Source organism: Bizionia hallyeonensis, assembly GCF_042657385.1.
Taxonomy (GTDB): domain Bacteria; phylum Bacteroidota; class Bacteroidia; order Flavobacteriales; family Flavobacteriaceae; genus Algorimicrobium; species Algorimicrobium hallyeonense.
This window is the reverse complement of record NZ_JBHSLA010000003.1, coordinates 400,776-458,446: the sequence shown is the minus strand read 5'-3', so window position 1 is coordinate 458,446 and position 57,671 is coordinate 400,776. Positions and strand designations below refer to the sequence as shown.

At 34.0% G+C, this 57,671-nt stretch carries 49 protein-coding genes and 1 riboswitch (2 of these 50 cut by a window edge); of the genes, 30 read left to right on the top strand and 19 right to left on the bottom strand.

Going from position 1 to position 57,671, the window contains the following annotated elements; translation table 11 throughout:
• Window positions 1-267, top strand: partial view of an adenylosuccinate lyase gene (purB, locus tag ACFPH8_RS10245; protein WP_376860667.1) — the 3' end only. 1,077 nt of this gene lie to the left of the window's left edge; 267 of the gene's 1,344 nt are visible here — the last part of the coding sequence; its start codon lies off the left edge, out of view; its stop codon occupies window positions 265-267.
• A gap of 246 nt (window positions 268-513) precedes the next feature.
• Here purB and ACFPH8_RS10240 read toward each other — a convergent pair whose 3' ends face one another.
• Genes ACFPH8_RS10240 through ACFPH8_RS10225 form a run of 4 tightly spaced genes read right to left on the bottom strand, consistent with a single transcriptional unit; the run spans window position 514 to window position 2,687 of the window.
• Window positions 514-1,059 carry a DUF4252 domain-containing protein gene (locus tag ACFPH8_RS10240; protein WP_248400403.1) on the bottom strand — a complete coding sequence of 182 codons (546 nt, stop codon included), beginning with the start codon at window positions 1,057-1,059 and terminating at the stop codon, window positions 514-516.
• A gap of 7 nt (window positions 1,060-1,066) precedes the next feature.
• Window positions 1,067-1,702 carry a DUF4252 domain-containing protein gene (locus ACFPH8_RS10235; RefSeq protein ID WP_376860665.1) on the bottom strand — a complete coding sequence of 212 codons (636 nt, stop codon included), beginning with the start codon at window positions 1,700-1,702 and terminating at the stop codon, window positions 1,067-1,069.
• A gap of 6 nt (window positions 1,703-1,708) precedes the next feature.
• The gene (locus tag ACFPH8_RS10230; RefSeq protein ID WP_376860663.1) at window positions 1,709-2,191 is read right to left on the bottom strand and encodes a hypothetical protein; all 483 of its coding nucleotides are present in this window, start codon (window positions 2,189-2,191) and stop codon (window positions 1,709-1,711) included.
• Window positions 2,178-2,687, bottom strand: a complete 510-nt coding sequence (locus tag ACFPH8_RS10225; protein WP_376860661.1) for an RNA polymerase sigma factor — start codon at window positions 2,685-2,687, stop codon at window positions 2,178-2,180. Before ACFPH8_RS10225 ends, ACFPH8_RS10230 begins: the two co-directional genes overlap by 14 nt.
• Window positions 2,688-2,820: 133 nt before the next feature.
• Here ACFPH8_RS10225 and ACFPH8_RS10220 point away from each other — a divergent pair, with 133 nt between their 5' ends.
• Complete coding sequence (locus tag ACFPH8_RS10220) at window positions 2,821-4,257, top strand: S41 family peptidase (protein ID WP_376860659.1); 1,437 nt, start codon at window positions 2,821-2,823, stop codon at window positions 4,255-4,257.
• A 144-nt stretch (window positions 4,258-4,401) separates the two neighbouring features.
• On the opposite strand, the gene ACFPH8_RS10215 is transcribed toward ACFPH8_RS10220, so the two are convergent.
• The gene (locus ACFPH8_RS10215) at window positions 4,402-7,167 is read right to left on the bottom strand and encodes a T9SS type A sorting domain-containing protein (protein WP_376860657.1); all 2,766 of its coding nucleotides are present in this window, start codon (window positions 7,165-7,167) and stop codon (window positions 4,402-4,404) included.
• A 493-nt stretch (window positions 7,168-7,660) separates the two neighbouring features.
• Here ACFPH8_RS10215 and ACFPH8_RS10210 point away from each other — a divergent pair, with 493 nt between their 5' ends.
• On the top strand, window positions 7,661-8,365 hold the full coding sequence (locus ACFPH8_RS10210) for a Dph6-related ATP pyrophosphatase (protein WP_376860655.1): 705 nt from the start codon (window positions 7,661-7,663) through the stop codon (window positions 8,363-8,365).
• 68 nt (window positions 8,366-8,433) lie between these two features.
• Here the strand turns inward: ACFPH8_RS10210 and ACFPH8_RS10205 are convergent, their stop codons facing one another.
• The 3 genes from ACFPH8_RS10205 to ACFPH8_RS10195 are packed head-to-tail and all read right to left on the bottom strand — an operon-like array spanning window position 8,434 to window position 13,328.
• On the bottom strand, window positions 8,434-10,392 hold the full coding sequence (locus ACFPH8_RS10205) for a DUF5074 domain-containing protein (protein ID WP_376860653.1): 1,959 nt from the start codon (window positions 10,390-10,392) through the stop codon (window positions 8,434-8,436).
• 21 nt (window positions 10,393-10,413) lie between these two features.
• The gene (locus tag ACFPH8_RS10200; RefSeq protein ID WP_376860651.1) at window positions 10,414-11,493 is read right to left on the bottom strand and encodes a YncE family protein; all 1,080 of its coding nucleotides are present in this window, start codon (window positions 11,491-11,493) and stop codon (window positions 10,414-10,416) included.
• A gap of 5 nt (window positions 11,494-11,498) precedes the next feature.
• Complete coding sequence (locus tag ACFPH8_RS10195; protein ID WP_376860649.1) at window positions 11,499-13,328, bottom strand: TonB-dependent receptor plug domain-containing protein; 1,830 nt, start codon at window positions 13,326-13,328, stop codon at window positions 11,499-11,501.
• 33 nt (window positions 13,329-13,361) lie between these two features.
• Window positions 13,362-13,595: riboswitch (cobalamin riboswitch) on the bottom strand.
• 222 nt (window positions 13,596-13,817) lie between these two features.
• On the opposite strand from ACFPH8_RS10195, the gene ACFPH8_RS10190 reads away from it, so the two are divergent.
• The 3 genes from ACFPH8_RS10190 to ACFPH8_RS10180 are packed head-to-tail and all read left to right on the top strand — an operon-like array spanning window position 13,818 to window position 16,836.
• A complete protein-coding gene (locus ACFPH8_RS10190; RefSeq protein ID WP_376860647.1) occupies window positions 13,818-14,975 on the top strand; it encodes an ABC transporter substrate-binding protein in 1,158 nt (385 codons plus the stop codon).
• Window positions 14,976-15,000: 25 nt separating this feature from the next.
• A complete protein-coding gene (locus tag ACFPH8_RS10185; RefSeq protein ID WP_248400417.1) occupies window positions 15,001-16,023 on the top strand; it encodes a FecCD family ABC transporter permease in 1,023 nt (340 codons plus the stop codon).
• An 18-nt stretch (window positions 16,024-16,041) separates the two neighbouring features.
• Window positions 16,042-16,836, top strand: coding sequence for an ABC transporter ATP-binding protein (locus tag ACFPH8_RS10180; protein ID WP_248400418.1), 795 nt, complete (start codon window positions 16,042-16,044; stop codon window positions 16,834-16,836).
• A 34-nt stretch (window positions 16,837-16,870) separates the two neighbouring features.
• On the opposite strand, the gene ACFPH8_RS10175 is transcribed toward ACFPH8_RS10180, so the two are convergent.
• Window positions 16,871-17,623, bottom strand: a complete 753-nt coding sequence (locus ACFPH8_RS10175; RefSeq protein WP_376860644.1) for a hypothetical protein — start codon at window positions 17,621-17,623, stop codon at window positions 16,871-16,873.
• Window positions 17,624-18,090: 467 nt separating this feature from the next.
• Here ACFPH8_RS10175 and ACFPH8_RS10170 point away from each other — a divergent pair, with 467 nt between their 5' ends.
• From ACFPH8_RS10170 to ACFPH8_RS10145, 6 genes are all read left to right on the top strand, one after another.
• The gene (locus ACFPH8_RS10170; RefSeq protein WP_376860642.1) at window positions 18,091-19,602 is read left to right on the top strand and encodes a reverse transcriptase domain-containing protein; all 1,512 of its coding nucleotides are present in this window, start codon (window positions 18,091-18,093) and stop codon (window positions 19,600-19,602) included.
• A 55-nt stretch (window positions 19,603-19,657) separates the two neighbouring features.
• Window positions 19,658-21,055 carry a DNA recombination protein RmuC gene (locus ACFPH8_RS10165; RefSeq protein ID WP_376860640.1) on the top strand — a complete coding sequence of 466 codons (1,398 nt, stop codon included), beginning with the start codon at window positions 19,658-19,660 and terminating at the stop codon, window positions 21,053-21,055.
• A 15-nt stretch (window positions 21,056-21,070) separates the two neighbouring features.
• Complete coding sequence (locus tag ACFPH8_RS10160; protein WP_248400421.1) at window positions 21,071-21,439, top strand: 6-phosphogluconate dehydrogenase; 369 nt, start codon at window positions 21,071-21,073, stop codon at window positions 21,437-21,439.
• A 1-nt stretch (window position 21,440) separates the two neighbouring features.
• Window positions 21,441-21,986 carry an acyl-CoA thioesterase gene (locus tag ACFPH8_RS10155; RefSeq protein ID WP_376860638.1) on the top strand — a complete coding sequence of 182 codons (546 nt, stop codon included), beginning with the start codon at window positions 21,441-21,443 and terminating at the stop codon, window positions 21,984-21,986.
• 183 nt (window positions 21,987-22,169) lie between these two features.
• Window positions 22,170-22,778 (top strand): transcriptional regulator, encoded by a 609-nt coding sequence (locus ACFPH8_RS10150; RefSeq protein ID WP_248400423.1) that lies wholly within the window; start codon window positions 22,170-22,172, stop codon window positions 22,776-22,778.
• 1 nt (window position 22,779) lies between these two features.
• The gene (locus ACFPH8_RS10145) at window positions 22,780-23,484 is read left to right on the top strand and encodes a DUF3307 domain-containing protein (RefSeq protein WP_376860636.1); all 705 of its coding nucleotides are present in this window, start codon (window positions 22,780-22,782) and stop codon (window positions 23,482-23,484) included.
• Between the two features lie 50 nt (window positions 23,485-23,534).
• Here ACFPH8_RS10145 and ACFPH8_RS10140 read toward each other — a convergent pair whose 3' ends face one another.
• From ACFPH8_RS10140 to rpmH, 3 genes are all read right to left on the bottom strand, one after another.
• Window positions 23,535-24,386: a T9SS type A sorting domain-containing protein gene (locus ACFPH8_RS10140; protein ID WP_376860634.1), complete on the bottom strand. Its 852-nt coding sequence runs from the start codon at window positions 24,384-24,386 to the stop codon at window positions 23,535-23,537.
• An 86-nt stretch (window positions 24,387-24,472) separates the two neighbouring features.
• Window positions 24,473-27,325: a carbamoyl-phosphate synthase large subunit gene (gene carB / locus ACFPH8_RS10135; RefSeq protein WP_376860632.1), complete on the bottom strand. Its 2,853-nt coding sequence runs from the start codon at window positions 27,323-27,325 to the stop codon at window positions 24,473-24,475.
• Between the two features lie 95 nt (window positions 27,326-27,420).
• Window positions 27,421-27,582: a 50S ribosomal protein L34 gene (gene rpmH, locus ACFPH8_RS10130; protein WP_066252696.1), complete on the bottom strand. Its 162-nt coding sequence runs from the start codon at window positions 27,580-27,582 to the stop codon at window positions 27,421-27,423.
• Between the two features lie 167 nt (window positions 27,583-27,749).
• Here rpmH and ACFPH8_RS10125 point away from each other — a divergent pair, with 167 nt between their 5' ends.
• The gene (locus ACFPH8_RS10125; protein WP_376860629.1) at window positions 27,750-28,646 is read left to right on the top strand and encodes a DUF6263 family protein; all 897 of its coding nucleotides are present in this window, start codon (window positions 27,750-27,752) and stop codon (window positions 28,644-28,646) included.
• Entirely contained in the window at window positions 28,636-29,202 is a 567-nt protein-coding gene (locus tag ACFPH8_RS10120; protein ID WP_248400432.1) for a DUF2892 domain-containing protein, read from the top strand. Before ACFPH8_RS10125 ends, ACFPH8_RS10120 begins: the two co-directional genes overlap by 11 nt.
• A 1-nt stretch (window position 29,203) precedes the next feature.
• On the opposite strand, the gene cls is transcribed toward ACFPH8_RS10120, so the two are convergent.
• From cls to ACFPH8_RS10105, 3 genes are read right to left on the bottom strand one after another with little or no spacing between them, the layout of a single operon-like run.
• On the bottom strand, window positions 29,204-30,658 hold the full coding sequence (gene cls / locus ACFPH8_RS10115) for a cardiolipin synthase (protein ID WP_376860627.1): 1,455 nt from the start codon (window positions 30,656-30,658) through the stop codon (window positions 29,204-29,206).
• Entirely contained in the window at window positions 30,658-31,587 is a 930-nt protein-coding gene (locus ACFPH8_RS10110; RefSeq protein ID WP_376860625.1) for a lytic transglycosylase domain-containing protein, read from the bottom strand. Before ACFPH8_RS10110 ends, cls begins: the two co-directional genes overlap by 1 nt.
• Before the next feature lie 34 nt (window positions 31,588-31,621).
• Window positions 31,622-32,302 (bottom strand): YqiA/YcfP family alpha/beta fold hydrolase, encoded by a 681-nt coding sequence (locus ACFPH8_RS10105; protein WP_248400437.1) that lies wholly within the window; start codon window positions 32,300-32,302, stop codon window positions 31,622-31,624.
• 117 nt (window positions 32,303-32,419) lie between these two features.
• Here ACFPH8_RS10105 and ACFPH8_RS10100 point away from each other — a divergent pair, with 117 nt between their 5' ends.
• Window positions 32,420-32,716: an N-acetyltransferase gene (locus tag ACFPH8_RS10100; protein ID WP_248400439.1), complete on the top strand. Its 297-nt coding sequence runs from the start codon at window positions 32,420-32,422 to the stop codon at window positions 32,714-32,716.
• Window positions 32,717-32,837: 121 nt separating this feature from the next.
• Here ACFPH8_RS10100 and ACFPH8_RS10095 read toward each other — a convergent pair whose 3' ends face one another.
• Window positions 32,838-33,680: a T9SS type A sorting domain-containing protein gene (locus ACFPH8_RS10095; RefSeq protein WP_376860622.1), complete on the bottom strand. Its 843-nt coding sequence runs from the start codon at window positions 33,678-33,680 to the stop codon at window positions 32,838-32,840.
• Between the two features lie 55 nt (window positions 33,681-33,735).
• Here ACFPH8_RS10095 and ACFPH8_RS10090 point away from each other — a divergent pair, with 55 nt between their 5' ends.
• Window positions 33,736-35,319 carry an ABC transporter substrate-binding protein gene (locus tag ACFPH8_RS10090; protein ID WP_376860620.1) on the top strand — a complete coding sequence of 528 codons (1,584 nt, stop codon included), beginning with the start codon at window positions 33,736-33,738 and terminating at the stop codon, window positions 35,317-35,319.
• Between the two features lie 30 nt (window positions 35,320-35,349).
• Here the strand turns inward: ACFPH8_RS10090 and ACFPH8_RS10085 are convergent, their stop codons facing one another.
• Both ACFPH8_RS10085 and ACFPH8_RS10080 read right to left on the bottom strand, forming a co-directional pair.
• Entirely contained in the window at window positions 35,350-36,525 is a 1,176-nt protein-coding gene (locus ACFPH8_RS10085; protein ID WP_376860618.1) for a GlmU family protein, read from the bottom strand.
• Between the two features lie 77 nt (window positions 36,526-36,602).
• Window positions 36,603-36,854 (bottom strand): type B 50S ribosomal protein L31, encoded by a 252-nt coding sequence (locus tag ACFPH8_RS10080; RefSeq protein WP_248400456.1) that lies wholly within the window; start codon window positions 36,852-36,854, stop codon window positions 36,603-36,605.
• 285 nt (window positions 36,855-37,139) lie between these two features.
• On the opposite strand from ACFPH8_RS10080, the gene ACFPH8_RS10075 reads away from it, so the two are divergent.
• From ACFPH8_RS10075 to ACFPH8_RS10045, 7 genes are all read left to right on the top strand, one after another.
• Complete coding sequence (locus tag ACFPH8_RS10075; RefSeq protein ID WP_376860615.1) at window positions 37,140-37,670, top strand: DUF4199 domain-containing protein; 531 nt, start codon at window positions 37,140-37,142, stop codon at window positions 37,668-37,670.
• Between the two features lie 43 nt (window positions 37,671-37,713).
• Complete coding sequence (locus tag ACFPH8_RS10070) at window positions 37,714-38,655, top strand: glycosyltransferase family 2 protein (protein WP_376860613.1); 942 nt, start codon at window positions 37,714-37,716, stop codon at window positions 38,653-38,655.
• A 60-nt stretch (window positions 38,656-38,715) separates the two neighbouring features.
• Window positions 38,716-40,446 carry a phospho-sugar mutase gene (locus tag ACFPH8_RS10065; protein ID WP_376860611.1) on the top strand — a complete coding sequence of 577 codons (1,731 nt, stop codon included), beginning with the start codon at window positions 38,716-38,718 and terminating at the stop codon, window positions 40,444-40,446.
• Window positions 40,447-42,276 carry an ABC transporter ATP-binding protein gene (locus ACFPH8_RS10060; protein ID WP_376860609.1) on the top strand — a complete coding sequence of 610 codons (1,830 nt, stop codon included), beginning with the start codon at window positions 40,447-40,449 and terminating at the stop codon, window positions 42,274-42,276.
• 123 nt (window positions 42,277-42,399) lie between these two features.
• Entirely contained in the window at window positions 42,400-42,942 is a 543-nt protein-coding gene (locus ACFPH8_RS10055) for an RNA polymerase sigma factor (protein ID WP_248400466.1), read from the top strand.
• Window positions 42,943-42,973: 31 nt separating this feature from the next.
• The gene (locus tag ACFPH8_RS10050; protein WP_376860607.1) at window positions 42,974-43,468 is read left to right on the top strand and encodes a hypothetical protein; all 495 of its coding nucleotides are present in this window, start codon (window positions 42,974-42,976) and stop codon (window positions 43,466-43,468) included.
• A gap of 16 nt (window positions 43,469-43,484) precedes the next feature.
• Entirely contained in the window at window positions 43,485-43,934 is a 450-nt protein-coding gene (locus tag ACFPH8_RS10045) for a sensor of ECF-type sigma factor (protein WP_376860605.1), read from the top strand.
• Window positions 43,935-43,966: 32 nt separating this feature from the next.
• Here the strand turns inward: ACFPH8_RS10045 and ACFPH8_RS10040 are convergent, their stop codons facing one another.
• Window positions 43,967-45,019: a WD40/YVTN/BNR-like repeat-containing protein gene (locus ACFPH8_RS10040; RefSeq protein ID WP_376860603.1), complete on the bottom strand. Its 1,053-nt coding sequence runs from the start codon at window positions 45,017-45,019 to the stop codon at window positions 43,967-43,969.
• Between the two features lie 158 nt (window positions 45,020-45,177).
• Between ACFPH8_RS10040 and ACFPH8_RS10035 the strand changes: the two genes are divergently transcribed.
• From ACFPH8_RS10035 to ACFPH8_RS10005, 7 genes are all read left to right on the top strand, one after another.
• Entirely contained in the window at window positions 45,178-46,389 is a 1,212-nt protein-coding gene (locus tag ACFPH8_RS10035; RefSeq protein ID WP_376860601.1) for an RsmB/NOP family class I SAM-dependent RNA methyltransferase, read from the top strand.
• 12 nt (window positions 46,390-46,401) lie between these two features.
• Window positions 46,402-48,243, top strand: coding sequence for an endonuclease (locus ACFPH8_RS10030; RefSeq protein ID WP_376860599.1), 1,842 nt, complete (start codon window positions 46,402-46,404; stop codon window positions 48,241-48,243).
• Between the two features lie 165 nt (window positions 48,244-48,408).
• Window positions 48,409-52,098 carry a phosphoribosylformylglycinamidine synthase gene (gene purL / locus ACFPH8_RS10025; RefSeq protein WP_376860597.1) on the top strand — a complete coding sequence of 1,230 codons (3,690 nt, stop codon included), beginning with the start codon at window positions 48,409-48,411 and terminating at the stop codon, window positions 52,096-52,098.
• Between the two features lie 120 nt (window positions 52,099-52,218).
• A complete protein-coding gene (locus ACFPH8_RS10020; RefSeq protein ID WP_376860595.1) occupies window positions 52,219-53,988 on the top strand; it encodes an AMP-dependent synthetase/ligase in 1,770 nt (589 codons plus the stop codon).
• Between the two features lie 116 nt (window positions 53,989-54,104).
• Window positions 54,105-54,560, top strand: coding sequence for a MarR family winged helix-turn-helix transcriptional regulator (locus tag ACFPH8_RS10015; protein ID WP_376860593.1), 456 nt, complete (start codon window positions 54,105-54,107; stop codon window positions 54,558-54,560).
• Window position 54,561: 1 nt separating this feature from the next.
• Window positions 54,562-56,970, top strand: coding sequence for a 3-hydroxyacyl-CoA dehydrogenase/enoyl-CoA hydratase family protein (locus ACFPH8_RS10010; RefSeq protein WP_376860591.1), 2,409 nt, complete (start codon window positions 54,562-54,564; stop codon window positions 56,968-56,970).
• A 4-nt stretch (window positions 56,971-56,974) separates the two neighbouring features.
• Window positions 56,975-57,671: the 5' portion of an acetyl-CoA C-acyltransferase gene (locus ACFPH8_RS10005; RefSeq protein WP_248400482.1), read on the top strand. 494 nt of this gene lie beyond the right edge of the window; the window shows 697 of its 1,191 coding nt (coding positions 1-697); its start codon is at window positions 56,975-56,977; the stop codon falls past the right edge of the window.

The following is a 57,671-nucleotide window of genomic DNA, read 5'->3' as shown; positions in this document are numbered from 1 at the left end:
TTAAAAGGTTTAAATAAACTGCTTTTAAACGAAAGTAAGTTTGCCGAAGATTTAGAAAACAATTGGGCTGTGGTTGCAGAAGCTATTCAAACCATTTTACGTCGCGAATCGTATCCAAATCCGTATGAAGCTTTAAAAGGATTAACACGTACCAATGAAAAAATTAATCAACAATCCATTTCAAATTTCATTGATACATTAGAGGTTTCGGATGGGATTAAAAAGGAGTTAAAAGCTATTACACCTAGTAACTATACAGGAATTTAAAATGTTAACAGATAAACAATCTCTAATCCTTTGCGGAATTGTAGGGGTCGGTTTTTCAGTAGCTGGGATTTGCGGCTTATTGGAGAACTATATGATAAGTGGGATTTTCATGGCATTATTTTTGGCTATTTTAATCAATATTATTGTAACCGTTTCAAAGCATCATAAAAAAAATGATGACCAAACCACGTAAAACAAAAAAGCGATCTACAACAGATCGCTTTTTTATAATTATTTGTCTGAATATTATTTAAAGAAATTGACAATATCTTTTAATTGTTCAGAATCTTCAAAATTAGTGTTTTGAACGGCACTAGCCAATGCTCCAATTTGTTCGGGACGCATATTATCACCTAAAATTCTAACCACACCAAAGCCCATTTCTTTAGAGCTTCCAAAGACAATAACTTCTTCAGCACTGTCATCATCTCCCAAATAGGAAATAACGAAGGTCATACCACTATCTCTAAACTCCATGAGTTCTGTATATTTTACATTACTTAAAATGGCTTTAACTTTTGCTAATTCGGCGTTATAAGTGGTCATATTGGTTTCGCTTGCTTTAAAACCTAAAAAGTTTAAACGTTGAACAGATTTATAAGCCTCCTTTTGCTCATCCGTTAAGGCCGCTTCATCTAATGCTACAATAGACGTTGGAATATCGGCCGTAACAAAATCGGCTTTTTCCTGATTATCTACAAAATACGTTTGTAATGATTCGCCTGAATTACAGCTTATTAGTGACATAGCCACTAATAAACTGAACAGGGTATATTTGATTGATTGTTTCATGATGGTATTATCTCTTATCTTTCTTTTCCAAATGTTCACCACCTGGAATATTCATTTTCTGGGTTAATTTAGAAATTTGATTTAAGTTAATATCTCCTGTTAAGGAAACTACCACTGTTTCAAATTCACGTTTTTTACCATTCATATTAATATCCATATCTTTTGTAACAGCTCCAATACCATCTACAAACATCAGGAATTCACTTACATGGTCCGAATCGCGACCTTCCTTAACGTAAAATGTCATATTCATGCCATCATCTTTAACGACCATTAATTCCTCTAAACCACCTTTTCTAGATTTTACCCATTTAGATACATCGGCAGAAATAGCTTTATCTCCTGTGGAAATGACTTTAAAACTGGTAATACTATTCACCATATTGATATATTCCTGTGATTCTGGATCATCCGTATTAATATCCATTTTAGCTAACATTTGAAACATTTTAGGTTTAATGGACACATAGGTTACTTCAGAATTCTCGCTGTATTTAGCAAAAATATCTTGTGCTTGAGAAGCGAATGGCATCATCATTAGTGCCAAAACGAAAATAAGGGTGTACTTTTTCATAGGGTTTGTTTTTAAATTATTTAATTTTTCACGGTTCGTGATTATGTTGTTATTAATTATTGTTTTCATTTCAGTTTATTGTTTGTTTTTAAATATTCTATTTGTGGAGTTCTCCATTTCTTTTAAGTAATTGACTTTAGACATGCCATTATTAACAGCATTTAAATAATTTACTTTTTCAAAACCTTTATTCATGTGTGTCGATATCATTTCGAGTGATTTAACCACTTCATTATAAGCTAACATAGGATCGTCATAGGTTCCTAAATCTTCTTGTGTTTGCAACGGATTATTGAAATATAAGCTTATTGAAAGTACTGCAATGGCAGCAACTGTAAGCCATTTATAATTAAATATGGTTCGCGATTTCAAAGGCAATTCTTTAATAGAGACTTCTTCCTGATTTGCTTTAAAGTAAGCAAACATAGGTTTGTACATCTCTAAATGCGGTGCCACATCATCTTGTGTAAAATACGCCTTCAATTGTGCTTCTTCCTGAAGCGTGGTTTCGGCATTTTCATATTTTTCAAGTAATTTTTCTATATTATTTAATACCATAATTATGTGTATTAGTTAATTTTTCACGTATTGTTTTTCGAGCTCTTGATAAGGCTACTCGGACGGCTGTTTGATTCATATCTAGCATTTTGGCTATTTCATTATAATCGTATTGCTCAATATCCCGCAGCTGAACAACCATTTTTTGCTGTTCTGGCAAATCTGCCATAATCTTACTTACCCAATCCAAACTATCATTGACCTCAACTTCCTTTTGTAAGGACACATTATGATCTTCATAATTACTATGTACAATTTTTAAATTCTGTGCCTGTTTAGATTTTAATTTATCTAAACAAAAATTCTTTGTCATGGTCATTGAAAAGGCTTCTATGTTTTTATAGTCGCTCATTTTCTCTTGGTTTTTCCACAATTTTAAGATAATTTCTTGAGTCGCATCTTCTGCTTCCTCCCGAGACACAAGCAATCGTTTGGCTAAACGAAAGACTTTATCTTTAAATGGCATGACAATATTCAAAAATTCTGTCTGTGTCATAATTTGTGGTTAATCAATAATAGCTGGTTTTTGCCTACTTACTATTACGACGATTGATAACTTAATTTGTTACAAATAATTTTTATTATGTTATAAAGTAACTACTTTTAATTCGACAAAAAGAACAATTAAAATGAAAACAGCTATGAAAAACCGAACTATTTATTTACTCGTTATTTGCGCATCTACCCTATTTACGGGCTGTTTTGAAGATATAGATGATAATCCAGCATCTACCCGTGACTTAAATGATTTTGTTTGGCGAGGTTTAAACACCTATTATCTCTACAAGGATGATGTGCCGGATTTAGCAAACGACCGGTTTGATACAGGTTCCTATGAAGCATTTTTAAATAATTATCCTTCACCAGAAGCCTTGTTTGAATATTTACGCTATCAACCACAAACGGTAGATAGGTTTAGTTGGATAACGTCTAATTACATTCAATTGGAACAACTATTAAGTGGTACAACACAAAACAACGGCATGGATTACGGCCTTATGCGTTATCCAGACGGTTCGGAAAACGTGTTTGGATATGTTGGATATGTATTGCCAAATTCTAGCGCTAGCAATCAAGGCGTCTCCAGAGGAACTATTTTTTATGCTATTGATGGCATTCCACTTACTACCTCTAATTTTAATAGTTTATTACGAAATACTACCTACACTATTAATTTAGCAGATTATAATGATAATGGAACCTCGCAAACGAGCGATGACAATATTACACCAAATGGCCAAAGCATTACACTTTCAAAATCTTCCCTTACTGAAAACCCTATTTTTAAAACAGACATATTTGAAGTTGCCGGAGAAAACGTAGGGTATTTAATGTATAATGGATTTACTAGAGATTTTGATTCGCAGTTAAATGCCGTGTTTGGTCAGTTTCAAGCAAATAATATTCAGAATTTAGTTTTGGATTTACGTTATAATTCGGGAGGCTCTGTTAATACAGCTATTTTATTGTCTAGTATGATAGCTGGACAAACTGGCAATGTGTTTAGTACGGAAGAATGGAATTCTGATATTCAATCTCAACTATCAGAAGCACAAACCACGAATTACTTTACAGATAATGATGCTGGAGCTCCTTTAAACATTTTAAATCTAAACAAGGTGTATGTTTTAACCACAAAACGATCAGCATCTGCTAGTGAGTTAGTTATAAACAGTTTAGATCCTTATATAGATGTGGTTCAAATAGGAACCGAAACTGCTGGTAAATTTCAAGCATCCGTAACGCTTTATGATGCGCCCGATTTTCGTAGAGCAAATGCAAACCCATCACATTTATATGCTATGCAACCTCTAGTATTAAAATCCTTGAATGCCGTTGGTAATACGGATTATAGCCAAGGCTTATTTCCGGAAATACCACAGTCCGAAAATTATAGCAACATGGGAACACTGGGCTCTGAAACTGAACCGCTTTTAGCAACAGCTCTACAGCTTATTTTAGATGATTCCCGTCTGTATTTACCCCAAACCGAACCTTTGGATTTAATTGGTGATAAAACGAATTTTCTATCAATTGGTAATGGTATGTATAAAGAATTAGATTAAATATTAGATGTTAGATGTTAGATGTTAGATATAGAAAACTAAAATATGGCATTTAAACCACTCAACATTTTCAAAGTTTTATAAAACAAAAAACCCAGACGTTTGTCTGGGTTTTTATTTATAGATTGATATCTACTTCACTTATTAATTTTTAATAACGCGAATTGTTTTCGTTGCATTACCAATAGTTACTTTAACAAAGTAAGCACCTGTTTGTAAGTTAGACATATCTACCTCGCTTGCAACTGTATTAGGAGCCGTACGAAGCACTTCTTGACCTAACATGTTGAAAACAGCTACATTACTAATGTTATTTTGTGCTTTCACATTTAACACACTTGACACTGGATTCGGATAATACGTAAACGCATTTGGAGAATCAAATTCATCTGTTGTCATCGTTTCACACTCTAACATAATTTTATAAGTACCTGTTGTTGTACTACCACTTGAATAATGTGCGATATACACATAATACGTTTCTCCATCAACACTATCAACAATGGTGTATGATTCTTGACCAGTACTTTGATCATCACAACCTATATTTACTAGCGCACCACAAGTACCACTTGTTATTGCTAATTCGTGATCAAAATCCGCATCTACCGTCACTATTAAATCTCCACCGTCACCAGTAAAGGTATACCAAACGCCATTGTTACCGATAGTACAGCCAGAGTCCTCTTGTGTTCCAGTAGAACCTTCCGTCGTTCCAATAATACTATCTCCACATGCAATAGCCTCTGCTGTAGCACATGAAATGTTAGTTGGTATTGGACCTGAAGTTGTAAACGTATATGGACCAGACCATGCACTTAAATCACCACCACCACAATCAGCTTGCACATAGTAATCGTATGTTGTTAATGCGGTTAATCCAGATAATGGTTCTGGATTTGTTGTAGTTCCAGAAATTAATGTTCCTGTTCCTAATGTGAAATCTGTAACGCCCCATTCTACATTCCAAGTGGTTGCAGTTCCAGCTTCTACCCAGCCTAAATCCGCAGAGTTTTCTGTTATTGCCGAAGCTGAACCAGACGATGGCTGTAAACAACTTGGCGCTGTACCTACACATACGTCAAAACTTGTTCTAGTAGTTCCCGAGAAATATGTGTAAATCCTGAAAGAGTATGTATTATTAGGTGTTAATCCTGTTAAGTTTATTGGAGAATTAGGCGTGTCTTGGCAGACTAAACTTGCGCCACCACATGCATCAAAAACTTGAGTAACGATATCAGTTGATCCACTAGTATTAGTGATTGTAATTCTATGATCGGTGCTTGTTGCAACAAAAGAATACCAAACATCATCGTCGGCAGTTCCAACACAACCTGCTAAACTTTGTGTTGCCCCAATAGTTGTTCCTGAAACAGAACTAGCACAAGAATAATCTGGATCCACAGTTAAAACTGTTGCATTTGAACAATCATCGTTTGATGGCGGACAAATAGTCTGTGTAACAGCTGCTTTAACAACCGTACAAGAATCATCATCATTATCATCGTTAAGTGTAATAACCACATCAACACCATTCACATAAGGACCAAATTGTAATGTTCCAGCAGCCGTTAAAGCTTGAGATGGGTTTCCTTGATCGTCTGAAACCGTTAAATCTGTCGCACTTCCCATATCTGTTACTTCAACATCTACATAAAAACCACCACTTACATCACAGTCGTTTACTACAGTAACTGTTGAGGTAGATGCTGCACAGGTGTTTTCTGTTATATCTAACGTATATGCTGTACTTTGCGGTGATGGATAGGTAGATATTACAATATAGTATGTTGTTCCGCCTATCAAACTAACTTCTGGAATACTAGGGTTTCCACTACTTTGCGTATCAGAATCCACACAAGTTACAAAAGGACATTGTTCGTATATAAATAAACCAGTCCATGAACCTGTCCCAGAAGTGGTCATATTTACTGACATATCTGTAGCTGGAGTAAAACTATAAACAACGTCATCACCTGTAAGATAACTAGAAGTAGAACAAGGCTCATCTGCACTACCGTAATCATCGCCATAATTAGACGTATTATCAGTTGTAGAATAAGGTAAAGCTCCAATAATAATTGAGTTCTCGCAAACTTCACCAGGAGGTGTACATCCTGTAGAGAAACTACCTAGTGAAAAATTACAAGCAGCAACCGTATGCTCAACCGTTAAATTTATAACATCACCAATGGTGTAAGGGCCAGCAGTTACAGTTCCTGATGCAACAGGAAATGAACCTCCTAAACCATCAGTTATCACCGTACCATTTCCAGAATCAGCAACAACAACATCAACAGAAAATTGTGATGCACCGCAATTATCTACTACTGTCGAGCTCGTAATATCTGCCGCAACACATCCTAAATCTTGTTGTGCAACAAAATTATCTATGTAAAAATAATAGTCACCGGAAACCCAAGTATTACTAACTCGTAATTTAACATCAGATCCATTCGGTAAGTCAGCTCCCAATACGGTTGTGGTAATATTTGTACACGCATTTGAAACGGTATGATTAGCGTCATTGATAGTCAAAGCGGTTATCCAATTAACTCCATCATCTGTAGAATATTGAATGTCTGCAGAACCCCAACCTGCCTCTTGAGCAACGGTTGGCGTTGAAAAACTGTATTCAAGAATTTGATAATCAAAACTAATTGTTAAATCGGTAGCGTTAGATGCGCCAACTTGATTAGGGCTAGTTAAGTTACCCGTAGCACTACTACTCCATAAATTATCACGTTCTGATGCTCCAGCACAGGCAGCAGAAGTTGAATTAGCGTAAGAATCTGTCCAACCAGCAGGAGTACCAGAATCAAAATTTTCACTAATGTTTACTTGCGCATTAGCCTGCCATGTAAAAGCAAAAGCTAAAATTGCAAAAATTTGAATTGTAAATTTTTTCATTTTTTAAATTGGTTTTAAATTAATAGTGCTCCAATATATTACAATTAAAAAGGTTATACCATATCGATGAGATTGTAATCGATAAAAAGCATGATTTAAACGTTAAAAGGATGTTAATTTTTTATGCATGCATAGTATAATTACTAAAACATTAAGGTATTCGCAGTAATGCTTTACATAAATTCAGAATAACACTTTAAAACCGTCCGTTTTATTACATATAATTTACTGACCTAAGCAACCATTTGCTCTGGTCTTCCCCACTTCTATACGCGCTTCAATAATATTCGAGCCTAGATTAACGATGGCAATAAAATCGTTGTATTATCAATTAGGGTCTCCCCAACTGGAAACATAATCTTTGCCACTTTTAAACGCCATTTAATCTGGCAAATCCAGTTCAGATAGTTACTTCTTTTAAATATACAAAAACACACATTTTTTTCAATTTAATATGCCCTAAAAACCATAGGTTTGTACTCTAATTTGACTTATGAAAACTTACAAAACCTACCTTAACTGGAGTACAGGAAAAGACTCGGCGCTGGCACTTTACTATTTATTACAAGATGAACGTTATAGTGTTGAACAGTTTATTACTACGGTAAACACGGCTTTTAATCGTGTTTCTATGCATGGTATTAGGATTGCCTTATTGGAAAATCAAGTTGCTGCTTTAGGTATGCCCCTTTGGCAAATTAAACTTCCAGAACAACCAAGCATGGACGATTATAACAAAATTATGACCGAAGCGACAACGAAACTTAAAAAAGACGGTTATAGTTATGCTGCTTTTGGCGATATTTTATTAGAAGATTTAAAACAGTACCGTGAGGATCAACTAGGGAGTCAAGGTATTAAAACGGTGTTTCCACTTTGGCAAAGAAATACCAAGCAATTAATGCAAGAATTTCTAGATTTAGGTTTTAAGGCTGTAATAGTTTGTGCCGATGCCACCTATTTTACAGACCATTTTGTTGGTAGAGTTATAGATGAAGATGTAATAGCTTCCCTTCCTGAAGAAGTGGATCCCTGTGGCGAAAATGGTGAATTTCATACCTTTTGCTTTGATGGCCCCATTTTTAAAACGCTTGTAGCTTTTGATATTGGCGAAAAAACCTATCATGAATATCCAAAACCGAATTCAACCGATGCTGCTTCAGGGTTTTGGTTTTGCGATTTAATTCCTACCTTATAAAAAATGCCATTATACTCAAACCTTATTTAGAGCATAACGGCATTTTTATGAGCTATAACAAAACGGTATTACTGCTTAATCAGTTTATACAATCCGTTTTTATTTTGCGATGTTATTTTCACCACATAAACACCTTGTTTTAAACTAGAAATATCGATCGTTTTTAGACTCGTATTTTTAAGTTGCTTTACTAACTTTCCTGTTATATCGTACATGTCCATATCCATAACGCCATTAACACCTTTTATATTAAAGAAACTAGAAGCTGGATTCGGATATATTTTCAATTCGGTTAGTTTAGTATCTGCAATACTCAAACTAACTTGATTAATAACGCCAACAGCGTCTAAATCGAAACCACCAGAACCAAACGGTGTTGGATATGGGTCGTTTACCATATTTCCATAAGAATCATAAGTGGCAAACGCCGGATCAATAGTTCCAATAGCATCAACAACTTTAACGTGCGTAATTCTAGTTTTATCCAATAACGGGTTGTTAGGAATGTCATTTAAATCGAAAGGTGTTCCAAAACCAGCACGGTATTTTCCTGCTAGATTATTGATATAGGTAGCATCAACAGCTCCGAAACCTCCTACTTGCGTATCCGTTTGCGTTTGACTATGTGATGGAAATCTGAAATAATTAACACCATCTGAACTTACTTCTACAAAAGCCAATTCTAAAAAGGTATCACTAAATGAGTTTTCAAAAACGGCAAAATCATATCCAGATCCATCAGTAATTGGTGTATCAAAGGTTAAAATAGCATTTCCTCCATCACCTAAACTTATAATCGCGTTATTAGCAACACCTGTAACGTTAGACTCTGTACCTATAGTAGCATAACCACTTCCTGAATCAGCAATATTAGTTAAACCTCTTGTTACAGTGGCACCTGAAGCCCAATCCACAAATAATGCACTATTCGTTTCAATAGCCGTTGAACCTATTTGCCCTGCTGCTGGTGGATAAACACCTAGAGGCATGATATGCTTGTAAACACCATTAGGAATAACACCTACGGTATAAGAGTTCTGAAATACGCCAGTTGTATTGTAAGAAACGACTTTACCATCAATAACATAATTTTCAGCATCCGATAAATAAAGCACATTGTCTATCAGTGATAACCCGTAAGCTATAGCAACACCTTCTGATGCTGTGTTGATGAATTCCGTAGTTGGCAAACTAGCTGAAAAATCAAAATTGTAGATATTATTATCTACTACATAATATGCTTGACCATTATCAACTTGTAAAAAATTAGGATGTTCACCGAGTGCAAAATTATATACATCCATTACAGAAAAATCAACTAAATCTATTCTATATAATTTACCTAAAGACTCTGCTCCTGTCCATGCTGGTTTTCCACCGCAAAGCACATATAAAAAATCGTCATCGGCTACAATAGAATTTGGCACATCGGCAACCGAAATTTCTGACACACTGTTATCATTTAAATCAATAACCGAAACGGTATTTCCAAACCCATAACCACCTTGATGCGCTACAAACAGCTGATTATTCTTTTTAACAATCTGTTCTGGTCCTTCATTAACAGAAATAGTACTGGTTATGGTATTGGTATCTAAATCTAACACAGCAACAAAATCGTCAGAAATATTTGTGGGATCTCCCCAATTAGTAATATATGCATACCCGTTATCAAATTCTATATTACGCGGGTTGTCTAACCCTGTTGTAACCGTAGTTATATGAGTAAATGTTGCTCTATCCACAATATTAATTTCACTAGTCCCATTTGAAACAATATAAGCGTTATCACCAGAAAACCCCATTCCTTGTGCTAATTGTCCAATATCCATACCAGTGTTTTCAGTTGCAAAAACATTGTTATTAATAGTTCCAGAAGCGCTTAAAAAAGAAACAGAGGCTGTATTAGTACCATACATGCCTTCATTTAAAACAAAAACCCCATTATCATAATTGCCTTGCGAAAAGCCAGAAAAGGCTAAAAGACCAAAAATAATAGGTAGTAAGAATAGATAATTTTTTTTCATTGCTATTTAGTTTTAATTAATTTAATTGTTGTTATAAATCCCGTTGGGAATTAGTTTTACATTATAATTTTCTTGATATTCTCCTTGTAAGTTGTACATATATACCTCACCATTAGACGTATAATCTTTGGCATCTGCTATATAGATATTTTCATTAATAATACTAAAGCCATACAAAACACCCATATTTTGGGTATTTGTATTAAATAGCGGTGTTGTAGGTAATGAAAAATTAGTTAAATTCATTTTATAAACCTCCGTATTTAAAGTGTAAAAAAGTGCGTCGTCGTTAATTTTTAGATTACCAGGATGAACGCCATTTGCAAACATAATTTCATTAGTAACCTGATTTGTTGCCATGTTTATTTTGTATAAACCACCTAAAGTTTCATGGCCCGTATAATCACCTTTTCCGGCGCAAAGCACATATAAATCGTTATTATGAATCATCATATTTCTAGGCACATCAGCAACTTGAATACTAGAAGTAACGGTTTCCGTATTCGAATCCAACACAGATATGGTGTTACCGTAACCCCAACCTCCATAATGTGCCACGTATAGCGTTCCATTATTATTCACTATCGCGTCTGGTCCTTCTGCCACTGGAATAGTATTAATTACAACGTTGGTTTCTGTATCTAAAACCGCCACATAATCGTCCGTAGTATCTGCTGGATCTCCCCAGTTAGTTATATAGGCTTTATCTTCATAAAATGTCATATAACGCGGGGTTAAAATATCGTTTTCAACTGTTACAATATGCTCAAACGTATAGCGATTTACCACTTCAATAGTATTGGAATTGTTTACAACTATATAAGCTTTATCTTCATGAAACGCCATGCTTTGCGCCACATCGCCTAGAGCTCTTTGGTTAACGGCATAAAAAATGTTATTATAAACCTGCCCAGAATTATCAATAAAAGATACCGATGCATTGGAATACGTGTAACCACCTTCATTTAACACAAAAATGCCATTAGCATAATCACCCGAAGGTGGCGGGGTATCTACAATAATATCACGGTCGTCGCTCGTACAATTCTGCAAAAGCAAAATGGCTACTAACATGGTGCATAGTTTCAAAAGTCTTTTCATAATTTTTAAATATTAAAGTTTACATACATATTAAAATTTCTGCCGGGCATAGGTCGGTTTAATACACTTTCATAGGACTCATTCCATAAATTAAGAGCTTGTACGCCCAGGATGTAGGAATTGGTTTTATTACCCAAATTATATTCTATACCAAAATTAGCTACCATATAGCTATTAAGTATGTGTTCTGTAGCGTTATCTGTAGTTGTAAAAACTTCGCCGTTGCGGATGTATTGATAATAAGCCGACAAGTTTTTATAGCTATAACCAATAGCTGTAGTTAGTTTGTGGTAGGGTACATAAATAAGTTGTTTATCTGTTTTCTCGTTTGTTGAAACCGTATAAGCATAGGTTGCAGAAACATTAACCGTATGGAATCCGATATTTTTTTTAGCTGTGAAAAGGCCCTCAAATCCGTAAATTTTAACGTTTTCAGCGTTTTTTGGTCGCCAAACCCCATTAATATCTGGTGTCCATAATAATAAGTTTTGCACCTTATTGTAATACCCGTTTAGCGTTAATGTCACATTTGGAATATGTAAAACATGGCTCATTTCGCCTTGATAAGACAATTCGGGTTTTAAGTCCGTATTACCGAGCCCTTCCCAGTACATATCATTATAAGTAGGGATTCTGAAATTTTTAGATGTATTTAATTTTAGACTATAAAAATGGGTAATTTCTGCTTGCAAGCCAGCGGAATACAAAAAAGGGCTTTTATAAACGCTATTTAATTCTTGACGCAAACTAATCTCGTACATAAACCGTTTGCTTATTTTATGTTTTAAGCCCAAAACGGCAGACCCTAAATTGCGTTTTTCATGTTGAATATCAGAACCTTCGCCATTATTATGATTATAATTTAATCCACCACTAAAAAGCATGCGGCCTAATTCATAATCTAAATTGTATTTTACAAACAGGCTTCCAACGTCGCCAAAAGTGTAGTAATCTCTAGCAATATTGGGGTAGTATTTATAGTTTTCCGTAATGTAAGCAACTTTGGTGTTTGAAGTTATATTTTTGGATTTTGATACCCATTCCACCATACTTCGGGTGTTAAAATCGTCGTACTTGGTTGCTAAAGCGTTGGGGGTTGGAAGTGAAAAATTACGTTTTCCATCGTAAATATTAGCATAAATATTAATAGCGTTGTTAGATTTCAACTTAAAACCTAAAACAGTACTAATATTGGTGTTATTAAACTCGCCGTTTTTATTAATCCGATTTGTTCCTAAATACTTATAATCGTTTTCGGAGCCCTGATGAGAAACACCTAATGAAAAACTAGTTTTTTTGGTTGAATAAGCAGTTTTATAATCGATTCCATAGGTATTATAACTTCCGTATTTTAAAAATAAATCATTTTCAAAACCAGTGTTGTACTTTATTTTATTTTCTAAATAAATACTGCCGCCAATAGCATTACTACCATCTACAACGCCACCGCCGCCCGATTTTACAACAACACGATCAAAGCCACGCGTATTAATGGTATTAAAATCCGTCTGACCTGTAGTTTGCGAATTTATATTAATACCATTCCATAAAACTGCTGTTTGCTGTGCTGTTGTACCCCGAAAACTAGGCGAAGACACCATACCTAAACCATTTTCTTTTAAGTAAATTGTAGTATTATAATTTAGAAGACTCGTAAGAGATGTTTGATTGCGTTTTAGAACACTATCATTTAAAACGGTTTGAGTTATTGTGTAAACAGAGTCTTTTAATTTGATGTACTTCAAACTCACCTCATTCAATTCTGTTAAAGGTCCGACTTGCGCAAAAGTTGTACCACAGGATAAAAATATCAACAATGTGAAAAATCTATTCATAATCAATGAGCCCTTTACCCGAAAGCTTTTATTTTTAAGGTAATGAAATTGGCAGGTCTCCTGACTTGTTTTATGTTATTAAACCTTCCCAGTAATAAAACCAGTGGTTATTGAAGTAATAACATCTCTAAATAGAGATACTCAATTGCGTTGAGTATAAACTTACAGTTGCGGGAACAGCTCTGGATTTTAACCAGATTCCCTTTTAATTGAAGCAATCGTGAACATTTTTAACAGGATTTAAATACCACTTAAAAACATGCTGATTTACTATCAAACCAAATTCACGGCAAAAGTAATTATTCTTTTCAGATTAGCACCATGAACCTTATTTTTTCTTGGTCATTTTATAAAGTAAATAAATAAATCCCACTAAAAAATGAAAGATTACAACGCCAGCTACTATATATAATGTTACATTTGAACCGTCACGCATAGTTAAAAATTTTCTATAAATTTACGTGATTTTTAATTCTTCAAACGTTACAAATGTTACATAAAAAGATAGTTTTTATTACGCTTCTATTGAGTTTATTTTTCTGGAATTGTCAGGACAAAACCAAGCAAGAAATTAGCCTACCCAAAACCAGCAAATCATCTATGAAAATTGATTATGCCGCAGGTTTTGCCATTACAAATTATGAAAATTCCACACTACTAACCATTAACAATCCTTGGCCAGACTCTGATAAAAATTACCGCTATCTTTTGCTTACAAAAGCGCAGGCTGCTGTAAGCACATATAACAAAAGTGATTACGATGGCATAATTACTATTCCTGTTGAAAACATGGTAGTTACATCAACAACCCATATTCCTGCATTGGAATTATTAGAGGTTGAAAACACCTTAATTGGATTTCCAGGAACCGATTATATTTCTTCCGAAAAAACGCGACAATTAATTGAATCGGGTGCTATTAGAGAACTCGGAAAAAATGAAGGTATTAATACCGAAGTATTATTGGAACTGAACCCAAATGTGGTGATTGGTTTTGGTATTGATGGTAATAATAAGAGTTTTGAAACCATCAGAAAATCAGGAATTCCTGTTATTTACAATGGTGATTGGGTAGAAACTTCGCCATTAGCAAAAGCAGAATGGGTTAAATTTTTTGGAGCACTTTATAATAAAAGCAACCAAGCGGAATCTATTTTTAAAGCGATTGAAACCGATTATTTAGAAGCTAAAAGTTTAGCTGAAAATGCCAGCAGCAAACCTAGGGTTTTAAGTGGTGCCATGCATAAAGATATTTGGTATTTGCCAAGCGGAACAAGTCCAGAAGCACAACTTTTAAAAGATGCCAACGTAGATTATTTATGGGCAAATTCGGAAAGCAAAGGAAGCCTAGCTTTAAATTTTGAAGTGGTATTTAATAAAGCCAAAGATGCAGATATCTGGATTAGCCCTTCCTACTATAATTCATTGGAAGCTTTAGAAAAAGCTAATTCACACTATACCCAATTTGATGCTTTCAAAAATAAAAACATGTATTCTTTTGTTAATACTGCAGGTAAAACAGGCGGTGTAACCTATTATGAAATAGGAACGGCCAGACCTGATTTGGTATTGAAGGACTTGGTAAAAATAGCACATCCTGAAATACTTGAAAATTATGAACTACAGTTTTTTAAACGCCTAGAATAAACCGATATTTGCACGAATCCGTTTTATGCATACCAACTATACATACGCTTTTATTACCCTCATAATCCTGCTGGTAATTTGCATTTTAGCAAATATTAGTTTGGGTTCGGTATCTATTCCCATATCGGCAATTTTTGAAAGTTTTGTTGGCACTTTAGACCACGAATCTTGGTCCTATATTATTAAAGACTACCGCTTACCAAAAGCACTGACAGCGGTTTTAGTCGGTTCTGGATTAGGTATTTCTGGATTATTAATGCAAACCTTATTTAGAAACCCATTGGCTGGTCCGTTTGTTTTGGGTATCAGTTCCGGAGCTAGTTTAGGTGTGGCACTCGTTATTTTAGGAGCTGGAGTTTTTGGTGGCGCATTTGCCACAATTTTTGTATCCAAATGGAGTATTATTATTGCGGCTAGTTTAGGGAGTTTTCTCGTGCTCTCAGCAGTTTTAGTGGTGTCTTCAAAAGTACGAGATACCATGGCTATCCTCATTATAGGACTTATGTTTGGCAGCATTACTGCTGCTGTGGTTAGTGTCCTCTCCTACTTTAGTAGCGCAGAACAACTTCAGCAATATATTTTCTGGGGATTTGGAAGTTTAGGAAACCTATCATGGCAAGAATTGGGTATTTTCTTTATCGTTTATAGCCTCGGCATGCTGTTGACAATTTTCTCAATCAAAGGTTTAAATTCACTTTTATTAGGTGAAAATTATGCGAAAAGTCTTGGATTAAACATCAAGCAAACGCGACTTATTATTATTATTGCTACTAGTTTATTAGCGGGAACCATCACCGCTTTTGCTGGACCTATTGCTTTTATTGGTTTAGCTATTCCTCATATTACACGTCAAATTTTTACAACATCTAATCATAAAATATTAATTCCAGCCGTGTTTTTATTTGGCGCCATTATCATGCTTATTTGCGATAGTATTGCGCAATTACCAACTAGTGATTATACCTTGCCAATTAACGCAATTACGTCATTAATGGGAGCTCCTGTGGTTATTTGGTTGTTAGTACGTAAACGTAAAATGTTATTTTAATAAAAAAGAATATAGAAAGTGACTAAAAGCAACCCACATACTATTCTTAAAACGGAAAACCTCACCATTGGTTACGCTTCCAAGAAAGCAAACACCATTGTGACTTCCAATATTAATATGGCTTTAAAAAAAGGGCAGTTAATTGGTTTAGTTGGTGCTAATGGTATTGGTAAATCCACACTTTTACGAACGCTTACTCATGTGCAAGATAAATTATCAGGTACGGTTTTTCTAAATGAAAAAAATCTAGAAACCTATACAAATGCTGATTTAGCTAAAACCATGAGTTTGGTATTAACTGAAAAAATTGCTTCTAAAAATCTATCTGTTTTTGAATTGGTGGCTTTAGGCCGACAACCGTATACCAATTGGGTTGGGAATTTATCTGCAAATGATTTGGAAGTTGTTAATCGGGCTTTAAACCAAACTAATATTGAAGCATTAAAAGATAAAAAGTGCTTTGAATTAAGTGATGGTCAATTACAAAAAGTCATGATTGCACGTGCTTTGGCTCAAGATACCGATTTAATTATTCTGGATGAACCAACAACGCATTTGGATATGTATCACAAAGCTTACATATTAAAATTACTTCAAAAGTTGGTTAAAGAAACCCATAAAACCATTCTGTTTTCTTCTCATGAAATAGATTTGGCTATTCAATTGTGTGACACTATGGTGGTCATGACAAACAATACGGTTATAACCGATACGCCTTGCAACCTGATTTCTGAAGGTGTTTTTGAAACCCTTTTTCCTAAAGATTTAATTGCTTTTGATAAAAAATCGGGAAGCTTTCGGGTAAGAAAATAATTTTGTTATCTTGAACTTATTTAGTGCCTCAATTTTAAGATTTTGTATCCTTTTTTTTCGATTTGGTGTTATGAGGGACTAAAGTCTCAAATGGTTGCTCATCAATAAAGCATTTCTTTGGTAAATACTGTTCACTAAATTTCATTTGATTAGAATTAAACCATTTTACTTTATATGATACTTTAGAAATTATTTTTTTTCTACTTCCATTAGGATAAAATAAATCTTCACCTAGTTCTTTTTTATACCCACATAAAACAAACTCTGGTGATGCATAATTAACGACATATTGAATAGTTTCTTTTTTCTCATCTTTTGTAACTCCATTGATTATCTCCTTCTTTACAGAAGTTCTCTTTTTAAGAATTTCAAGTTTCTTTGTTTTAAAGTATACAATATTTCCATATTCGTAATTTGCACTTTTATATTCTGAAACCTCATTAATAAGACTTTTATATTCAGAATCATCAGAATCATTTTTTTCACCATCCAACTTAGAAATATAAAAACTAGTAAAATCCATTAACATAGATTCATAAACAACTACATCTGTAAATTCGCTTTTATTATCATCAAAAAACAAACATGTATATTTTATTCTCTCTCCTATTTTTTTTCCATTATTAGTGTCTACTACTTTCTTCTTATTATCTTCAAAGTACACTTCTTTAACTACCATAAATGGCGGCACTAACTTACCATCACCTTTAATATATCTATCGTAAAGTAATGGATGTGTTTTAAAAGTTACTATATCACCAATTTTAAATTTATTAACTAAACTCATTCTGCTTTTTTTTATTAAAGATAAGAATAATAGTATATTTACATTGAAGTAAGGAAGTTCTTTAGTTAAAAGGAATAAAACATTTGTTGAACTGCTGTATTGATTATTTAATCAATCACTTAATCCAACTTTTTTTAATTAAAAAGGATAATAAATATGGAGATTAGGAATAAAGTAAGTTAAGCTATTTAGAATTAATTTCCAAGAACTTTGTTCCGCCATCTTCGAAGATGTTGAACAAATTCTTGTCAGAACACTGATTATTCCCCAGTAAATGGGTGTATCCATGGTTTCTAAAGCTGTAAAGACTATCAAATGAATAATTGTTATCATAGTATATAAGTATTTATTTACGTACAACTGCAACGTGAGTCGAGAACTCGGCTAATGGTTCAATCCTTATTTAAGGTGTAAGTTTTATTCTGTTATAAATACGTGCGAGAACTTCTCTTACTTTTATTTTAAATATGAAAACTCAAAAAGATTGGTTTAAAGACAGAGGTTATCCACATTTTACTAATAAGACACCATTGTTTATTAGAAAAAATATAGAGTACTATGTAACCAATCAAAAAAAAGTAGCACACCACTCATTTTCTCCTCTTATTTTTAAAGAAATAAAACAGAGACGTTATAAAATTTCGGATTTTAATGGTATAGAGAAACGTTCCCATAAAAAATTTAAAAATGGAAAAATCATTTCAAACACCAAGATTAGAGAAATACTATATGCAACACACATTGATGCTCATATTTACTCCTATTATACACAACAGATTATTACTCCTAAATACGAGGCATGCTTAAATAAAATCCCTTTAGTATCGAACGCCATTACTGCCTATAGAAAAATTGAAACAGGTGATAAATTAAAGTTTAAAAACAATGTACATTTTGCTAAAGATGTATTTGAAGAAATTAAACAGAGAGAAAATTGTGTAGCTTTAGTTTTAGATATTGAAAACTTCTTTCCTAGCCTTAATCATAAAAAATTAAAACTGGCTTGGGCAAAAATATTAGGTCACAAAACCTTACCAAAAGATCACTTTAATCTATTTAAAGCTACTACAAACTTTTCTTATGTAAAACTCAAAGATTTAAAAACTAAAAATGGTCATTTTGATGAAAAAGAATTAGTTAAACTAAAAAAAGAAGGCAAACACACATTTTTTAATAGTATTAAAGATTTAATTGATTCTGATATTATAATTCACAAAAATCAAAAGAAAGATAATGAAGGTAACTTAATGGGTATCCCACAAGGTCTTCCAATCAGTGCTATTTTAGCTAATATTTACATGTTAGATTTTGATAAAGCTGTTATTAATGAATTAACTCTTAAACACAATGTTTTCTACAGAAGATATTCTGATGATATTGTAATGCTATGTGATAAAAGTCAGATTCAACCAATAGAAGATTTTGTTGAAAAAGAAGTCCTTAAAAACAAATTAAAGGTTTCAATAGAAAAAACCGAAAGAACCTTATTCAAAAATAACAATGGTAAATTACAATCCTATAGGATTGAGAACAATGGAGATTTAAAAGAAAACATACCTCTAAATTATTTAGGCTTCGAATTTTATGGGTATCAAACTCTTATAAAATCAAAAAATTTGGCAAAGTTTTATAGGGAAATGAAACAAACTATAAAACGTAAGCATAAAAGAGTTGAAACAATTAAAGAAAAACATCTTTTAGATGAAGCTCCAATTTTTAAAAGTAAATTATATCGACTTTTTAGTTTTAAAGGTGAAAAATCTAGAATGCTTCCTGCAAGAAAAACTGTTTTTATTAATGGAAAGGCTGAAACCGAGTGTTTTGAAAGAAAATTTAGAGGAAACTACATACGGTATGCATATAGAGCTGCGAATGAGTTAAATGCGCCAGAAATTAAAAGACAATTACGTAACCATTGGAAAATACTTCAAAAAACTATGAAAAAGTATGATTTTTCAAATGTGAAGAAAGAGCCTTAAGTGGTATAACCCAATACGTATATTTTATTACTTTTATATAAATTGATAAAAAATTATGAACGACAGCCTTATTCTCATTATTGCTATTATTTTTTCGGGTGCTATTGGCGCCTATATTGGTCTGACTATTTCCAAACTAAAAAACAAGAGTGACACAAGCACTCTTGAGGAGCGGAACACTAATTTGCAGCAACAACTCGCTAATTTGAAGGTGTCTTTTGATGAAGAAACTCAAAAACAACAATCCTATTTTAATCAACAAACAACTGATTTAAAAGAGCTCCTATCCAAAATTGAAATTGATAGAGATGACATTAGAAAGGAAAAAGAACTTCTAAATTCAGAATTAGCACGACGTAATTCAGAATACGAAAACCTGGAACAACAACTTTTAAAACGCGATGAAGAATTAGAAATTCGCCAAGAACAATTACGTAAGGATTTTGAGCTATTAGCTACTAAAATTTTAGACGAAAAAACAGAGAAGTTTACCCTTCAGAATAAAGAGAACATTAAAAATATTTTAAACCCGCTTCAAGAAAAAATTCAAATTTTCGAGAAAAAAGTAGACGATACACAAAAGGAAAGTATCAGCATGCATTCGGCTTTAAAAGAACAATTGTTGGGTTTAAAAGATTTAAATCAGCAAATGACTATTGAAGCTACAAATCTAACTAGAGCTTTAAAAGGGGATAGTAAAATGCAAGGAAATTGGGGCGAATTAGTTTTAGAACGCGTTTTAGAAAAATCTGGTTTAGAAAAAGATAGAGAGTATTTTGTTCAGCAAAACTTTACAAGGGAAGATGGCACCAGAGTGCTTCCGGATATTGTATTGCATTTACCGGATAATAAAAAAATGATTATTGACAGTAAGGTGTCATTAACAGATTACGAGCGCTATGTAAACGCTGAAGATGATGAACGTGAAATTTATCTTAAAGCGCATATAAATTCTATTAGAAAGCATGTAGACCAACTTTCTGAAAAGAAATATGAAGATTTATACGATATAGAAAGTCCTGATTTTGTATTGCTTTTTATTCCGATAGAACCGGCTTTTGCGGTAGCCATTAATGCAGACAATTCCATTTACAATAAGGCATTCGAGAAAAACATAGTTATTGTTACACCTTCTACCCTTTTAGCTACTTTACGAACGGTAGATAGTATGTGGAATAATGAAAAACAACAACAAAACGCCATTGAAATTGCCAGGCAAGCTGGTGCTTTATATGATAAATTTGAAGGTTTAGTAAAAGACCTAACAGGTGTAGGAAAGAAAATTGACGATGCTAAAAAAGACTATTCATCGGCCATGAATAAGCTCGTTGAAGGAAAAGGAAACCTTATTACCAGTGTAGAAAAAATTAAAAAATTAGGTGCTAAAGCTAAAAAAGCATTACCCGAAGCTATTTTAAAAAGAGCAAAACTGTCGGCTGATGACGACGAATAACAAACAAATTATACGATGAAAAATATAGTAACTAAATTAATAATTGCTTTAGTCCTAGTCATAGTTGGTTATGGCTGTTTTATTTATTTTGCCACATATAGTGAAGGTATTCGAGCTGGCGAACTGGTGAAATTTAGTAGTAAAGGCGTTATTATAAAAACTTGGGAAGGCGAAATAAGTCAAGGTGTTTCAGAAGCCCAATTGTTTGAATTCTCTGTGGAAGATAACGAAGAGCAAGTCATAAAGGACTTAACAGAAATGCAAGGTAAATATGTAAAATTACATTATTTTGAACGCTATAAAACCCTATTTTGGTTAGGTGATACCAAATATTTTATTACCAAAGTAGTATTGGATAAAGAACGCAATAACAGGCGCTATTAATATGAAGAAACCTTATAAAACTGTAGAATGTTCGCGTATTAGCATTGCAGAATTAATGCAGCCATCGCATTCTAATTTTGGTGGTAAAATTCATGGTGGTTATATGTTGAGCCTAATGGATCAAATTGCATATGCCTGCGCTTCCAAACATTCAGAAAACTATTGTGTAACTGCTTCTGTGGATACCGTAAATTTTTTAGAACCGGTGGAAATTGGTGAGCTTGTTACCATGAAATCTTCTATTAATTATGTAGGAAAAACATCTATGGTTGTTGGAATTCGTGTGGAAGCGGAGAATATTAGAACAGGACATGTTAAACATTGTAACTCATCCTATTTTACCATGGTTGCCAAAGATGATGAGGGAAAATCGTCGCCGGTTCCTGGACTCATTTTATCTTCTTTAGAAGAAGTAAGGCGATTTTTAAAGGCTATTGAACGTAATAAAACCAAGAAAAACAGGCTTATTGAGTTTAATAGTACCGATTTTGTTTTAGAAAATTATTTGGAAGAATTATCCGATTACAATATTAAAATTGACCTATAATTTTAGTTATATAGCCCAAACACCCTTTCTAAATTTGTTTTGATTACCAAGTATTTGGATATTTCAATTAAATATTCGATATTTGATTATTCCTTTTAAACGGAATATATTAAATTATTCCTTAATTATAGAATATTTTAAATTATTCATAAATAAAGGCATATAATTACAATATCAACAAATATGACTAGCGTTATTACAGGCGACATAATAAACTCTAAAAACGTCAAACCAGCTATTTGGTTGCCGCAGCTCAAGGATGCGCTAACCTTTTTAGAGTCTGACACGCGCTTATGGGAAATATACAGAGGTGATAGCTTTCAAATAGAACTAAAAAACCCTCAAAACAGCTTTTTACATGCTGTTTATATCAAAGCTTGTGTTAAAATGATAAAAGGCTTAGATGTACGCATAGCAATAGGAATTGGTACTAAAACATATCAAGGTGACACCGTAACCGAATCAAATGGAGAAGCCTTTCAATTTTCTGGTGAAACATTAGAAAACCTAAAAAAGGACAAGATTAATTTAAAGCTAAAAACACCGGATCCTATTTTAAATAGAGACCTAAATTTATACTTTAAATTAGCCTTGATGAGCATGGATAATTGGACCGTAAATTCTGCCGAAATTATAAAAACACAAATTGAAAATCCCCATAAGATTCAAAGTGAAATTGCACAACTAATTGGTATTAATCAAGAAGCCGTAAGCAAACGAATGAAACGCGCTAATCTTGAAGAAATATTAGAACTGAACAACTTGTATATCATTAAAATAAGTAACTTGTAGGATGATTTTATTGATAAAACTTGTTTTAGCACATTTAATTGGAGATTTTATCCTTCAACCAAAGTCTTGGGTAAAAAGTAAGGAAAAGAGAAAACTAAAATCGCCTAAACTCTACTTACATGTTGCCATTCATATGGCGTTGTTATTTATTCTCGTTTGGGATGTATCCTATTGGCCATTACTACTCATTATTACAGTATTGCATTTTATTATAGATGCTATCAAACTGATTTTTCAAAATAAAAAAACCAAACGTCAATGGTTTTTTATTGATCAGCTGTTACACCTCATCAGTATTTTTGCTGCTTATTTCATCTACACAAATACATGGTTTACAACTTCTGAAATACCTACTGAATCTGCTCTACTTCTACTTACCTGTTTGCTATTTTTAACCAAACCTGTTTCTATAATCATGCAGGCTATTTTTAGCAAATGGAATATAGAGAAACTCACCAAGGGCAACGAATCATTAAAGGATGCAGGCAAATATATAGGAATTCTTGAGCGTCTTCTGGTATTCATATTTATTGTTATGAATCATTGGGAAGCTGTAGGTTTTTTAATTACCGCAAAGTCCGTTTTTAGATTTGGTGATTTAAAAGAAAGTAAACACCGAAAACTCACGGAATACATTTTAATTGGCACGCTTATTAGCTTCGGAATTGCCATCATTACCGGTATCATATTTCAAATACTAGTATAAAAAAACCACCAGATAAATCTAGTGGTTGTATATATTATATAAAAATTAAGTTACTGCTTTACAAAGCGCTTTGAAATAGTTTCTTTAGCATTTGAAATTCGCACTAAATAAACACCACTATTCCACTGACTCACATTTATGGATGTATTTATAGCATTAATACGACCTTGATACACAAGAGATCCTAAAATATTATAAACTTCAACTTTAGAAAAACTATTGGATGCAGGCACACGGATGTTTAGTTTAGACTTACTTGGGTTTGGATATATAGTAAAACCCAATTCCTTTGTAACATTAGAACGACTTAATGTTGTAGAGGCTGTAATATTATCAACACGTAATGTAGCTGCAATTACTTCACCTTTCCAATTGTCAATGGAAGAATGACTTAAAATACGCATGGTTAACACATCTCCTAACACATCTGCAACAGAAGCAGGTCCTTGAACAACCGTAAAATCTGAAACATCTAGAGACAAAGCAACACTTGTCCAACCTGTACCAGCACCAAGAAACACAGGGTTTGTAGAAACCATTCGTGTACCCATAGGTCCTTGAAACGCTAAACGTAAATTTAAATCGTTTGTTAACGCTTGCGCTTGAAATTGAATTTCGACAATTCCTTCCGAAATAAAATTACCAGACCATTGCGAAAAAGAGTTAAAAAACACCATTCTACCTCCTGCTCCATTACCACCGTTAGATGTGTATTCTAAAAAATTATCATCAACACCGTTTGGTCCACCAGTGGTAATGTTTTCTGGTGCTCCAGAAGTAGTTCCAATAATCCAATTCTGAACGGTTCCATCCTCAAAATCATCTACTTGCCCCGTAGATACTTGAGCGAATGTCCAAAAAGAGACGGTTAAAAAAGGTATAAGAAGTAGTTTTCTAATCATAATAGGCTATTTACAAAACAAAAGTAACGCTTTTTTGAAAATAAATTACAAAAAAGCGTTACTAATAGGTACTAAAATTCTAGTAATTACTTGCTTAAGTACATTTTACGTCTTGCATATAGGTTGTAAAATTCATCGTCTTTCAAGCTATCGATAAACAAAATACTTTCACCTGTACTCTTCATTTCTGGCCCAAGCTTTTTATTAACATTTGGAAATTTATTGAAAGAGAACACAGGCTGTTTAATAGCGTACCCTTCCAACTTTGGATTAAAGTTGAAATCGGTAACTTTCTTTTGGCCTAACATAACTTTTGTTGCGTAATTTACATAGGGTTCACCATAGGCTTTTGCAATAAAAGGAACTGTTCTGGATGCTCTTGGATTGGCCTCAATAATATATACCACATCGTCCTTAATGGCGAATTGTACATTTATTAATCCTACCGTATTTAAGGCTAATGCAATTTTTTTAGTATGATCTTTTATTTGTTGCAACACCAAATCACCTAAATTAAAAGGTGGCAGCACACCATTACTATCACCCGAGTGGATTCCACAAGGCTCAATGTGCTCCATAATTCCAATAATGTATACGTTTTCACCATCGCAAATAGCATCGGCTTCCGCCTCAATAGCACCATCTAAATAATGATCCAGTAACAATTTATTATCAGGCATTTGGCGTAATAAATCTACCACATGCTCTTCTAGTTCTTTTTTATTAATGACAATTTTCATGCCTTGACCACCTAAAACATAGGACGGTCTAACTAATATTGGAAAATCCAAAACATCTGCAATTGCTAAAGCTTCATCAGCATTTGTTGCCACATCAAATTCTGGGTAGGGAATATTATTTTCTTTTAAAATAGTTGAAAAACTTCCTCTATCTTCAGCTAAATCTAGAGATTTGTAGGTTGTTCCAATAATTTTAATACCGTAGCGGTCTAATTTTTCTGCTAATTTTAAAGCTGTTTGTCCCCCCAATTGTACAATAACCCCTTCTGGTTTTTCATGACGAATAATATCGTAGATATGTTCCCAGAAAACAGGTTCAAAGTATAGCTTATCAGAAATATCAAAATCAGTTGAAACTGTTTCCGGATTACAGTTAATCATTATGGTTTCGTAACCACATTCCGCAGCTGCTAAAACACCATGAACACAACAGTAATCGAATTCAATACCTTGACCAATTCGGTTAGGTCCAGATCCTAAAACTATAATTTTCTTTTTATCTGTAACGACACTTTCGTTAGAGGATGCTATGTTGCCATTTTCTAACTCTACTTCATTTTCAAAAGTGGAATAGTAATAAGGCGTCTGTGCTTTAAATTCGGCAGCACACGTATCAACTAATTTATAAACACGTTTAATTTTAAATTCTTCTCTCTTTGTATAAACTTGACTTTCCAAACATTTTAACATGTGGGCTATTTGTCGATCACCATATCCTTTTTGCTTGGCTTCTAATAGCAAATCACGTTCAATAGTATCAATAGAGAAGTTAGAAATTTCTTTCTCCAAATGATGTAATTCTTCATATTGTTTTAAGAACCACATATCAATTTTTGTAATTTCATGAATACGACTTAATGGAATACCCATTTGAATGGCATCATAAATAACAAAAACACGATCCCAACTTGCATTGGTTAGCTTTTCAATAATTTGATCGTAATTTTTATAACCTTTTCCGTCTGCTCCTAAACCGTTACGTTTAATTTCAAGCGATTGTGTTGCTTTATGCAAAGCTTCCTGGAATGAACGACCAATTGCCATAACCTCACCCACTGATTTCATTTGAAGTCCTAATGTTCTATCAGACCCTTCAAACTTATCAAAATTCCATCGTGGAATTTTCACGACTACATAATCCAAGGTCGGCTCAAATAAAGCGGAAGTAGACCCGGTGATTTGATTGGTTAATTCATCTAAATTATAACCAATGGCTAATTTGGATGCTACTTTAGCAATTGGATAGCCTGTAGCCTTACTCGCTAATGCTGAAGAACGAGATACACGTGGGTTAATTTCAATAGCAATAATATCTTCATTGTTATCTGGACTTACCGCAAACTGCACATTACAACCACCTGCAAAATCGCCAATACTACGCATCATATGGATAGCCATATCACGCATGCGTTGGAAGGTTTTGTCGGACAATGTCATTGCTGGTGCAACCGTAATAGAATCGCCCGTATGGATTCCCATAGGATCCATATTTTCAATGGTACAAATAATAACAACGTTATCATTTCTATCGCGTAATAACTCTAATTCATATTCTTTCCATCCTAAAAGTGCTTTATCAATCATTACCTCATGAATTGGAGAAATTTCCAATCCGCGAGTTAATAATTCATCAAAATCTTCTTCTTTATAAACAATGGAAGCTCCTGCTCCACCAAGTGTGTAAGACGCTCTAATTACTAAAGGAAAACCAAATTCTTGAGCAATTTCCTTACCTTTTAAGTAAGAGGTTGCTGTAGCTTGAGGCGCCATTGGAACTCCAATTTCTAACATAAGTTCCCGAAATTTCTCACGATCTTCGGTTATGTTAATAGCTTCAATATCTACACCTATTAATTTCACATTGAAATCATCCCAAATTCCTTTTTCATCTGCTTCAATCGCTAAATTTAATGCCGTTTGTCCACCCATTGTTGGTAGAACAGCATCAATTTGTGGATGTTCATTTAGAATTTTAATGATGGATTTCGTGGTAAGCGGCAACAGGTAAACATGATCTGCCATGGAAGGATCTGTCATGATGGTTGCGGGATTAGAATTGATTAGAATAGTTTCAATTCCATCTTCTCTTAATGATCGTAATGCTTGGGTTCCTGAATAATCAAATTCGCAAGCTTGACCAATAACTATAGGTCCTGAACCTATAAGCAGAACAGATTTTATGTTTTTGTTTTTAGGCATGTTGAAATATTTTGTGCAAAAGTAGTTAACGAATGGGTATAAAAAAAGGCGTTACCAATTTGGAACACCTTTATATATTAACAATTGTTAATTCATTATTTTTTATGTCTTAACTCAGAAGATACAGATATTTTCTTTCTACCTTTAGCTCTTCTACGAGCAAGGACTTTTCTTCCATTAGCACTAGCCATTCTTTCTCTGAAACCATGCTTGTTTTTTCTTTTTCTTTTTGACGGCTGAAATGTTCTTTTACTCATTACTTATATCTTTAAAGTCTTCTTAATATCTTTTAACCTTGTTTAGGGTTCTATCCCTAAAACTGCGTGCAAATATACAAACCCTTTTTTATTTAACAAACCTTATTTTAAAAATATTTTTTAGATAAAATTTTAGTTTCTTTGCAGTCCTTAAAAAAGGTAAAAAAATGCAGAGAATTTTAGCAACTATTATATTACTATTCACCCTATTAGGCAGTAATACCTACGCACAAACGCAGTTGCAATATAAATTAAAAATTGGTGATAGCATGGCTGTTCACCAAAAAGCTAATCAAAAAATCACTCAAGATATTGATGGAACGACGCATGAAATGACTAATATTTTGGAAAGTAAATTTGTTTTAGCGGTTAAAACTGTCACAGATAGCTCCTATATTTTAGATTTTACGTACAAACTTTTTAAACTGCAGTCAAACTCCAATTTATATGGCGAAATTATGTCTATTAATACAGATGCACCCATAGAAAAGGGCGATACCGAAGCGGCTATTTTCTCTGGACTAACACAATCTAAACTGAAGATTGAACTTTTAAAAACTGGTGATATTATTAGTGTTCGTGGTACAACACGCCTAATTAATAATATGATGAAACACGCGGGAATTGAAGACGAATTCACAAAACAAATCATGATTGAGGAAATGAAGAAAGAATTTGGTAGCCAAAGCCTTTCTGATAGTTTTGAACAATTTACCTTTATATATCCGTTAAACAAAGTAGCTATTAATGATAGTTGGGAAAACTTCTATTCGGGTGAAATGGAAGCTAAAAACACTTGGACTCTTAATGCATTACATCCAACGATTGACATTTTAGGAACAGCACAAGTTTCTTTAGAGTCTGAAGAAGAAAATTACAATATGATTTTAAAGGGTGAACAAAAAACGCTTATTTCTGCAGATATTAAGACAGGTATTGTAAAAACTATGTCTGTGACTTCTAAAACTCAAGGTAACACTGTATCTTTGCAAAATAATTCAGTAAAAATACCAACAACAATAAATTCGGTTACAACCTATAAAACGAAACTTTATGTACAATAAAATTATAAAATTAATCATAGCTATAGGCATCATTGCGTATGCCATTTATCAATTTGTAGAAGGCAACATTGGTAATGGTATCATGTTTATATTACTATCATCAATTTTTGTGTTTCTATATTTTAAAAATGAATTTATTCTATTAGCATTCTTAAGACTTAGAAAGCAAGATTTTGAAGGTGCAAAAAAATGGCTTGATAAAATTAAAAATCCAAGTAGTGCTTTAGTTCAGAAACAAGAAGGTTATTATTACTATTTACATGGCATAATGGTGTCTCAATCTAACATGAATGAAGCCGAGAAACACTTTAAAAAAGCTATTTCTTTAGGGTTATCTATGGATCATGATTTAGCCATGGCCAAATTAAATTTAGCTGGAATTGCCTTTACTAAAAACAGAAAAAACGAATCTAAATTACTGCTTAAAGAAGCCGAAAAATTAGATAAGCGTAACATGCTAGCAGATCAGATTAAAATGATGAAAGAAAACATGAAGCGTTCTCAAGGGCCAAACCAACATTATGGTCAGAATCAAATGCGTGGAAGAAGACGTTAATTTATAGTAACGGAGACCATAGTCGGCAATAGGATTCTTTTAGTTTACAAAACTTGGAACGCTGTTGCCATTTTTCTAAAATAAGTTCTTCACTATCTTCAAGGTCTTCTAAAAAAATAGTTTTAAGTTCAACACTTGTTTCTTCATTATAGATAAGGGCGTTAATTTCAAAATTAATATTAAAACTCCTGTAATCTAAATTTGCCGTTCCAATCGTAGAAAACAAATCATCTACTACCATTGTTTTTGCATGAATAAAACCTTTAGTGTAGCGGTACACTTTTACTTTTGCTTCTAACAAGCGCTCAATATGTGAGTTGGTGGCATGTTTAGCTGTCCAAGAATCGGACGTTTTTGGAATAAGTAATCGCACATCTAAACCAATCTTTGCTGCCACCTGCAAAGCAGTAACAATTTCATCATTGGGAATAAAATAAGGTGTGGTGATATATACATAATCTTCAGCCGTATTAATGGCTACAAACATAGCTTCCATAATATTTGCCCAATCTGTATCGGGTCCACTTGCTGCAATTTGAACGGCCTTGGTGGATTCAATTTGAACATGAGGGAATAACTCTGAAGAAATTTTACAACTAGAATTAGATACAAAGTCCCAGGTCATTAAAAAATGTACTTGAAGTGGTTTTAAGGCTTCGCCTACTATTCGTAAATGGGTATCGCGCCAATAGGAATCGCCATCTTTATAATTCACATAGCTATCCGATATATTTACACCGCCCACATAGCCAATTTTTCCATCAATAATAGCAATTTTCCGATGGTTTCTATAGTTCATTTTACCCGTGAAATTGGGAAACAAAACAGGCATAAACGCATAAAATTCTATACCACTTTGGCGCATTTTTCTTTTAGTTCGCCATGACATTTTACTTCCCACATCATCAAAAGTTAAGCGGACTTTAATACCTTCCTTCGCTTTATCACAAAGAATATCAATAAGTTTTGTTCCAATATTATCGTCTTTTAAAATGTAGTATTCTAAATGAATATGATGTTTGGCACTTTTTAGATCTTCAAATAATAACTCAAATTTCTTTTTCGCATTTTTAATTATTTGAAGGTCATTATGTAATGTTACAGGCGTGTTTTTATTGTTGTTAAGGAGGTAAACGAGTTTAATTTTTTCGTCTAAATAATCATCTAAATTATGAAGTTGGCTTTCACTTAACTCAAAATCTCTCCCCAGATTCTGTATAATTTGTTCGTTGAGGACATTTTTTCGATTGAAAATTTTATTCTTTCGGTATTCTTGCCCAAAAAAGTAATAAACTATCAGTCCTAAAAATGGAAAAACCACCAAAACCATTATAAAGGAAAGGGTTTTGGTGGGGTTTATGTTTTTAAATAAAATAGTAATGGCAGCCGAAATTGCCAAAACATAGTTCAGAATAATTGCAAGGATCCAAATATTATCTTTTAAGAAATCTAACATTAAGGTTTTGTGGAGTAGTAACCGTCTTGCGGAATTTCAATAAAATAGTTTTTTCTAGACTTATTGTTTAAAAAAGGTTCACGCAACCAAGGGTTGTGAATTTTTAAAATTTTATAATTAATGTTATATGTTTCTGCAAAAGCAGTAAAATCTGTAACCGCTGTATCTACCGCAACTTTATAGGTTGGAATGTTTTTATATAAGTCTTTATCTCTAAAATTAAAACCATATTTATCAGCGTTGGATAAAATTTCTTTTAAGGCCACAATTCTAAACATATAGCGTCCTGTTTCTTCACCTAAAAGCAAATCGTAATACCCAGTAACATTCTGTTCACTTAAACGTCTAGATATTCCAGACATTCCGGCATTATACGCGGCAGCTGCCAATGTCCATGACCCTAATTTCTCTTTGGATTTTTTCAAATAATCGCACGCGACTTCGGTAGACATTTCTAAATTATAACGTTCATCCACATTATCATTTACTTCCAATCCATATTCACGTGCAGTTGCTGGCATTATTTGCCAAACACCTCTGGCTCCTGCTGGCGATACAGCATTGGTTAACCCACTTTCTATTACTGCCAAATATTTAAAATCGTCTGGAACACCATGTTTTGCTAAAATAGGTTCAATAATTGGAAAGTACTTTTTAGCACGTTTAAACATGAGTAGTCCGTTGGACTGCCAATAGGTATTTACCAATAATTCGCGGTCCATGCGTTCATAAATATCCGGATCTTTTAATGGTAAAGGTTCACCTGCAAAATCCAAATTATCAGGAATTTGAAGTGCATAAACATTATAATCGTTTATAAGTTGCTTTTCAAAATTTTCATCCGTTTTTGCGTTCTGTTGTGCAAAAATAAATAGGAAAGTTAAACTTAACAATCCTACCATCATTAACATTCTTTTCATCAATTTCATCTCTGTAAGTTTTTGTTTAAAGTTATAAAAAAAATCAACATGATTCACTAGAACCCTCTAAAATAAGTTCTGGTAAATGTTCATTAAACCAACGGTATTTATTGAGGATCATGATATGTGTTCCTTTATCAATTGTAATGCAATTTTTAATATGCCTGTATGGGAAAACATTATCCAATGATCCGTGTATATGGATAATATTTTCTGGAGCTTTATTTTGATTCCAACAAATCATTTCTTTAACTGCCCAATTAATATATCGTGGGTCTGTTACAGACAGATACTTTTTATAAAGCGCCACGCGTTTTTTAACGGTTTCTCCAAAAGCGTATTTTGCCAACACATCCATATTACCCATTAAAGAAGCCGGAAACAATTTAAAGGCTTTAGTAGCGCGCATAATTTTCATCCGTTTGGGCATTTCCTTTTTGCTTTTTATACTAGAAATAATAATTAATCGTTTAATTTTTAAATGCTTACTCATTTCCTGAACCAAAACACCACCAAATGAAACACCAATTAAGGCCACATTTTTTTCTGTTATTTGATTTACCATACGTAAAGCATAATTGGTAAGTGTTTCATTTTCTTCAGGAATTTGCCATTCCAACAAGTGAATTTTAAAATCTGATTCGGGTAATTTTATATATTCAAAAATGGTTGAGCTAGCAGCTAATCCGGGCATAAAATATACATGTATTATATCTTGATTCATAAGGTATTAAAAGCCTTTATTATTAATAATGACAATATTTTTTCGTAAATTTGTGTTACAAAACTATATAAAAATAGTTTTCACTCCCTATAATTCCATTGAATAAAAAAGAATATTATGATAGAAGAACATGAACTCATTGACAATGACTTTTTGCGTCAGTTTGAATTAAAAATAGACGATCAACTTGCAAAAATTGAATATTCACTTCAGGAACGTAAAATATTTTTAACAAAGCTTATTATTCCGGAAGACGTATTTTCGGAAGCATTTCAAAACGAATTTATAATTATCGTTTTTAAAAACATTCAAGAGCGTAATTTAAGTGTTGTTCCTACAAGCCCTGAAATAGCCAGGTTTATTAGAAAAAACAGACAATACAAAAGTATGCTTCCCGTTGGTGTTCGCATCTAATTGGGAACATACCTATTTATTTTTCCTGCCAACGCCACTTTTTTTTATAATTGATAGAAAAACAACAAAAAAGGCGTGCTTTAATTAAAGCACGCCTTTTTAAGTTTTATTAGTTACGATATTAACTCTTTATAATTCGTTTAGTAACTGAACCAGTATCCGTAGCTACTTTTAATATATATACACCAGCGTGTAATTTACCAATATTTAGTCTTTCAATATTATTAGATTTTAAAACTAATTTTCCAGCAATGTCATATAATTCCGTTGAGAAATTAGAAACTGACTGTGGGAAATTAATATGAATATAATTTTGTGCTGGATTCGGTGACACCGAAATATTATTTAATGAAAATTCATCAATGCTCAATGCATTACCAACAATATTCATGACGTATTGATTGTCAGGATACCCAATAGCTGTGGCTGTTGTTGGTACTGTTATACCGCACTCAACTGCCTTTAAATAACTAGGCGCATTTTCGCCAGCAGCATTAAATCCAGGGTAATACGTTTCATTAATATTTGTACCGCTATCACCTGCATTAACTTCTAAAGCTACAATAGATCCAGCTGGAATTGTTGCAGATAACGCAACTGAAACTACAGACAAATCATCCGAAGCAGCTGCTACATGCGTCGTAGATGCTAACAAAGTAAGTGATGCAGTTCCTAAATTTTCAGCAGAAGCAGTGTATAAATTTAAAGTTAAAACTTTCCCATCGTTAGCACTACCTTGGCCAAATTCTACAGAGGTTACTTCAAAATCATCTGTCACCCCTAAAGCTGTCATATTATATGATCTGTAAAAGGAATTTTCGCTGTAAGTTCCATCTTGACCTCCACAAGCTACACCGCCATCGGTTACAGAAGTTGGATCAACAGATTGTGTAATCACTGTTTGCGCTTGAAAAGTCCAAACAAATGTTACGGCTAATAAAAATAGAATGTAATTTTTTTTCATAATTTTAAAGTTTTAGATTTATAACCACTAAATATAGACAATCTAATTGATAATCATGAAATATTACACTGTTATTTTTTTGCTCTTTTTAGGATGTTCGTCTGATAAACAGGAGCTAACAAATATATTTAGGTATAATGAGCATAAAAACATCAGTTCTTTAGATCCTGCCTTTTCTAAAGATTTGGCAGATATTTGGGCAACTAATCAGCTTTTTAATGGTTTGGTGGAAATGGATGACAGCTTAAACGTTAAACCAAGTATTGCTAAAAACTGGGTAGTTTCAGATAGTGCTAAAACCTATACATTTACCTTACGTCATGACGTGTATTTTCATAATCATGGATTATTTGGTGAGGATTCTACCAGAACGGTAAAGGCTTCCGATTTTGAATACAGCTTTAACCGAATAAAAGACAAACAAATTGCATCGCCTGGTAGCTGGGTGTTAAATAAAGTAGAGGACTTTTATGCGGTTAATGATTCTATTTTCGAAATAAAACTGACACAGCCCTTTCCTGCTTTTTTAGGTTTACTAACCATGAAGTATTGTTCCGTAGTTCCGAAGGAAATTGTAGAACATTATGGCACTGATTTTAGAGCACATCCAATTGGTACTGGTCCCTTTAAATTTAAACGATGGGAAGAAAACTTAAAGCTCGTTTTCAGAAAGCATACTAATTATTTCGAATCTGATAAACAAGGTAAAAAGCTTCCGTATTTAGAAGCTATTGCCATAACATTTCTTCCGGATAAGCAAAGTGAATTTTTACAATTTGCACAAGGAAACATAGACTATGTATCTGGTTTGGATGCATCATATAAGGATGAAATTCTAACAACCAATGGAACACTTCGTGACAATTATTCCAATGATGTAAACATGATACGTGGTCCTTATTTAAATACGGAATATTTGGCGTTTTATATGGATTCTGACGTTGCGGAAATACAATCAGAATATATTAGAAAAGCAGTAAATTATGGTTTTGACAGAGAGAAAATGATGATTTACCTGCGGAATGGCGTTGGTATTCCAGCTCATGGCGGATTCATTCCAAAAGGCTTACCTGGTCATAGTCAAAAATCCGGATTTAATTATCAGCCTGAAAAAGCAAAAGAATTGGTTGAACAATTTAAAACAGAAACTGGAAATAGAAACCCTGAAATCACGATTACAACCACCAGTAATTATTTAAGTTTTTGCGAGTATATCCAGAGAGAACTCCAAAAAACTGGTCTATTAGTTTCTATTAATGTAATTCCTGCTTCTAGTTTAAAAGACTCTAAAGCAAATGGTAAATTAGATATGTTTCGCGCTAGCTGGGTAGCAGATTATCCAGATGCTGAAAATTATTTATCACTCTACTACAGCAAAAATTTTGCACCTAATGGTCCTAATTACACACATTATAAAAATGACCAGTTTGATGCTTGGTATGAACAGGCTTTTACAGAAACTAACACTTTAGAAAGAGAACGGCTTTACACCAAAATGGATAGTTTAGTTATGGCCTCTGCACCTGTTGTACCTATGTTTTATGATGAAGTTGTCCGATTTACAAGGAAAAACATTTCGGGTTTGGGTATCAACCCCATTAACTTATTGGAGTTAAAACACGTGAAAAAGACTGATTGAATTTAATGAAAGAGGTGAAATTTTTAGATGCTATTCTCTTCTAAATCGTTTGGTTTCTTCAAATACATGCTCCAAAATAGCGGCATCTTGTTCCGTAAATTCTATATCGCGTCGTGACATAACAACTTCGGCAACTTCAAAAGCTTTTTTGGTTAAATAAGTTGTAAACCCACTGCTTCCTCCCCAAGAAAAACTTGGCACGAAATTTCGTGGAAATCCACTCCCAAAAACATTAGCACTAACACCTACAACCGTTCCCGTATTAAACATGGTGTTAATACCACATTTACTGTGGTCACCCATCATGAGTCCACAGAATTGTAAACCTGTTTTTGCAAATCCTTCTTTTTGGTAATCCCACAGGCGCACTTCCGCATAATTGTTTTTTAAATTCGAGTTATTAGTATCGGCACCTAAATTGCACCATTCGCCAATAACAGAATTTCCTAAAAATCCATCATGCCCTTTATTAGAATAGGCGAAAATTACAGAATTAGTAACCTCTCCTCCTACCTTACTATGAGGTCCAACCGTTGTTGGGCCGTAAATTTTAGAAGCCATTTTCACGGTTGCATGATCACATAAAGCAAAAGGTCCGCGAATAACGCTTCCCTCCATAACTTCGGCATCCTTACCTATATATATTGGCCCATTTGTAGCATTCAAGGTTACAAAATCCAGTTTGGCACCTTCTTCAATAAAAATAGATTCCGGATGAATGGTATTTACCGTTGCGGGAATGGGTTGCGATTTTCTATTCGTTGTTAGTAGTTCAAAATCATCTTGAATCGCTTCGCCATTTTTAGAAAAAATATCCCATGTATTTTCAACTTTTAAAAGCGAATCAGTATACTCAATGGCCTCATAAGAATCAAAATTAACCTCCTCTTGAGATTCTTTCGTGTAAAAAGCAATTACATCCTCATCCTTAAAAATAGCTTGGTTTTCACTTAAATCTGTAATCATGGCTACCAATTCATCATTAGGTAAATAGGATGCATTAATCATGACATTCTGCTCCATTTCAACCATTGGGTATTTGTCCGATAAATACTCTTCAGTGACTGTCGTGGTTGTAGAGCCTAAATAAATTTCCCATTTCTCACGAATAGTTAATATACCAATACGAATATCGGCAACCGGACGCGTGTACGTAAATGGCAATAAATTATTGCGCGAAGGACCATCAAAAAGAATGTAGTTCATATTATATGCTTTTTGGTAAAAATAAAAAAAGCCTTTCAATAGTTGAAAGGCTTTTAGAAATATATTTTGGACTAAATTTATTTTTTAAATTTAGCGTATTTAGTTTTAAACTTGTCAATACGACCAGCCGTATCAATTAATTTAGATTTACCTGTGTAAAAAGGGTGTGATGTTCTAGAAATCTCCATTTTAATTAATGGATATTCAACACCTTCCACTTCTAAAGTTTCGTTCGTGTTTGCTGTAGATTTTGTTAAAAAAACGTCGTCGTTAGACATGTCTTTAAACGCTACTACTCTATAATTTTCTGGATGTATTTCTTTTTTCATCGCTAAATGCTTTAATATCTTAACTTTTTTCGAAGTGCAAATTTAGGCAATTTTAATAACTATGCAATACTTTTTTAATTTATTTATATGAAATATGTCATATTACTAAATTATTCAGTCTTACCTCTATTTTCTTATTGCTTTTTTACACTTTTCTCTTCAATATGCAAAAGTAAACAACTTCCCATAATTACACAATAGAGCTTATTTAAAATACAGTTTATTGTAACGTTTTGCTATATTTGTTTACTAACTTTTTATAATCAACTAAAAGAAATTAACAAAATGGAAACATCTACTAAATCAATTGCCATTAATTTCGGTCTGTACCTTGGCGGAATTTTATCATTATTAACTGTTATGGCTTATGCCATAAGCCTAGATTTATTTACGAAATGGTGGTTTGGAATTGCCATGATGATTTTGGTTATTGTTTTAGGTGTTATGTCTTCAACAAAATCAAGAGGTGCACTAAAAGGCTTTATTAGCTTTAAAGGTGCTTTTACATCTTTTTTTATCACAGTCCTTATAGGCTTAGTGATTAGCACTGTTGTTAGTTATGTAATTTTCAATATTGTGGATCCAGAAGCGTCAGGAATATTACAAGAAAAAATACTTGCCTCACAGGTTGAAATGATGCGTGGCTTTGGTGCGCCAGAAGAATCTATTGCCCAAATAGTTGAAGAAATGGAAAAGCAAGAAGACATGTACTCCTTGGGTAATATTTTACAAGCTTTAGCATTTCAATTAGTCGGATTTAGCGTCGTTGGCCTTATTGTAGCTTTGGTTGTTAAAAAAGAAGATATACAAGCTTAAATAATTTCGTTACTTTTGGTGTTTCACATATGAAATCACGTACATGAATATATCAGTAGTCATACCACTACTTAACGAACAAGAGTCTTTAATAGAACTACATGATTGGATTGCAAAAGTTATGCAATCCAATCATTTTTCTTATGAAATCCTTTTTATTGATGATGGTAGCACAGATGATTCTTGGAAAATCATTCAACAGCTTTCCGAAAAAAATAACGCAGTAAAAGGCATTCAGTTTTTAAGGAATTTTGGAAAATCCCAAGCTTTACACGCTGGTTTTGAAAAAGCACAAGGCGATGTTGTAATTACCATGGATGCCGATCTTCAGGACAATCCAGAAGAAATTCCTGATTTATACAATATGATTCTATCGGAAGGTTTTGACATGGTTTCCGGTTGGAAGAAAAAACGCTACGACGCCGTTCTTTCTAAAAATATGCCGTCTAAATTGTTCAATTGGGCAGCTCGAAAAACGTCGGGTGTTAAACTCAATGATTTTAATTGCGGACTAAAAGCATACCGACAAAATGTGGTAAAAAACATTGATGTAAATGGTGAAATGCATCGTTATATTCCGGTATTAGCAAAAAATGCAGGCTTTACTAAAATTGGTGAAAAAGTGGTGCAGCATCAAGCTAGAAAGTATGGCGAAACAAAATTTGGAATGGATCGTTTTATTCACGGTTTTCTAGATTTAATTACCATATGGTTTATTTCCAGATTTGGAAGAAGACCCATGCATTTATTTGGTGCACTTGGCGTCATGATGTTTGCTATTGGATTTGCATTTTCCTTTTATTTAGGAATTGATAAACTATTTTTAAATCCTGATGGTCGTCTTATTACAGACAGACCACAGTTTTTTATTGCTTTGGTAACCATGATAATTGGTACGCAATTTTTTGTTGCTGGCTTTCTAGGCGAAATTATATTGCGAACCAAAGAAAACAGAAAGCGGTATTTAATAAAAGATGCTATTTAACAGTTATCTAGCACACATTTTTATGAATTTCGTACTATTGTACGCTACTTTATTTTAACTATGATACATATTAAACCTGAATTATTAGCGCGTATAAACACATGGTTAACGCCTACTTTTGATACAGAGACTCAAGTATATATAAAAAACTTAATCGCCACCAATCCCGCGGAATTGCAGGAGGCTTTCCATAAAGATTTAGAGTTTGGAACTGGTGGTATGCGCGGTATTATGGGAATCGGGACCAACCGAATTAACAAATATACATTAGGAAAAAACACACAAGGCTTAAGCAACTATTTAAAACAAAGCTTTCCTGGCGAAATTATAAAAGTTGCCATTGCTTTCGATTGCCGACATAACAGCCAATCTTTAGCCAAATTGGTTGCTGATGTATTTTCAGCCAATAATATTGAAGTCTTTTTATTCGAAGATTTACGTCCAACACCTGAATTATCCTTCACACTAAAATATTTAAAATGCCACTGTGGCATAGTTTTAACGGCATCTCATAATCCGCCAGAATACAACGGTTTTAAAGTGTATTGGCAAGATGGTGGCCAATTAGTACCACCGCAAGATGCTGAAATTATTGCCGAAATTAATCGATTAGAATATGCTGAAATTAATTTTGAAGCGCAAGAACCGTTAATTAATTATATTGGTGAAGCTCTAGATAATGTATTCATTAATGCTTCCGTTAAAAATGGAAGTTTTAATACACATCAAAAAGCAAAAGATAATCTGAATATTGTTTTCACTTCCTTACATGGCACATCTATTACTATTATTCCGGAAACCTTAAAACGAGCGGGTTATAATCAAGTTCATATTGTTGAAGAGCAAGCCAAACCAGACGGTGATTTTCCTACAGTAAAATCGCCAAATCCTGAAGAACCAGCAGCCTTAAAAATGGCTTTGGAATTAGCTGAAAAAGTACAAGCTGATATTGTTATCGGTACCGATCCCGATAGTGATCGGGTTGGTGTAGCTGTTAGAGATTTAGATAATGAAATGATTATCCTTAATGGAAATCAAGCCATGATAATCATGACGGAATTTTTGTTAAAGCAATGGAAAAAAGCGGACAAAATTAAAGGTAAGGAGTTTATTGGCTCTACCATTGTATCCACACCTATGATGCAACAGTTAGCAGATGCATATCAGGTGGAATGTAAAATTGGCTTAACCGGATTTAAATGGATAGCTAAAATGATAAAAGACTTTCCAGAACTTAATTTTATTGGTGGTGGTGAAGAAAGTTTCGGGTTTATGGTTGGCGATTTTGTTCGCGATAAAGATGCTGTTACCGCAACTCTTTTGGCTTGCGAAATTGCAGCCCAAGCAAAAGCACAAGGCAGCTCCATTTATGAAGCATTAATCAACTTATATATAGAACATGGCTTTTATAAAGAACGTTTAGTTTCTATCACTAAAAAAGGTATTGAAGGTGCTCAAGAAATCAAACAGATGATGTATGATGCACGGGAAAACCCTTTAGAAAAGGTGAATGGATCTAAAGTTATGAAAATTGAAGATTATCAATTATCACAATCCAGGCAATTAAGCAATGGCTATATTGAACAAATTCATGTGCCAAAATCCAATGTGCTTATTTATTATTTGGAAGATGGTAGTCAAATAGCTTTAAGACCAAGTGGCACTGAACCCAAAATTAAGTTTTACATTAGCGTTAATACCACTCTGGACAATGTGTCAGCGTTTCAAGCAACGGAACAGAAATTGGAAAACAAAATTGATGCAATTTTGAAGGAGATGAATCTAAACTAGATGAAAAAAATAATAATCCAGCTATTACCATTTATTAAGACTTATAAAAAGCACGTTGTTTTAAATGTGATTTTTAATATCTTAAATGCCCTATTTACAACTCTTTCTTTTGTAGCATTAATCCCTATGCTTAATGTGTTATTCGATAAAACGAATAGAGTAACAGAAGCACCAATTTGGAATGGTATTGGCGACTTAAAAAATTACGCCAATGATTTGTTAAACTTCAAAATAAGCGGTTATCTGGATGATAATAATGCCCAAATGGCTTTGGTTATCGTTATTGCCATTGTTATTTGCACTTTTGCACTAAAAAACCTTTTTGGTTATCTAGCAAGTCAACATGTTATGTTTCTTAAAAATGGTGTGTTAACAGATTTGCGTAACGATATGTATGACAATATTATTAATTTACCATTAAAATTCTACTCCAAAAGACAAAAAGGAGATGTCATGGCGCGTATTTTAGGTGACATTGGCGAAATGCAAAATTCCTTATTTATTGTTTTAGAATTAATAGTAAGGGAGCCTTTAAACATAATTTTTGCTTTAGGAACCATGTTTTATATAAACTGGCGCTTATCACTCTTTGTTTTAGTGTTTATTCCAACTGCTGGATTTATAATTTCTAGAATTGGAAAAAGACTTAAAAGCGAGTCTTTAACAGCCCAACAAGAATCTGGTAGATTAATTTCTATAGTTGAAGAAACTTTAACCGGTTTAAAAATTGTAAAAAGCTATAATGCAGAACCGCTTTTTAAAGAAAACTTCAGAAACTCGGCAAGTAAACTTTTAAAATTATCCAATAGTATAGGTCTTAAAAATAACCTTGCTGGTCCTATCAGCGAAATTTTAGGAATCATTACCATAGCCGTATTACTATGGTACGGTGGAAAATTAGTACTTATTGATGAAGTCATTGAAGGTACAACATTTATAGGTTTCATGTTACTTGCTTACGGTATTTTAACGCCAGCAAAAGCTATTAGTAAGGCCAGTTATAAAGTTAAAAATGGAATGGCAGCTGCCGATCGTGTTTTCGAAATTCTACATGAAGAAGACAACATGGAAGATAATCCTGATGCCATAGATTTCAAGGATTTTAAAGATAAAGTTTCTATCAATAATATTTCGTTTAAATACGATAATGATCTTGTTCTAAAAAACTTTAGCGTGCAAGTAGCAAAGGGTAAAACTTTGGCGCTTGTTGGGCAATCTGGTAGTGGTAAAAGTACTATTGCGAATTTGGTTACCCGATTTTATGATGTAAATGAAGGCAATATTACTATAGATGGTATCGATATAAAAAACATGACTAAAAAGTCCTTAAGAGACCAAATGGGATTAGTAACCCAAGATTCCATTTTATTTAACGATTCTATAAAAAACAACCTATTAATTGGTAAACCAGGTGCTACAGATACGGAAGTTATTGATGCTTTAAAAATAGCCAATGCTTGGGAGTTTGTTCAAGAGCTACCCAATGGAATTAATACCAATGTTGGCGATGCTGGAAATAATTTTTCTGGTGGACAAAAGCAGCGTTTAAGTATAGCTAGAGCTGTTCTTAAAAATCCACCGATAATGATTCTGGATGAAGCCACTTCAGCTTTAGATACCGAAAGCGAACGATTGGTGCAAGTGGCGCTTGAGAACATGATGAAAAACCGAACATCTATTGTTATTGCACACCGTTTATCCACTATTCAGAATGCCGATTTAATTGTTGTTATGCAACATGGTCAGATTGTGGAACAAGGAACACATTCCGAATTAATAGACAAAAATGGCATGTACCGCAGGTTGGTAGAAATGCAAAGTTTTGAGTAGATTCTAGTCTTCTTACGCTATATTTTCTGTTCCAATCCTTCGGTTCGCGGAAGATGATCGTTTTTTTTACAAAGTCTCATTAAACTTTTTTACCTTCTGCTAGTCTAAAGTAAAAATCGATTTGTGAATTCCGAAACCCAATTAGTAGCCGATTTAAAGTCTGAAAGCAAACGTCATGTCGCTTTCAACGATTTGGTAACGCAATACAAAGAGCGACTATATTGGCATATTCGTCATTTTGTTAAATCGCACGACGATACAGATGATGTTCTGCAGAATACCTTCATAAAAATTTATCGAAATATTGATAACTTTAAAGGTGACAGCAAATTATTTTCTTGGATGTACCGGATTGCAACTAATGAAGCCTTAACATTTATAAATAAGCGCGCTAAAGAGATGCAAATTACCAATGAGGAAGTTCAGGATTTAGCAATAGCAAATTTACAAGCTGATGTGTATTTTGAAGGAGATGATATTCAACTAAAATTACAGCGAGCTATTGCTAGGTTACCCGAAAAGCAACAACTCGTTTTTAATATGAAGTACTTTCAAGATTTAAAATACAAAGACATGTCTGAAATTTTAGAAACTAGTGAAGGCGCTTTAAAAGCATCATATCACATTGCGGTTAAAAAAGTAGAGGACTACTTACTGAACGATTAAACCTTTTTAAGAAATTTGAGTCTAAACAGTAATGAAAAACAGTAAATTACATACTATAAAAAAAACAGGTTTTAAAACACCAAATAACTACTTCAAGAATTTTGAGGAAACACTTTTAAGTGAAATAGCTCTTAAGGAACAAAGTAAGGCATCGGGTTTTAAGGTACCAGAAAATTATTTTGAAACGTTCCAAGTGCCAAAACTTGATATAGTTTCAGAAGAAAAAACGGAAACAAAGGTTATTTCGCTCTTCTCTAAAAAAACCTGGCTCTACGCTGCTAGTATTGCTGCTATTGCCATTTTAGTGATAAGTTTGCCAGATTTTAATAAACCGGTTAGTTTTTCATCATTAGATAACGAAAGTATTGAAGATTATATCCTTTCAAATGATTATGAATCATCAACCTTAAACAACCTTATTATTGATCCTTCAGCTTTTGAAGATGCTATTTACACAGACGCTTTAAGCGATGTGTCATTAGAAAGTTATTTGTATAACAATTCAGAATTAGAAGACCTTGAATAAGACTAAAACATACAAAATGAAACAGACAATTTTAATATTAGCAACTGTATTGTATAGCACAGTTGGCTTTTCACAAAATCGTGATGCCCATCATGAAAAAATTAAAACCTTAAAAGTAGCTTATATCACAGAAAAATTAAATTTGACCCAAACCGAAGCACAGAAATTCTGGCCTATATATAATAAGTTTGAGGAAGATCACAATAAACTTCGCCACGACGTATCTGATAGGCGAAAAGATGTAGATATGGAAAATTTAACGGAAAGCAACGCCAAAAGTTTAATTAAGGAAATGGAATTGCTTTACGAGAAAAGATATCAGTCTTATCAGAAATACATGAAAGACTTACAAACCGTTTTACCGGCTAAAAAAGTTGTTTTACTAAAAAAAGTAGAAGATGATTTTAAACGTAAAATGTTTGAAGAATATAAAAACCGACACGGAAAGTCCAAAAACACGCCTTAATAAAAAAAGCAGCCAGTTGGCTGCTTTTTTTATTAGTTTCGTTTAAAAAGAAGTTTACTAACCCTGCCTTGTCCAGATGCATAAGCAACACTGTCATTTAAAAAACGAATGGAATAAAATCCTTCGTCTGACAGGTGTGTCCATGTTGTACCATTATCATTGGAATAATCCATGCCTTTAAATCCAATAGCTAGCAATTCTTTACCGTCACTATTTGGAATATACTGGACACAACTGCGATAACCAGGTTCTTTGTTTTCAGCAACTAATTCCCATGTTTTTCCGCCATCTATTGTTCTAATTTTATTCGCTGAATTATTGTCAGGCTTGGTGTAATCACCACCAATAGCAAAACCAATCATGTCATCGTAAAAATCAATAGAATACATACCTGTAGTCTCTAATCCTTGAATAACAGGTGTCTGAAAAACTTCCCATGTTTCACCTTTATCTCCAGAATATAATACCGTACTTACCTTCCCACCTGTTGCAACCCAGGCCTTTGACCCTTTTACCACAATGTTGGTATTACTCGCAGCAAATGCCGCAGAACCATTACTTGCATCTGGCAACTTATCACACGGAATTTTTTGCCATGTATTCCCACCATCTCTGGTAATAATAATACTTAAACAATTATCTGTAGCATCACCAATGGCAATACCTTCTTGTTTATTCCAAAATGCCATAGCATCATAAAACACCTTCTCATGAACCTCTTTATATACTAATTCCATAATTCCTGAATTAGATGTTTTAAACATTAATGCGGGATTTCCTACATTCAACATAAAAAAATCTTCAGAATTATTCCCTATTGCTCGAAACTCTAAATTTAATGAGTCATGAGTCTGTTCTGAAATTAACCATTTATTGGACTCCATATCACATAACCCATAGGTATTATTATTTGCGCCAAAGGCCAAGCTTTTAGAATCTAGTATCTGTAAAGCACGAATACTCAAGGTAGAATCTTCTAATATTGTTTCAATTTCAACGCTTGAAATAGGCAACGTATATTTTTTTGAATCATTCTTACAAGCCACAATTGTTAGTACTATTAAAACTAGAAACAAATTTTTCATGATGAGTTATTTTGTATAAAAATAGAAAAGCTAAACGAATATTTAGATAAACTTCTAAAGAAATAAACTTTGTGTACCTTTGCATGCTTTTAAATAACTAAAAAGTATTTTGGAAACGTTTTAGAAAACAGTTTCGGAATGCAATACATATATACAGAATGCGATTACACAGAAACTTATGTTTTGCCGTTATAGATGGTTTAACACTAATATTTAATGAAGGGAAATATGCTGATAAAGTCATACAGCAATTATTAAAACGCGATAAACGTTGGGGAAGTCGCGATCGTGGTTTTGTAGCAGAAACAACCTACGACATTGTAAGGTGGAAACGCTTATATTCTGAAATCGCAGAGGTAAAAGAACCGTATAGCCGTGAAGATTTATGGCGTGTTTTTGCCGTATGGGCAACTTTAAGAGGTATTAAATTACCCGATTGGAAATATTTTGAAAACACACCTTCACGTAAAATTAAAGGCCGTTTTGATGAATTGTCTAAAATTAGAAAATTTAAAGAATCTATTCCAGATTGGATGGATGAGTTAGGCGTTAAAGAATTAGGCGAAGCGGCGTGGACTAAAGAAATTGCTGCTTTAAATGAGCAAGCAGATGTTGTTTTGCGTGTTAATACACTTAAAACAACCAAGGAAAAACTACAAGCTGAATTATTCGATTTAGAGATTGACACAGAATTCATCAAAGACCACCCAAACGCCTTAAGATTAAAAGAACGTGCCAATGTGTTTACATCCGATGCCTTTAAAAACGGACATTTTGAGGTGCAAGATGCATCATCTCAACTAGTTGCGGAATTTTTAAATGTGGAGCCTGGAATGCGCGTGGTAGACACCTGCGCTGGCGCCGGAGGAAAAACATTGCATATAGCATCCTTAATGGAAAATAAAGGGCAAATTATTGCATTAGATATTTATGCCAATAAACTAAATGAACTAAAACGTCGTGCCAAACGAAATGGCGCTCACAATATTGAACCAAGACATATTGATTCCACGAAAGTCATTAAAAAACTATATGATAAAGCCGATCGTGTTTTAATTGATGCACCCTGTTCAGGTTTAGGCGTTTTACGAAGAAACCCCGATGCGAAATGGAAATTGGAACCCGCATTTTTAGATAAAATAAAAATCACTCAACAAGAAATTCTTCAACAGTACTCCCGAATTGTAAAGCCTGGTGGACAAATGGTTTATGCCACCTGCTCCATTTTACCTTCTGAAAATCAGAATCAAGTTAAAACATTTTTAGCTTCCGAAGCTGGAAAAGATTTTACATTTGTAAAAGAGAATAAAGTATTAGCTTCGAAAACTGGTTTCGATGGATTTTATATGGCCTTACTTCAAAAAAAATAAAAAATTAATAGCATGAAAAAACTTTACACCCTACTCGTTTTATTAATAAGCACCGTTGCTTTTGCACAGATTCCAACTAATTATTACAATTCAGCTACTGGCACAGGATACACGCTCAAAACCCAATTAAAACGCATAATTAACACTGCAGATGACGGTTTAACACCAGAGTATTACCATAATGACCAAGGCTACAATGCTATGGATGGTTTTATTTCTACTTATGAATTAGATAATTATTATGAAGTGGGAAGTAATACTATTTTAGACCCATATTCTGAAAACCCTAATGGCCCAGACCCATACACATTTACACCAGGAACTGACGAATGTGGCAGTTATAATAGTGAAGGTGACTGTTACAATAAAGAGCACGTAATTCCGCAATCTGTTTTTAATGAGCAAACGCCAATGCGCAGTGATGCACATGAGTTACTACCAACTGATGGCCGTGTTAATGGATTTAGAGGTAGTTTTCCGTTTGGAAGAGTGGATGATTCCAACTTAACAAACCAAAATGGTATTACAAATCCAACACAAAACGGCTCCAAATTAGGTGGAAATTTAAATAGTGGCTATTCTGCAGGATATTCAGGAACTGTTTTTGAACCAATTGATGAATTTAAAGGCGATATTGCTCGTATTCATTTCTATTTTGCAACCCGTTATGAAGATCAAGTTGCGGGTTGGGGAGGTTACGCCATGTTCAATGGGACATCTGATGTGGTTTTTGAAGAAACCTTCTTAAATATATTATTACAATGGCACGCTATGGATCCGGTTTCCCAAAAAGAAATTGATAGAAATAATAATATTTTCTATAACCACCAATCTAATAGAAACCCGTTTGTAGATCATCCTGAATATGTAAATGCTATCTGGAACCCAACGCCAGATACAGAAGCACCTTCCATGCCTACTAACTTAATTGCATCTAATCCAACCGATAATACTATTGATTTAAACTGGACCGCTGCAACTGATAATGTTGCCGTTACTTCTTACGATATTTATGTTGAAGGCATTAATTCCTTTAATACATCGGGCACTAATTTTACAGTTCCTGGTTTAACACCAGACACCTACTATTGCTTTACAATTAAAGCCAAAGATGCAGCAGGAAATGAATCAGGTTTTAGTAACCAAGCTTGCGAAACTACAACAGATAATGGTGTGGGTGTTAATTGCATGGCTGAAACGTTTGAGAGTATTCCTGCAAACGCTGGTAATTACCTTACCAGAATCTGGACAGGTGACAATGGTGGCGACTGGACGGCAACTGAAGCCAGAACAGATCAAACTATTACCAATAGAGCTATAACTATTAGAGACGGAAGCCTCACAGCTCCAACTACAACTGGAGGTATAGGTAGTTTTACCGTAACCACAAAACGTGTATTTGGAGGTACAAGTGGAACGTTCAATTTAAAAGTGAATAATACAATTGTAGGCACTATTCCTTATGGCGATCAAGATGTTGCACAAACTATTACTATTCCAAATATAAATATTGAAGGTTCTGTTTCAATTGTTATTGATGATAATAGTGGTCCTAGTAATAGGGTTGCTTTCGATGATTTATCTTGGACATGTTATACGAATTTAAGCACGGACGATTTTACGATTTCGAACATTAATATGTACCCTAACCCTGTAAAAAACAGTTTAAACATTAACTTAAATTACCCGAACCAAACGCAAATAGACATTTATAATGTACTTGGTAAAAAGGTAATCTCTAAAGTTATCTACAAATCGGACATAATTAATACCGAACAGTTAAGTAGTGGTATGTACATTGTGCAGATTAAACAAAATGAAACTTCAATAAGCAAAAAGCTCATTAAAAAATAATTTCAAAAAGCGACTTTAACAAGTCGCTTTTTTTATGGTTAATAACAGCGTGGATAACTCGGCATTTTCAATAATAGAAATAGTAATTATTACGTTGAAAAAAAGTAAATTTGCATTTTAAACAACCTGCCAGACGAATAGAAAGGCAACTATAACTCATACATAATGATTCATTTCTTCGGAAACCAAAACAGTAAAATATTTGCTGTTCAAGCAACAAAAGAATTATCAACCGAAACCATATCTAAATTAGTGTGGTTATTTGGCAACCAACCAAAAATAGAACAAGCATCTCTAGATGCTTTTTTTGTTGGACCTCGCGCTGCCATGATTACACCTTGGAGTACCAATGCTGTGGAAATCACGCAAAACATGGGTATTGAAGGTATTATCCGTATTGAAGAGTTTCAAGCAACTGATGAAGATTTCAAGGATTATGATCCTATGATTTCGGAAAAATACAACGGGTTACATCAAGATTCTTTCTCTATTGATATTAAGCCAGAAGCTATTTTAAATATTGATAATATTTCGGCTTACAACCAACAAGAAGGACTCGCTTTAAATGATGAAGAGATAGCATACCTAGAAGGCGTTTCAAAAAAAATAGGCAGACCATTAACCGATTCTGAAGTTTTTGGTTTTTCGCAAGTAAATTCGGAGCATTGTCGCCATAAAATCTTCAATGGCACTTTTGTAATTGATGGTGAAGAAAAACCAAGCTCACTTTTTAAATTAATAAAAGAAACATCTAAACAACATCCAAACTCCATTGTTTCAGCATATAAAGATAACGTGGCTTTTGTAAAAGGCCCACGAGTAGAACAGTTTGCACCTAAAACGGCTGAAAAACCTGATTTTTACCAAATAAAAGAATTTGATTCTGTTATTTCACTGAAAGCAGAAACACACAATTTCCCAACAACGGTTGAGCCTTTTAATGGAGCTGCAACAGGTTCAGGTGGTGAAATTCGCGATCGATTAGCAGGTGGAAAAGGCTCATTACCATTGGCTGGAACAGCTGTTTATATGACAGCCTATTCCCGATTGGAAGAAAAGAGATTTTGGGAAGAAAAAATGGAAGCACGTCCTTGGTTGTACCAAACACCAATGGATATTTTAATTAAAGCCTCTAATGGTGCTTCAGATTTTGGAAACAAATTTGGACAACCACTTATTTGTGGTTCTGTGCTAACATTTGAACACGAAGAAAACACAGCATCTAGTAATGCAAAAGCAAGGAAACTGGGCTATGATAAAGTTATCATGCAAGCTGGTGGCATTGGTTATGGCAAAGCAGATCAAGCAATAAAAGACACACCAAAAGAAGGCGACAAAATAGTTATTCTTGGTGGAGAAAACTACCGAATTGGCATGGGTGGCGCAGCCGTTTCATCAGCAGATACGGGAGAGTTTGCTTCAGGAATTGAATTAAATGCTGTTCAGCGTTCCAACCCAGAAATGCAAAAACGTGCTGCAAATGCAGTTCGTGGCATGGTGGAAAGTGATGAAAATTTTATTGTTTCTATTCACGATCATGGTGCTGGTGGTCACTTAAATTGTTTAAGTGAATTGGTTGAAGACACTGGAGGTAAAATTGATTTAGATAAATTACCTGTTGGAGATCCTACCCTTTCGGCTAAAGAAATTATTGGAAACGAGTCTCAAGAACGAATGGGATTAGTGATATCTGACAAACATATTGAAACCTTACAAAAAATTGCAGAACGTGAGCGTTCGCCAATGTACACGGTTGGCGATGTTACTGGTGATGACCGTTTTACGTTTGAATCTAAAACCACTGGCGAAAAACCTATGGATTTAGCCTTGGCAGATATGTTTGGAAGCTCTCCTAAAACCATCATGACAGATAATACGGTTGTCAGAAAATATAAGAATCCAAGATATAAATCGAAAAACGTACTCATCTATTTAGATCAAGTTTTACAGTTAGAAGCTGTGGCTTGTAAAGATTGGTTAACTAATAAAGTAGATCGTTGTGTTGGAGGAAAAGTAGCCAAGCAACAATGTGCTGGCCCCTTACAATTGCCCTTGAATAACTGTGGCGTTATGGCTTTGGATTATAAAGGAAAAGAAGGCATTGCAACATCTGTTGGTCATGCACCTATTTCAGGATTAATTTCACCAAAAGCTGGCAGTAGAAATGCCATTACAGAATCGCTTACCAATATTATTTGGGCGCCTTTAAAAGATGGATTAGAAAGTGTTTCATTGTCTGCCAACTGGATGTGGCCTTGTAAAAATGAAGGTGAAGATGCACGGCTATATGAAGCTGTTGAAGCGGTTTCAGAATTTGCCATCGATTTAGGAATTAATGTTCCCACTGGAAAAGACTCACTTTCCATGAAGCAAAAATATCCAAATGAAGACGTTATTTCCCCTGGAACGGTTATTATTTCAGCTGCTGGAAATTGTAATGATATTACCAAAGTTGTAGAGCCTGTTTTTCAAAAAAATGCGGGAAACATCTATTATATCAACATTTCTCAAGATGATTTTAAATTAGGTGGAAGTTCATTCAACCAAACCTTAAATGCCATTGGAAATGAAACGCCAGATGTAACAAATCCAGAATTTGTAAAAACCGTTTTTAATACCATTCAGGATTTAATTAAAGCTGACAAAATTGTTGCAGGACATGATGTGGCTTCAGGTGGTTTAATTACAACACTTTTAGAAATGTGTTTTGCAGATGTAAATTTAGGAGCCGAATTAAATCTAACGGACTTGGCTGAAACAGATTCTATCAAACTCTGTTTCTCTGAAAATACAGGAATTGTTTTTCAAGCAGCTGATGTTTCAATCGAACAGATATTAACAGACGCAAATATTGAATTCTTCAATATAGGAACCGTTCAAGAAAGTGATGTGTTAAGCATTATTAATGATGATGAAGTTTTCACATTAACCATTTCAAGACTACGTGATGTTTGGTATAAAACATCCTTCCTATTGGATCAAAAACAAACGGCAAACGGTTTGGCACAAGACAGATTTGATAATTATAAAAACCAACCATTATTATATATATTCCCTAAACATTTTATTGGGAAACTTCCTGCCATTCAGAACGCTAGTGAAGAATCTCGCCCAAAAGCCGCTATTCTACGAGAAAAAGGTTCAAACTCTGAACGCGAAATGGCTAACGCCATGTATTTAGCTGGATTTGATGTGAAGGATGTTCATATGACCGATTTAATTTCTGGTCGTGAAACACTTGAAGATATTCAATTTATTGGGGCTGTTGGTGGTTTTTCAAATTCAGATGTATTAGGTTCTGCTAAAGGTTGGGCAGGTGCTTTTAAATACAATGAAAAAGCCAACACAGCTTTAAAGAATTTCTTTAAACGTGAAGACACTCTTTCTGTTGGTATTTGCAATGGCGCACAACTTTGGATGGAACTCGAATTGGTTAATCCAGACCATGATACACATGGAAAATTAACGTATAATAATTCCAAAAAACACGAAAGTTCATTTACTTCTGTGGAAATCCAGAAGAACAATTCTGTTATGTTATCCAGTTTAGAAGGCTGCAAATTAGGTGTTTGGATATCTCATGGCGAAGGTAAATTTAGTCTACCTAACAAGGAGAAAGATTATAACATTGTTGCTAAATATGGCTACGAAGGTTATCCTGCAAATCCTAATGGTTCAGATTTTAATACGGCTATGATGTGTGATAAAACAGGAAGACATTTAGTAACCATGCCGCATATTGAGCGCTCAACATTCCAATGGAACTGGGCAAATTATCCAGAAGGCCGAAAAGATGAAGTGTCTCCTTGGCTAGAAGCATTTGAAAATGCTAAAAATTGGATTATGAATAAATAATTTAAAAGTATAATTAATTACTAATCAAGGAGCTTGGATATTTCAAGCTCCTTTTTTTCTGTAGTCATTTTAATATCAGTTTTTTTTCATAATTTGCAAGTCTTCAAACTTCATATAAACATGACTCAAATTACCAGGATTTTTGATTTTCCACAACATCAGTTGGAAACATACAATTTAGATAAGGCATTAACTTCCAAAAAAAATGGTAAATGGGAATCTATTTCCTCACAAGAATATGTGGATCAGTCAAATGCTATTAGTCGTGGGTTACTGCGTTTAGGCGTACAACCTAATGATAAAATTGCTATAATTTCAACTACAAACAGAACGGAATGGAATGTAATGGATATAGGTATTTTACAAATTGGCGCTCAAAATGTGCCTATTTATCCAACGATTTCCAAGGAAGATTATGAATATATTTTAAATCATTCTGGCGCCACCTATTGCTTTGTTTCGGATGGGGATATTTTAGAAAAATTAAATGACATTAAGAGTCAAACAAAATTAAAGGCGGTTTACACATTTGATGATGTGGTGAATGAAAATAGCTGGAATGACATTTTAGAATTAGGTATGGACACCAGCAATCAGTCTGAAGTTGATGCCCGTAAATTGGCTGTAAAAAGTGAAGATTTAGCAACTCTAATATACACATCGGGAACTACAGGAAGACCAAAAGGCGTTATGTTATCTCATAAAAATTTAGTCTCCAATGTATTGAATAGTGAAAAACGAGTACCGTTTGATTATGGTCATTCTAAATCATTGAGCTTCCTTCCTGTTTGTCACGTTTTTGAACGGATGATTTTGTACCTATACCAATATTGTGGTGTGGAAATTTATTTTGCCGAATCTATCGAGAAAATGAGTGATAACCTCAAAGAAATTAAACCAAATGTAATGACCGCTGTACCGCGTCTTTATGAAAAGGTTTTTGACAAAATTGTCGCTAAAGGTGGTGAATTATCAGGAATTAAAAAGGCACTTTTCTTTTGGGCTGTAGATTTAGGATTAAAATACGAACCTTATGGCGCTAATGGTTGGTGGTATGAAACCCAACTAAAATTAGCTAGAAAATTAATTTTTAGTAAATGGAAAGAAGGATTAGGAGGTCAATTGGATTTAATGGTATCCGGTAGCGCGGCATTGCAACCGCGATTAACACGTGTTTTTGCAGCAGCTGAAATGCCAATCATGGAAGGTTATGGCTTAACAGAAACCTCTCCCGTAATTTCCGTAAACGATATGAGAGACGGCGGTTTTCGCGTCGGAACCGTTGGTCGCGTTATTGATCAGGTCCATGTGAAAATTGCAGACGACGGTGAAATTTTAGTTAAAGGACCAAATGTGATGATGGGCTATTTTAAAGATCCTGAAAAAACAAAAGAAGTCATGACAGATGACTATTTCCACACGGGCGATATTGGCGAAATTGATCCAGATGGTTTCCTAAAAATTACAGATAGAAAAAAAGAAATGTTTAAAACGTCTGGTGGTAAATATGTAGCTCCAGCACTATTAGAAAATAAATTTAAACAATCACGGTTTATTGAGCAAATCATGGTTATTGGTGAAGGTGAAAAAATGCCAGCTGCTTTAATTCAAATTAATTATGAATTTGTTGAGGAATGGGCAAAACGACATAATTATCCGTTAAAATCCAGAGACGATATCCCTTCAAGTCAAATTTTACGCGATCGTATTCAAGAAGAAATAGATGAAGCCAACCAAAAGTTTGGCCATTGGGAACAAATTAAAAAGTTTGAAATAACACCCGATGCATGGACCATAGAAGGCGGACACTTAACGCCGACCATGAAAATGAAACGAAAGGTTATTAAAGAAATCTATAAAGACCTCATCGAAAAAATATACCGTCCTTAAATAACAAACTCCTAATTCTTTAGGAGTTTTTTTTGTCCAATAGCAATGTTAAAATTTTCCAATTTGTTATGCGTGCATAATAAATTTTTACTATATTTGGTTTCCAATAAGTAAATATGAAGGATAAAACCATCGATTATATATTTAGAACCACATGGTTAGCTATTAATAAAATGTATAACGAAGAGGCAGCAAAATTTGAGACAAGTATGTCTACCGGATTTGCATTACTAAGTATAGACCCTGAACACGGCACAGCAAGTACATCATTAGGTCCTAAAATGGGCATGGAAGCTACAAGCCTTTCTAGAACTTTGAAAATCATGCAGGATAAAGGACTCATAGAGAGAAAACCAAACCCTGAAGATGGTCGTGGTGTTATTATTCACTTAACCGAATTTGGTCGTGAAAAACGGGCCTATTCTAGAGAAAAAGTTTTGACTTTTAATGAAGCTATTCGTAAAAATGTTTCAGCAGAAAAACTAGAAAGCTTTTATGAAGTTGCAGAAATTATCAATAATATGATATCTAACAAGAAAATTTACAACCAAAAAGAACACAATCTTAAATAATATGAGTAAACGTAGAATAAAAAAAGTAGCAGTTATTGGCTCTGGAATTATGGGAAGCGGCATTGCTTGCCATTTTGCCAATATTGGTGTCGATGTCCTTTTATTAGACATTGTTCCTAGAGAATTAACCGCTAAAGAAGAAGCTAAAAAACTAACTTTAAATGATAAAGAAGTTAGAAATCGCATCGTTAATGATTCATTAACAGCCGCTTTAAAATCTAAACCCTCTCCTATTTATCATCAAAAACTTGCCAGCCGCATTACTACAGGTAATTTGGAAGACGATATTGCAAAGGTAAAAGATGTAGATTGGATTATTGAGGTTGTTGTTGAACGTCTTGATATTAAGAAGCAAGTTTTTGAAAACCTGGAAAAACACAGAACACCAGGTACTTTAATTACATCTAATACCTCGGGTATTCCTATTCACTTTATGAGTGAAGGTCGTAGTGAAGATTTCCAAAAACACTTTTGTGGAACACACTTTTTCAACCCAGCACGTTACTTAAAATTATTTGAAATTATTCCTGGTCCAAAAACAGATCAAGCGGTATTGGACTTCTTGAATGAGTACGGTGAAAAGTTTTTAGGTAAAACATCCGTTATAGCTAAAGATACACCAGCCTTTATTGGAAATAGAGTGGGAATATTTAGTATCCAAAGTTTATTTCACGCTGTTAAAGATTTAGATTTAACTATTGAAGAAGTAGACAAACTATCTGGACCCGTTATTGGCCGTCCAAAATCGGCAACCTTCCGTACAGTAGATGTTGTTGGATTAGACACTTTAGTACACGTTGCTAACGGAATTCGAGAAAACTGCCTTAAAGATGAACGTTTAGAGTTGTTTGAATTACCAGATTTCATCAATACCATGATGGAAAACAAATGGTTAGGAAGTAAAACAGGTCAAGGGTTTTATAAGAAGGTAAGAAAAGATGATGGATCTTCAGAAATTCTGTCACTGGACTTAAACACATTAGAATATAGAGAAAAAAAACGCGCGAACTTTGCAACCTTGGAATTAACCAAAACCGTTGATAAAGTTATTGATCGTTTTAAAATTCTTGTAAAAGGAAAAGATAAAGCGGGTGAATTTTACCGTAAGAGTTTTGCGGCATTATTCGCTTACGTCTCTAATCGTATTCCTGAAATAGCAGATGATCTATACAAAATTGACGATGCTATGAAAGCAGGCTTCGGTTGGGAACATGGACCTTTCCAAATTTGGGATGCTATTGGTGTTGAAAACGGAATTGAAATGATGAAAGCTGAAGGTTTAGAGCCTAATGCTTGGGTGAATGACATGTTAGCATCAGGAAACAAATCTTTCTACACAGTAAAAGAAGGTGCTACTTACGCTTATGATATTCCGAAGAAAGCGCAGGTGAAAATTCCGGGACAAGATAGTTTTATCATTTTAGATAATATTAGAAAATCCAATGAAGTCTTTAAAAACTCAGGCGTTGTTATTGAAGATTTAGGAGATGGTATCTTAAACTGCGAATTCCAAAGCAAAATGAACACTATTGGTGGCGATGTTTTAGCTGGCCTTAATAAAGCGATAGATTTAGCTGAAAAAGATTTTGACGGATTAGTTGTTGGAAATCAAGCCGCTAACTTCTCTGTGGGCGCAAATATAGGAATGATTTTCATGATGGCTGCCGAACAAGAGTACGATGAATTAAATATGGCTATCAAATATTTCCAAGATACCATGATGCGCATGCGCTATTCTTCAATCCCTACAATTTCTGCACCTCACGGTATGGCTTTAGGTGGTGGATGTGAATTATCGCTTCATGCTGATAAAGTAGTTGCAGCAGCAGAAACTTACATGGGACTTGTAGAGTTTGGTGTTGGTGTTATTCCTGGTGGTGGAGGTTCTAAAGAAATGGCTTTAAGAGCTCAAGATCTTTTCGAAAAAGGCGATGTCCAATTAAATATTCTACAAGAGCATTTCTTAACCATTGGTATGGCTAAAGTATCAACTTCTGCTTATGAAGCTTTCGACTTAAACCTGCTACAAAAAGGTAAAGATGTGGTTGTGGTAAATAAGGACCGACAAATTGCCGTTGCTAAACAACATGCCAAATTAATGGCAGATTCAGGTTATACGCAACCGGTAAAACGTACAGACATTAAAGTTCTTGGAAAACAAGCTTTAGGAATGTTTTTAGTAGGAACAGACTCCATGCAAGACAGCAACTATATTAGTGAACACGATATGAAAATAGCTAATAAGTTGGCGTATGTAATGGCAGGTGGAGATTTATCTGAACCAACATTAGTAAACGAACAATATCTATTGGATTTAGAGCGTGAGGCATTTTTATCACTTTGTACGGAACGTAAAACATTAGAACGTATTCAGCACATGTTGAAAACAGGAAAACCATTAAGAAACTAAAAAAATGAAACAAGCATATATAGTAAAAGCATATAGAACAGCCGTTGGGAAAGCTCCAAAAGGTGTGTTCCGTTTTAAAAGAACAGACGAATTAGCTGCAGAAACCATCAAATACATGATGAAAGAACTGCCTAATTTAGACCCAAAACGCATTGACGATGTTATAGTAGGTAATGCTATGCCAGAAGGTTCACAAGGTTTAAACATGGCACGACTAATCTCTTTAATGGGATTAGATATTGTTGATGTTCCTGGTGTTACTGTAAACCGTTTTTGTTCATCTGGAATAGAAACAATAGGAATGGCAACGGCTAAAATTCAAGCTGGAATGGGCGACTGTATTATTGCAGGAGGTGCAGAAAGCATGAGTTCGGTTCCTATGACAGGTTTTAAACCAGAATTAAATTATGACCTTGTTAAATCTGGTCATGAGGATTATTATTGGGGTATGGGAAATACGGCTGAGGCCGTAGCCAAGCAATTCAACGTATCTCGTGAAGATCAAGATGAGTTTGCATACCATTCACATATGAAAGCTTTAAGAGCACAAGCTGAAAATCGTTTTCAAGATCAAATAGTACCTATAGAAGTTGAACAAACCTATGTAGATGCTAATGGTAAAAAGGCCACAAAATCATATACGGTAACCAAAGATGAAGGACCACGTGCAGGGACAAGTAAAGAAGCTTTAGCAAAATTAC

Excerpts from the sequence above, each read along its gene's own strand:
- ACFPH8_RS10240 (WP_248400403.1), bottom strand. The coding sequence starts at position 1,059 with ATGAAACAATCAATCAAATATACCCTGTTCAGTTTATTAGTGGCTATG.
- ACFPH8_RS10235 (WP_376860665.1), bottom strand. The coding sequence starts at position 1,702 with ATGAAAACAATAATTAATAACAACATAATCACGAACCGTGAAAAATTA.
- ACFPH8_RS10230 (WP_376860663.1), bottom strand. The coding sequence starts at position 2,191 with ATGGTATTAAATAATATAGAAAAATTACTTGAAAAATATGAAAATGCC.
- ACFPH8_RS10225 (WP_376860661.1), bottom strand. The coding sequence starts at position 2,687 with ATGACACAGACAGAATTTTTGAATATTGTCATGCCATTTAAAGATAAA.
- ACFPH8_RS10220 (WP_376860659.1), top strand. The coding sequence starts at position 2,821 with ATGAAAACAGCTATGAAAAACCGAACTATTTATTTACTCGTTATTTGC.
- ACFPH8_RS10215 (WP_376860657.1), bottom strand. The coding sequence starts at position 7,167 with ATGAAAAAATTTACAATTCAAATTTTTGCAATTTTAGCTTTTGCTTTT.
- ACFPH8_RS10210 (WP_376860655.1), top strand. The coding sequence starts at position 7,661 with ATGAAAACTTACAAAACCTACCTTAACTGGAGTACAGGAAAAGACTCG.
- ACFPH8_RS10205 (WP_376860653.1), bottom strand. The coding sequence starts at position 10,392 with ATGAAAAAAAATTATCTATTCTTACTACCTATTATTTTTGGTCTTTTA.
- ACFPH8_RS10200 (WP_376860651.1), bottom strand. The coding sequence starts at position 11,493 with ATGAAAAGACTTTTGAAACTATGCACCATGTTAGTAGCCATTTTGCTT.
- ACFPH8_RS10195 (WP_376860649.1), bottom strand. The coding sequence starts at position 13,328 with ATGAATAGATTTTTCACATTGTTGATATTTTTATCCTGTGGTACAACT.
- ACFPH8_RS10190 (WP_376860647.1), top strand. The coding sequence starts at position 13,818 with ATGTTACATAAAAAGATAGTTTTTATTACGCTTCTATTGAGTTTATTT.
- ACFPH8_RS10185 (WP_248400417.1), top strand. The coding sequence starts at position 15,001 with ATGCATACCAACTATACATACGCTTTTATTACCCTCATAATCCTGCTG.
- ACFPH8_RS10175 (WP_376860644.1), bottom strand. The coding sequence starts at position 17,623 with ATGAGTTTAGTTAATAAATTTAAAATTGGTGATATAGTAACTTTTAAA.
- ACFPH8_RS10170 (WP_376860642.1), top strand. The coding sequence starts at position 18,091 with ATGAAAACTCAAAAAGATTGGTTTAAAGACAGAGGTTATCCACATTTT.
- ACFPH8_RS10165 (WP_376860640.1), top strand. The coding sequence starts at position 19,658 with ATGAACGACAGCCTTATTCTCATTATTGCTATTATTTTTTCGGGTGCT.
- ACFPH8_RS10160 (WP_248400421.1), top strand. The coding sequence starts at position 21,071 with ATGAAAAATATAGTAACTAAATTAATAATTGCTTTAGTCCTAGTCATA.
- ACFPH8_RS10155 (WP_376860638.1), top strand. The coding sequence starts at position 21,441 with ATGAAGAAACCTTATAAAACTGTAGAATGTTCGCGTATTAGCATTGCA.
- ACFPH8_RS10150 (WP_248400423.1), top strand. The coding sequence starts at position 22,170 with ATGACTAGCGTTATTACAGGCGACATAATAAACTCTAAAAACGTCAAA.
- ACFPH8_RS10145 (WP_376860636.1), top strand. The coding sequence starts at position 22,780 with ATGATTTTATTGATAAAACTTGTTTTAGCACATTTAATTGGAGATTTT.
- ACFPH8_RS10140 (WP_376860634.1), bottom strand. The coding sequence starts at position 24,386 with ATGATTAGAAAACTACTTCTTATACCTTTTTTAACCGTCTCTTTTTGG.
- carB (WP_376860632.1), bottom strand. The coding sequence starts at position 27,325 with ATGCCTAAAAACAAAAACATAAAATCTGTTCTGCTTATAGGTTCAGGA.
- rpmH (WP_066252696.1), bottom strand. The coding sequence starts at position 27,582 with ATGAGTAAAAGAACATTTCAGCCGTCAAAAAGAAAAAGAAAAAACAAG.
- ACFPH8_RS10125 (WP_376860629.1), top strand. The coding sequence starts at position 27,750 with ATGCAGAGAATTTTAGCAACTATTATATTACTATTCACCCTATTAGGC.
- ACFPH8_RS10120 (WP_248400432.1), top strand. The coding sequence starts at position 28,636 with ATGTACAATAAAATTATAAAATTAATCATAGCTATAGGCATCATTGCG.
- cls (WP_376860627.1), bottom strand. The coding sequence starts at position 30,658 with ATGTTAGATTTCTTAAAAGATAATATTTGGATCCTTGCAATTATTCTG.
- ACFPH8_RS10110 (WP_376860625.1), bottom strand. The coding sequence starts at position 31,587 with ATGAAATTGATGAAAAGAATGTTAATGATGGTAGGATTGTTAAGTTTA.
- ACFPH8_RS10105 (WP_248400437.1), bottom strand. The coding sequence starts at position 32,302 with ATGAATCAAGATATAATACATGTATATTTTATGCCCGGATTAGCTGCT.
- ACFPH8_RS10100 (WP_248400439.1), top strand. The coding sequence starts at position 32,420 with ATGATAGAAGAACATGAACTCATTGACAATGACTTTTTGCGTCAGTTT.
- ACFPH8_RS10095 (WP_376860622.1), bottom strand. The coding sequence starts at position 33,680 with ATGAAAAAAAATTACATTCTATTTTTATTAGCCGTAACATTTGTTTGG.
- ACFPH8_RS10090 (WP_376860620.1), top strand. The coding sequence starts at position 33,736 with ATGAAATATTACACTGTTATTTTTTTGCTCTTTTTAGGATGTTCGTCT.
- ACFPH8_RS10085 (WP_376860618.1), bottom strand. The coding sequence starts at position 36,525 with ATGAACTACATTCTTTTTGATGGTCCTTCGCGCAATAATTTATTGCCA.
- ACFPH8_RS10080 (WP_248400456.1), bottom strand. The coding sequence starts at position 36,854 with ATGAAAAAAGAAATACATCCAGAAAATTATAGAGTAGTAGCGTTTAAA.
- ACFPH8_RS10075 (WP_376860615.1), top strand. The coding sequence starts at position 37,140 with ATGGAAACATCTACTAAATCAATTGCCATTAATTTCGGTCTGTACCTT.
- ACFPH8_RS10070 (WP_376860613.1), top strand. The coding sequence starts at position 37,714 with ATGAATATATCAGTAGTCATACCACTACTTAACGAACAAGAGTCTTTA.
- ACFPH8_RS10065 (WP_376860611.1), top strand. The coding sequence starts at position 38,716 with ATGATACATATTAAACCTGAATTATTAGCGCGTATAAACACATGGTTA.
- ACFPH8_RS10060 (WP_376860609.1), top strand. The coding sequence starts at position 40,447 with ATGAAAAAAATAATAATCCAGCTATTACCATTTATTAAGACTTATAAA.
- ACFPH8_RS10050 (WP_376860607.1), top strand. The coding sequence starts at position 42,974 with ATGAAAAACAGTAAATTACATACTATAAAAAAAACAGGTTTTAAAACA.
- ACFPH8_RS10045 (WP_376860605.1), top strand. The coding sequence starts at position 43,485 with ATGAAACAGACAATTTTAATATTAGCAACTGTATTGTATAGCACAGTT.
- ACFPH8_RS10040 (WP_376860603.1), bottom strand. The coding sequence starts at position 45,019 with ATGAAAAATTTGTTTCTAGTTTTAATAGTACTAACAATTGTGGCTTGT.
- ACFPH8_RS10035 (WP_376860601.1), top strand. The coding sequence starts at position 45,178 with ATGCGATTACACAGAAACTTATGTTTTGCCGTTATAGATGGTTTAACA.
- ACFPH8_RS10030 (WP_376860599.1), top strand. The coding sequence starts at position 46,402 with ATGAAAAAACTTTACACCCTACTCGTTTTATTAATAAGCACCGTTGCT.
- purL (WP_376860597.1), top strand. The coding sequence starts at position 48,409 with ATGATTCATTTCTTCGGAAACCAAAACAGTAAAATATTTGCTGTTCAA.
- ACFPH8_RS10020 (WP_376860595.1), top strand. The coding sequence starts at position 52,219 with ATGACTCAAATTACCAGGATTTTTGATTTTCCACAACATCAGTTGGAA.
- ACFPH8_RS10015 (WP_376860593.1), top strand. The coding sequence starts at position 54,105 with ATGAAGGATAAAACCATCGATTATATATTTAGAACCACATGGTTAGCT.
- ACFPH8_RS10010 (WP_376860591.1), top strand. The coding sequence starts at position 54,562 with ATGAGTAAACGTAGAATAAAAAAAGTAGCAGTTATTGGCTCTGGAATT.